At 38.8% G+C, this 57,344-nt stretch carries 64 protein-coding genes (1 of these 64 running past the window's edge); 19 read left to right on the top strand and 45 right to left on the bottom strand.

Going from position 1 to position 57,344, the window contains the following annotated elements:
* The 5 genes from BN2425_RS05520 to BN2425_RS05500 form a co-directional block, all read right to left on the bottom strand.
* Positions 1 to 149: the 5' portion of a beta-galactosidase gene (locus BN2425_RS05520; RefSeq protein WP_042456036.1), read on the bottom strand. The gene continues 1,852 nt to the left of window position 1, outside the view; the window shows 149 of its 2,001 coding nt (coding positions 1–149); its start codon is at positions 147 to 149; the stop codon falls past the left edge of the window.
* Between the two features lie 25 nt (positions 150 to 174).
* The gene (locus BN2425_RS05515) at positions 175 to 846 is read right to left on the bottom strand and encodes a rhamnogalacturonan acetylesterase (protein ID WP_319922065.1); all 672 of its coding nucleotides are present in this window, start codon (positions 844 to 846) and stop codon (positions 175 to 177) included.
* Between the two features lie 89 nt (positions 847 to 935).
* Complete coding sequence (locus BN2425_RS05510) at positions 936 to 1,964, bottom strand: glycoside hydrolase family 88/105 protein (protein WP_042456034.1); 1,029 nt, start codon at positions 1,962 to 1,964, stop codon at positions 936 to 938.
* 276 nt (positions 1,965 to 2,240) lie between these two features.
* Positions 2,241 to 3,443: an FtsW/RodA/SpoVE family cell cycle protein gene (locus tag BN2425_RS05505; protein WP_042456032.1), complete on the bottom strand. Its 1,203-nt coding sequence runs from the start codon at positions 3,441 to 3,443 to the stop codon at positions 2,241 to 2,243.
* 200 nt (positions 3,444 to 3,643) lie between these two features.
* On the bottom strand, positions 3,644 to 3,925 hold the full coding sequence (locus tag BN2425_RS05500; RefSeq protein WP_042456104.1) for a YlaN family protein: 282 nt from the start codon (positions 3,923 to 3,925) through the stop codon (positions 3,644 to 3,646).
* A gap of 166 nt (positions 3,926 to 4,091) precedes the next feature.
* On the opposite strand from BN2425_RS05500, the gene BN2425_RS05495 reads away from it, so the two are divergent.
* Positions 4,092 to 4,589, top strand: a complete 498-nt coding sequence (locus tag BN2425_RS05495; RefSeq protein ID WP_042456030.1) for a molybdopterin-binding protein — start codon at positions 4,092 to 4,094, stop codon at positions 4,587 to 4,589.
* Positions 4,590 to 4,620: 31 nt separating this feature from the next.
* Here BN2425_RS05495 and BN2425_RS05490 read toward each other — a convergent pair whose 3' ends face one another.
* On the bottom strand, positions 4,621 to 5,949 hold the full coding sequence (locus tag BN2425_RS05490) for a PhoH family protein (protein WP_042456029.1): 1,329 nt from the start codon (positions 5,947 to 5,949) through the stop codon (positions 4,621 to 4,623).
* A 200-nt stretch (positions 5,950 to 6,149) separates the two neighbouring features.
* Between BN2425_RS05490 and BN2425_RS05485 the strand changes: the two genes are divergently transcribed.
* Positions 6,150 to 6,734 carry a YhcN/YlaJ family sporulation lipoprotein gene (locus BN2425_RS05485; protein ID WP_042456027.1) on the top strand — a complete coding sequence of 195 codons (585 nt, stop codon included), beginning with the start codon at positions 6,150 to 6,152 and terminating at the stop codon, positions 6,732 to 6,734.
* Positions 6,735 to 6,766: 32 nt separating this feature from the next.
* On the opposite strand, the gene BN2425_RS05480 is transcribed toward BN2425_RS05485, so the two are convergent.
* Complete coding sequence (locus BN2425_RS05480; protein WP_042456025.1) at positions 6,767 to 7,222, bottom strand: pyridoxamine 5'-phosphate oxidase family protein; 456 nt, start codon at positions 7,220 to 7,222, stop codon at positions 6,767 to 6,769.
* 348 nt (positions 7,223 to 7,570) lie between these two features.
* Here BN2425_RS05480 and BN2425_RS05475 point away from each other — a divergent pair, with 348 nt between their 5' ends.
* Positions 7,571 to 7,771, top strand: a complete 201-nt coding sequence (locus BN2425_RS05475) for a YlaI family protein (RefSeq protein ID WP_074433016.1) — start codon at positions 7,571 to 7,573, stop codon at positions 7,769 to 7,771.
* 70 nt (positions 7,772 to 7,841) lie between these two features.
* Here BN2425_RS05475 and BN2425_RS05470 read toward each other — a convergent pair whose 3' ends face one another.
* From BN2425_RS05470 to typA, 3 genes are read right to left on the bottom strand one after another with little or no spacing between them, the layout of a single operon-like run.
* Positions 7,842 to 8,135: a hypothetical protein gene (locus BN2425_RS05470; RefSeq protein ID WP_042456023.1), complete on the bottom strand. Its 294-nt coding sequence runs from the start codon at positions 8,133 to 8,135 to the stop codon at positions 7,842 to 7,844.
* Between the two features lie 14 nt (positions 8,136 to 8,149).
* Positions 8,150 to 8,464, bottom strand: coding sequence for a YlaH-like family protein (locus BN2425_RS05465; protein ID WP_042456021.1), 315 nt, complete (start codon positions 8,462 to 8,464; stop codon positions 8,150 to 8,152).
* A gap of 31 nt (positions 8,465 to 8,495) precedes the next feature.
* Positions 8,496 to 10,334: a translational GTPase TypA gene (gene typA, locus BN2425_RS05460; RefSeq protein ID WP_042456019.1), complete on the bottom strand. Its 1,839-nt coding sequence runs from the start codon at positions 10,332 to 10,334 to the stop codon at positions 8,496 to 8,498.
* A gap of 145 nt (positions 10,335 to 10,479) precedes the next feature.
* Between typA and BN2425_RS05455 the strand changes: the two genes are divergently transcribed.
* Complete coding sequence (locus tag BN2425_RS05455; RefSeq protein ID WP_042456017.1) at positions 10,480 to 10,665, top strand: YlaF family protein; 186 nt, start codon at positions 10,480 to 10,482, stop codon at positions 10,663 to 10,665.
* Between the two features lie 118 nt (positions 10,666 to 10,783).
* Here BN2425_RS05455 and BN2425_RS05450 read toward each other — a convergent pair whose 3' ends face one another.
* On the bottom strand, positions 10,784 to 11,581 hold the full coding sequence (locus BN2425_RS05450) for an inositol monophosphatase family protein (protein WP_195891903.1): 798 nt from the start codon (positions 11,579 to 11,581) through the stop codon (positions 10,784 to 10,786).
* Between the two features lie 263 nt (positions 11,582 to 11,844).
* Positions 11,845 to 12,039: a hypothetical protein gene (locus BN2425_RS05445; RefSeq protein ID WP_042456015.1), complete on the bottom strand. Its 195-nt coding sequence runs from the start codon at positions 12,037 to 12,039 to the stop codon at positions 11,845 to 11,847.
* 212 nt (positions 12,040 to 12,251) lie between these two features.
* On the opposite strand from BN2425_RS05445, the gene BN2425_RS05440 reads away from it, so the two are divergent.
* The gene (locus tag BN2425_RS05440; protein ID WP_042456100.1) at positions 12,252 to 12,884 is read left to right on the top strand and encodes a YktB family protein; all 633 of its coding nucleotides are present in this window, start codon (positions 12,252 to 12,254) and stop codon (positions 12,882 to 12,884) included.
* Positions 12,885 to 12,967: 83 nt separating this feature from the next.
* Here BN2425_RS05440 and BN2425_RS05435 read toward each other — a convergent pair whose 3' ends face one another.
* Together BN2425_RS05435 and BN2425_RS05430 are read right to left on the bottom strand one after the other, a co-directional pair.
* Entirely contained in the window at positions 12,968 to 13,243 is a 276-nt protein-coding gene (locus BN2425_RS05435; RefSeq protein WP_042456098.1) for a UPF0223 family protein, read from the bottom strand.
* Between the two features lie 40 nt (positions 13,244 to 13,283).
* Complete coding sequence (locus BN2425_RS05430; RefSeq protein ID WP_042456013.1) at positions 13,284 to 14,243, bottom strand: NAD(P)H-dependent flavin oxidoreductase; 960 nt, start codon at positions 14,241 to 14,243, stop codon at positions 13,284 to 13,286.
* Between the two features lie 218 nt (positions 14,244 to 14,461).
* Here BN2425_RS05430 and BN2425_RS05425 point away from each other — a divergent pair, with 218 nt between their 5' ends.
* Positions 14,462 to 15,934, top strand: coding sequence for an aminotransferase class I/II-fold pyridoxal phosphate-dependent enzyme (locus tag BN2425_RS05425; protein ID WP_042456011.1), 1,473 nt, complete (start codon positions 14,462 to 14,464; stop codon positions 15,932 to 15,934).
* A 63-nt stretch (positions 15,935 to 15,997) separates the two neighbouring features.
* On the opposite strand, the gene BN2425_RS05420 is transcribed toward BN2425_RS05425, so the two are convergent.
* Complete coding sequence (locus BN2425_RS05420; RefSeq protein ID WP_042456095.1) at positions 15,998 to 16,120, bottom strand: GapA-binding peptide SR1P; 123 nt, start codon at positions 16,118 to 16,120, stop codon at positions 15,998 to 16,000.
* A gap of 168 nt (positions 16,121 to 16,288) precedes the next feature.
* Positions 16,289 to 16,588, bottom strand: a complete 300-nt coding sequence (locus BN2425_RS05415; protein ID WP_042456009.1) for a DUF3055 domain-containing protein — start codon at positions 16,586 to 16,588, stop codon at positions 16,289 to 16,291.
* 155 nt (positions 16,589 to 16,743) lie between these two features.
* On the opposite strand from BN2425_RS05415, the gene BN2425_RS05410 reads away from it, so the two are divergent.
* The gene (locus BN2425_RS05410) at positions 16,744 to 17,178 is read left to right on the top strand and encodes a DUF1885 family protein (RefSeq protein WP_042456007.1); all 435 of its coding nucleotides are present in this window, start codon (positions 16,744 to 16,746) and stop codon (positions 17,176 to 17,178) included.
* A gap of 511 nt (positions 17,179 to 17,689) precedes the next feature.
* Here BN2425_RS05410 and lpdA read toward each other — a convergent pair.
* The 5 genes from lpdA to BN2425_RS05380 form a co-directional block, all read right to left on the bottom strand.
* Complete coding sequence (gene lpdA, locus BN2425_RS05400; RefSeq protein ID WP_042456003.1) at positions 17,690 to 19,096, bottom strand: dihydrolipoyl dehydrogenase; 1,407 nt, start codon at positions 19,094 to 19,096, stop codon at positions 17,690 to 17,692.
* 3 nt (positions 19,097 to 19,099) lie between these two features.
* A complete protein-coding gene (locus BN2425_RS05395; RefSeq protein ID WP_042456000.1) occupies positions 19,100 to 20,374 on the bottom strand; it encodes a dihydrolipoamide acetyltransferase family protein in 1,275 nt (424 codons plus the stop codon).
* A gap of 85 nt (positions 20,375 to 20,459) precedes the next feature.
* Positions 20,460 to 21,437, bottom strand: a complete 978-nt coding sequence (locus BN2425_RS05390; RefSeq protein ID WP_042455998.1) for an alpha-ketoacid dehydrogenase subunit beta — start codon at positions 21,435 to 21,437, stop codon at positions 20,460 to 20,462.
* A gap of 3 nt (positions 21,438 to 21,440) precedes the next feature.
* Positions 21,441 to 22,556, bottom strand: a complete 1,116-nt coding sequence (gene pdhA / locus BN2425_RS05385; protein WP_042455996.1) for a pyruvate dehydrogenase (acetyl-transferring) E1 component subunit alpha — start codon at positions 22,554 to 22,556, stop codon at positions 21,441 to 21,443.
* Between the two features lie 466 nt (positions 22,557 to 23,022).
* The gene (locus tag BN2425_RS05380; protein WP_042455994.1) at positions 23,023 to 23,682 is read right to left on the bottom strand and encodes a YkyA family protein; all 660 of its coding nucleotides are present in this window, start codon (positions 23,680 to 23,682) and stop codon (positions 23,023 to 23,025) included.
* Positions 23,683 to 23,784: 102 nt separating this feature from the next.
* Between BN2425_RS05380 and def the strand changes: the two genes are divergently transcribed.
* From def to rnjA, 3 genes are all read left to right on the top strand, one after another.
* Entirely contained in the window at positions 23,785 to 24,339 is a 555-nt protein-coding gene (gene def, locus BN2425_RS05375) for a peptide deformylase (RefSeq protein WP_042455992.1), read from the top strand.
* Between the two features lie 444 nt (positions 24,340 to 24,783).
* Complete coding sequence (locus BN2425_RS05370) at positions 24,784 to 24,996, top strand: DNA-dependent RNA polymerase subunit epsilon (RefSeq protein ID WP_042455990.1); 213 nt, start codon at positions 24,784 to 24,786, stop codon at positions 24,994 to 24,996.
* 6 nt (positions 24,997 to 25,002) lie between these two features.
* Positions 25,003 to 26,670 (top strand): ribonuclease J1, encoded by a 1,668-nt coding sequence (gene rnjA / locus BN2425_RS05365; protein WP_042455988.1) that lies wholly within the window; start codon positions 25,003 to 25,005, stop codon positions 26,668 to 26,670.
* Positions 26,671 to 26,709: 39 nt separating this feature from the next.
* On the opposite strand, the gene BN2425_RS05360 is transcribed toward rnjA, so the two are convergent.
* The 10 genes from BN2425_RS05360 to BN2425_RS05315 all read right to left on the bottom strand — a co-directional run bounded on the left by BN2425_RS05360 (position 26,710) and on the right by BN2425_RS05315 (position 35,597).
* Positions 26,710 to 27,369 carry a potassium channel family protein gene (locus BN2425_RS05360; RefSeq protein WP_154663465.1) on the bottom strand — a complete coding sequence of 220 codons (660 nt, stop codon included), beginning with the start codon at positions 27,367 to 27,369 and terminating at the stop codon, positions 26,710 to 26,712.
* Positions 27,370 to 27,444: 75 nt separating this feature from the next.
* Entirely contained in the window at positions 27,445 to 28,362 is a 918-nt protein-coding gene (locus BN2425_RS05355) for a DUF4349 domain-containing protein (RefSeq protein WP_042455984.1), read from the bottom strand.
* A 184-nt stretch (positions 28,363 to 28,546) separates the two neighbouring features.
* Positions 28,547 to 29,671, bottom strand: a complete 1,125-nt coding sequence (locus BN2425_RS05350) for an N-acetyldiaminopimelate deacetylase (RefSeq protein WP_042455983.1) — start codon at positions 29,669 to 29,671, stop codon at positions 28,547 to 28,549.
* 73 nt (positions 29,672 to 29,744) lie between these two features.
* A complete protein-coding gene (gene dapD / locus BN2425_RS05345) occupies positions 29,745 to 30,455 on the bottom strand; it encodes a 2,3,4,5-tetrahydropyridine-2,6-dicarboxylate N-acetyltransferase (RefSeq protein ID WP_042455982.1) in 711 nt (236 codons plus the stop codon).
* Positions 30,456 to 30,532: 77 nt separating this feature from the next.
* Positions 30,533 to 31,411, bottom strand: a complete 879-nt coding sequence (locus BN2425_RS05340; RefSeq protein WP_042455981.1) for a LysR family transcriptional regulator — start codon at positions 31,409 to 31,411, stop codon at positions 30,533 to 30,535.
* A 34-nt stretch (positions 31,412 to 31,445) separates the two neighbouring features.
* Positions 31,446 to 32,957 (bottom strand): MDR family MFS transporter, encoded by a 1,512-nt coding sequence (locus BN2425_RS05335; RefSeq protein WP_042455980.1) that lies wholly within the window; start codon positions 32,955 to 32,957, stop codon positions 31,446 to 31,448.
* Positions 32,958 to 33,017: 60 nt separating this feature from the next.
* Positions 33,018 to 33,461, bottom strand: a complete 444-nt coding sequence (gene cbpB, locus BN2425_RS05330; protein ID WP_042455979.1) for a cyclic-di-AMP-binding protein CbpB — start codon at positions 33,459 to 33,461, stop codon at positions 33,018 to 33,020.
* A 115-nt stretch (positions 33,462 to 33,576) separates the two neighbouring features.
* Positions 33,577 to 33,813, bottom strand: coding sequence for a YkuJ family protein (locus BN2425_RS05325; protein ID WP_042455977.1), 237 nt, complete (start codon positions 33,811 to 33,813; stop codon positions 33,577 to 33,579).
* Between the two features lie 241 nt (positions 33,814 to 34,054).
* Complete coding sequence (locus BN2425_RS05320; RefSeq protein WP_042455974.1) at positions 34,055 to 34,315, bottom strand: hypothetical protein; 261 nt, start codon at positions 34,313 to 34,315, stop codon at positions 34,055 to 34,057.
* Between the two features lie 70 nt (positions 34,316 to 34,385).
* Positions 34,386 to 35,597 (bottom strand): EAL domain-containing protein, encoded by a 1,212-nt coding sequence (locus tag BN2425_RS05315; RefSeq protein ID WP_042455973.1) that lies wholly within the window; start codon positions 35,595 to 35,597, stop codon positions 34,386 to 34,388.
* 179 nt (positions 35,598 to 35,776) lie between these two features.
* Between BN2425_RS05315 and BN2425_RS05310 the strand changes: the two genes are divergently transcribed.
* Complete coding sequence (locus BN2425_RS05310; RefSeq protein WP_042455971.1) at positions 35,777 to 36,589, top strand: C39 family peptidase; 813 nt, start codon at positions 35,777 to 35,779, stop codon at positions 36,587 to 36,589.
* 217 nt (positions 36,590 to 36,806) lie between these two features.
* The gene (locus tag BN2425_RS05305; protein ID WP_042456093.1) at positions 36,807 to 37,688 is read left to right on the top strand and encodes a metallophosphoesterase; all 882 of its coding nucleotides are present in this window, start codon (positions 36,807 to 36,809) and stop codon (positions 37,686 to 37,688) included.
* 32 nt (positions 37,689 to 37,720) lie between these two features.
* Here BN2425_RS05305 and BN2425_RS05300 read toward each other — a convergent pair whose 3' ends face one another.
* Positions 37,721 to 39,856 carry a sensor domain-containing protein gene (locus tag BN2425_RS05300; protein ID WP_235714573.1) on the bottom strand — a complete coding sequence of 712 codons (2,136 nt, stop codon included), beginning with the start codon at positions 39,854 to 39,856 and terminating at the stop codon, positions 37,721 to 37,723.
* Positions 39,857 to 40,109: 253 nt separating this feature from the next.
* On the opposite strand from BN2425_RS05300, the gene BN2425_RS05295 reads away from it, so the two are divergent.
* From BN2425_RS05295 to BN2425_RS05285, 3 genes are all read left to right on the top strand, one after another.
* Positions 40,110 to 40,604 (top strand): YkyB family protein, encoded by a 495-nt coding sequence (locus tag BN2425_RS05295; protein ID WP_081798011.1) that lies wholly within the window; start codon positions 40,110 to 40,112, stop codon positions 40,602 to 40,604.
* Between the two features lie 155 nt (positions 40,605 to 40,759).
* Positions 40,760 to 40,960, top strand: a complete 201-nt coding sequence (locus tag BN2425_RS05290; protein ID WP_042455967.1) for a hypothetical protein — start codon at positions 40,760 to 40,762, stop codon at positions 40,958 to 40,960.
* A gap of 138 nt (positions 40,961 to 41,098) precedes the next feature.
* Positions 41,099 to 42,250, top strand: coding sequence for an aminotransferase A (locus tag BN2425_RS05285; protein ID WP_042455965.1), 1,152 nt, complete (start codon positions 41,099 to 41,101; stop codon positions 42,248 to 42,250).
* Positions 42,251 to 42,320: 70 nt separating this feature from the next.
* On the opposite strand, the gene BN2425_RS05280 is transcribed toward BN2425_RS05285, so the two are convergent.
* From BN2425_RS05280 to BN2425_RS05260, 5 genes are all read right to left on the bottom strand, one after another.
* Positions 42,321 to 42,506 carry a hypothetical protein gene (locus BN2425_RS05280; protein WP_042455963.1) on the bottom strand — a complete coding sequence of 62 codons (186 nt, stop codon included), beginning with the start codon at positions 42,504 to 42,506 and terminating at the stop codon, positions 42,321 to 42,323.
* 81 nt (positions 42,507 to 42,587) lie between these two features.
* Complete coding sequence (locus BN2425_RS05275) at positions 42,588 to 43,466, bottom strand: NAD(P)-dependent oxidoreductase (protein ID WP_042455961.1); 879 nt, start codon at positions 43,464 to 43,466, stop codon at positions 42,588 to 42,590.
* 114 nt (positions 43,467 to 43,580) lie between these two features.
* The gene (locus BN2425_RS05270) at positions 43,581 to 44,054 is read right to left on the bottom strand and encodes a hypothetical protein (RefSeq protein WP_154663464.1); all 474 of its coding nucleotides are present in this window, start codon (positions 44,052 to 44,054) and stop codon (positions 43,581 to 43,583) included.
* 80 nt (positions 44,055 to 44,134) lie between these two features.
* Positions 44,135 to 44,920: an SDR family oxidoreductase gene (locus tag BN2425_RS05265; RefSeq protein ID WP_042455958.1), complete on the bottom strand. Its 786-nt coding sequence runs from the start codon at positions 44,918 to 44,920 to the stop codon at positions 44,135 to 44,137.
* Positions 44,921 to 45,021: 101 nt separating this feature from the next.
* Entirely contained in the window at positions 45,022 to 45,657 is a 636-nt protein-coding gene (locus tag BN2425_RS05260; protein WP_042455955.1) for an FMN-dependent NADH-azoreductase, read from the bottom strand.
* Between the two features lie 313 nt (positions 45,658 to 45,970).
* Here BN2425_RS05260 and BN2425_RS22705 point away from each other — a divergent pair, with 313 nt between their 5' ends.
* Positions 45,971 to 46,117 (top strand): hypothetical protein, encoded by a 147-nt coding sequence (locus BN2425_RS22705; protein ID WP_195891902.1) that lies wholly within the window; start codon positions 45,971 to 45,973, stop codon positions 46,115 to 46,117.
* A gap of 439 nt (positions 46,118 to 46,556) precedes the next feature.
* Here the strand turns inward: BN2425_RS22705 and ptsP are convergent, their stop codons facing one another.
* The 6 genes from ptsP to BN2425_RS05230 all read right to left on the bottom strand — a co-directional run bounded on the left by ptsP (position 46,557) and on the right by BN2425_RS05230 (position 52,418).
* Positions 46,557 to 48,269: a phosphoenolpyruvate--protein phosphotransferase gene (gene ptsP / locus BN2425_RS05255; RefSeq protein ID WP_042455952.1), complete on the bottom strand. Its 1,713-nt coding sequence runs from the start codon at positions 48,267 to 48,269 to the stop codon at positions 46,557 to 46,559.
* On the bottom strand, positions 48,269 to 48,535 hold the full coding sequence (locus BN2425_RS05250; RefSeq protein ID WP_042455949.1) for a phosphocarrier protein HPr: 267 nt from the start codon (positions 48,533 to 48,535) through the stop codon (positions 48,269 to 48,271). Before BN2425_RS05250 ends, ptsP begins: the two co-directional genes overlap by 1 nt.
* Before the next feature lie 231 nt (positions 48,536 to 48,766).
* Positions 48,767 to 49,969: a hypothetical protein gene (locus BN2425_RS05245; protein WP_042455947.1), complete on the bottom strand. Its 1,203-nt coding sequence runs from the start codon at positions 49,967 to 49,969 to the stop codon at positions 48,767 to 48,769.
* Positions 49,966 to 51,162: a DUF58 domain-containing protein gene (locus tag BN2425_RS05240; protein ID WP_042455944.1), complete on the bottom strand. Its 1,197-nt coding sequence runs from the start codon at positions 51,160 to 51,162 to the stop codon at positions 49,966 to 49,968. The genes BN2425_RS05245 and BN2425_RS05240 overlap by 4 nt, the downstream gene beginning before the upstream one ends.
* The gene (locus BN2425_RS05235; RefSeq protein WP_042455941.1) at positions 51,159 to 52,112 is read right to left on the bottom strand and encodes an AAA family ATPase; all 954 of its coding nucleotides are present in this window, start codon (positions 52,110 to 52,112) and stop codon (positions 51,159 to 51,161) included. The genes BN2425_RS05240 and BN2425_RS05235 overlap by 4 nt, the downstream gene beginning before the upstream one ends.
* Before the next feature lie 111 nt (positions 52,113 to 52,223).
* The gene (locus tag BN2425_RS05230; protein ID WP_042455938.1) at positions 52,224 to 52,418 is read right to left on the bottom strand and encodes a hypothetical protein; all 195 of its coding nucleotides are present in this window, start codon (positions 52,416 to 52,418) and stop codon (positions 52,224 to 52,226) included.
* 208 nt (positions 52,419 to 52,626) lie between these two features.
* Between BN2425_RS05230 and BN2425_RS05225 the strand changes: the two genes are divergently transcribed.
* Positions 52,627 to 52,821, top strand: coding sequence for a YkvS family protein (locus BN2425_RS05225; protein WP_042455935.1), 195 nt, complete (start codon positions 52,627 to 52,629; stop codon positions 52,819 to 52,821).
* Between the two features lie 62 nt (positions 52,822 to 52,883).
* On the opposite strand, the gene BN2425_RS22950 is transcribed toward BN2425_RS05225, so the two are convergent.
* Positions 52,884 to 53,003, bottom strand: coding sequence for a DUF6254 family protein (locus tag BN2425_RS22950; RefSeq protein ID WP_235714572.1), 120 nt, complete (start codon positions 53,001 to 53,003; stop codon positions 52,884 to 52,886).
* Positions 53,004 to 53,144: 141 nt separating this feature from the next.
* On the opposite strand from BN2425_RS22950, the gene BN2425_RS05220 reads away from it, so the two are divergent.
* On the top strand, positions 53,145 to 53,756 hold the full coding sequence (locus BN2425_RS05220) for a CPBP family intramembrane glutamic endopeptidase (RefSeq protein WP_042455932.1): 612 nt from the start codon (positions 53,145 to 53,147) through the stop codon (positions 53,754 to 53,756).
* A 9-nt stretch (positions 53,757 to 53,765) separates the two neighbouring features.
* On the opposite strand, the gene BN2425_RS05215 is transcribed toward BN2425_RS05220, so the two are convergent.
* Complete coding sequence (locus tag BN2425_RS05215) at positions 53,766 to 54,836, bottom strand: YkvI family membrane protein (RefSeq protein WP_042455929.1); 1,071 nt, start codon at positions 54,834 to 54,836, stop codon at positions 53,766 to 53,768.
* 188 nt (positions 54,837 to 55,024) lie between these two features.
* Between BN2425_RS05215 and BN2425_RS05210 the strand changes: the two genes are divergently transcribed.
* Entirely contained in the window at positions 55,025 to 57,181 is a 2,157-nt protein-coding gene (locus tag BN2425_RS05210) for an ATP-dependent Clp protease ATP-binding subunit (protein ID WP_042455927.1), read from the top strand.
* Positions 57,182 to 57,344 lie beyond the last annotated feature (163 nt).

Genomic DNA, 57,344 nt, shown 5'->3' with positions numbered 1-57,344 from the left:
GGCTCCATAGTGGACCACGCAAATTCTCCGATTCTAACCACATTGATGCCTGTCTGTTTCATTAGCCTTATATCTTCTTCAATAACCTTTTCATCCCACAATTCCGGATAATAGGCTGCACCATGATATAACTTGTTAGCCACTTCCATCGCCTCCCATGTTTATTCTACTAAACTATTCTTTAATAAAAGACGCTATCGGCAGTTGTAATTCCTTTACGCCTTCCAATACGAGTTTTGCGATCTGCAATGCTCCTTGTTCACAGAAATGGGTGTTTTCCTGAATCCCATTTGGATAATTAGGATGTTCGTTCTCTTTAAACCAGACAAATAATTGCTTTGATCCCTCCGGTCCGAGGGACTGATACAGCTTTTCTGTTTTTGACCATAAATTGATTAACGGCACATCCAGCTTTTCAGCCAACTGCATCACCGCACTTGGGTAATCCCCCAGCGTATTGATTACCTTTCCTGTATCATCAAAATTTCTCCGGTGGACAGATGGAAGCAATACGGGGGTTGCCCCTTTTTCACGGGCCGAATTAACAAATTCCGTTAAATTAGATTGATAGGTTGTAAAGGGCTGGGTTCCAAAAACCTTCTGGTCATTATGGCCGAATTGAACAAACAGATAATCATTTGGCTTAAGGAAATCATGTATGATGTTTAAATACCCGATTTCAATAAAGGTGTTGGTACTAGCACCACATTTCGCAAAGTTATAAACTTTTACCTCTTCTGTAAATAAATCTTGAAGCATTTGCCCCCAACCGGCCATGGGGGCCTCATTCTTCGGGTAATTTGCCATGGTTGAATCTCCAGCCAAGAATATATTTAGCTTTTCCACTTCTATTCCTCCACTTCTATATACCAATGCATCAGGTATTGCAAATAACCTGTGGAAGCCATTCACACGCTCCACAGGTCACCTTGGGATTATTTTCTATTTTCTCTTTTTAACAGAAGCGACAGGAAGGCTAACACTAAACCTTGTCCCCATCCTTGCACTCGTTTATAAGGAACTTCCTTGTATCCGTTCGCATTATACATAACAGCTGTTCCTGCCGAAACACCCAAAACAGAACCGTCTTCACGAATCTGGCCGAGGATTCCTTCGATGGATCTTTGGATATACTTGTTATACAATTTACCCCTTGTCATTAATGCGGCGGCAATGCCGGCTGATCCTGATGTCTCAAGATAAGAAGATGGGTCATCCACAATCGTATGCCAAAGCCCTGTTTCAGACTGGAGCCGAACCAATGCACTTAGCTGGTCACGCAATGAACCGGCTATAATCATATGGGACGGATGCTGTACCTCAACCAGTTCAAGTGCACGTGCCATTGTGTAGGCCGCCCAGCTATTGCCTCTAGCCCAAAAAATTCCTGACATGTGATTTTGTCCGATATTGTCCCAGCCATGATAGTACAGATTGGTTATGTCATCCTGCAAGAACCTTTCATGTCCGTGGTATTGTTTTAACCCAAAATTGAAATAGTCTTCCCGCTCAAGCATATGGCCAATCCTAAGTAGAAAATAACCAGCCATAAACATCGTGTCAACCCAGGCTTGTTCGGGGAAGATATATTTTGTTCCACCCACTGTATGCTGCAGAACACCATCTGCAAAGCGTTCAGCATCATTTAGTAAAAAATCAGCTATTTGAATAGCACAGTTTACATACTTTTCTTCGTTTGTCTCTTTATATAATGTCAGCAGGATGTGTCCAATGGACGAGGCATTTACTGTTATTGGCGGCATTCCGTCCTCCAGTTCCGCATCGACCCAATCCTTAATATACTGTAAATATTTCTTTTCACCAGTAGCTTCATATGCTTCCGCTACACCAAAAAAGGCAACTCCACCTGGCCAATCCCACTCGAAATCCATTCTAAAGGTACGTTCCACTACAAGGTCAATCGCTTGGCTAATTTTGTTTGCCTCCAATACTAATTGCGGCATTTTTCCCCCTCCTGAGATGTTGATGATTTTAGTCAACCCAATTTTTTAGTCAACCCAATTCACTTAAATTCGAAGGTGTAAAGAATGAATAAGAAACTGGTAAATTTGGATGCATTCGTTCTAATTATATGGGTTGGATTTTTAGAACAAAATTTAAAATTCAGTTTTTTTATGTTAAAAATCAGTGTTCTAAGGGAGGCATGGGTGAAGTAAGGATGTTTTTGCGTTTGAATTGTGAAAATGAAAAAAGGAGAACATTTGCGTCCTCCTTTCGCTTCATTTTAAATAAAGAACATTACCATCTTGTGAATAGGTACTTCTTTCGGTATGCTCTTGTTGATGTTTATATTTTTTTTCATATTTCGTGAACATGGAAACATTGACAAGGATTCCCGTTGCAGCTGCCAATGAGAGAAGGGACGATCCGCCATAGCTGATGAATGGAAGCGGAACACCGGTAAGTGGGATTGCACCCGATACCCCTGCCAAGTTGATAAGCGACTGGATTCCAATCATGCTTGAAATTCCTATCGCTAGTAAACTTCCAAACGGATCCTTACATTGCAAACCAATATAAATTCCCCTTAACACCACATATGTAAGTAAAAGAATCACAAAACCTACTCCCCAAATTCCTAACTCTTCCGCGACAACAGCCATAATGAAGTCTGTGTGGGATTCTGGCAAGTAGCCAAGCTTTTGCACACTTTGGCCTAATCCTAGCCCATTCACTCCGCCTGAACCTATGGCGATATAAGAATTAACAAGATGATACCCTTCATTTTGGGCATCTGCAAATGGGTTATCTAGAACGGTAATCCGGCTCAGCCGCTTTTCCGAAAAGATTTCCCCTTTCATTGCGATAATAACGGGTATTAAAATAACCAAAGCTATCGTGACCAGCTTTAAAATTGTTTTATAGTTCATGCCCGAACAAAAAATAATCGTTGCTGAAATAAAGGCAATGATACTGGCTGTCCCATAATCAGGCTGGAGAATAATCAAAAAACAAACAACAAATAAATAGGCTAACGGTGGTAGAACACCTTTATTAAATTGATTAATATAGGCTTGCTTTTTGGCATACACCGCTGCCAGATAAATGATTACAGCAAGTTTGACAAACTCTGAAGGCTGAAATTTATTCGAACCGACCTTATACCAGCTCTGCGCGCCGCCGGCAACGTCTCCAAACATAAACAGACCGCCAAGTAACAAAAGGGAAGCCAGGACAATTAAGACCAGGACTCTATTGAAACTCATAATTTTATACGGGATAATAGCCGTGGTCAAAAAAATGACTGCAAACAACATGAGCCAAATCTTTTGTTTTTGATAAAAATAGTCACTCGGCACATTGTATCTCTGAACAGCCCAAGCAATGCTGGAACTATAAATCATTATTAAGCCGAAAGCACACAAAAGTATGATGGATATAATCAAAGAATAATCATAGGATTTCAATATTTTTTTAAACATTGCCGGTCCTCATTTTCAAAATGGATTTATACAATCTATTATAATAGAAATTTACGATTATGACTTGAGGAAAAGGTTATTTGTTACAACATTTTAATAAAGAAATTGTAAAAGGGGTATAGAAAAGACATTGATAGGAAAAATAATGAGAAAATAACGGAAATAAAAAACCCAAACGTATTGTTTGAGTTTGACCTGGATTATTTTTTCAAAAAAGCTTCATGAAGCGCAGATAATTCTCTTTCTAATTTATCTAAAATTGCCTTTCCTTCCTTACTGTCGATTAAACCCAATCGTACAGCAAAGTCAATTTCTCTGGATAGGCCAAACATCTGTGTATCCAATACCTCTTCATAAAGAGGGCATTGAGGCATCGTAAGATTGTCCATTTGCACTTTGATAAGCTTTAATATTTTTTCAGCGTCAGCCTGCAGTAAGGCAAAGGCTTTTTCCTGGTGATTTACGATCATTTCAGACGCCAACATTGATCCCCCCACTTCAGAGCGATTATTCAACTTATCTATAAATTTTACCCCCTGCAGAGAAAAATTGCAAGAACAATAAGGTTTTTAGAGATAAGAGTTACAAATGACATTCATCCAATAAAAAGATATACTTAATATTGTCGACAAATAGGGGGTATAGAAAATGGAAAATATTTTGCATATATCGGGAAATGTAAAATTCACCATAACATTAGATCCGGGTACATGGATTTTTGACGATCGGAAAGTTGATTTAACGACTTATTTCTCAAGGCAAAACCAAAAATCTGATTTAAATGAAGAGTATACAAAATCAGTATCAAAGCATTGGGACCGAGAAATTATGGAAGGGGCTATTTTTCCTCCCACATTAAAAACTGAAAAACAATTTGAAAAAGTTAAGGTAATGACAGGAACCTTTGGAATCAAATTCGAGCCTTTTTTGCGCAATTCCGAACCAGCGAGTGATGCAAAGGCGTTGATTATCCATGCTAAAGATCAGGATTACGAACTCCCACTTGAGGATGCGAATGAACTGATTCTAAAGTTTGCGGATTCAGGCAAACCTATCAAAGAGGATGGCCCTGTCCATATTTACTACGGAGATGGTTCTAATCAAGATTCACCAATAAAAAATGTAAAAGGGTTTACAGTAAAATAGACGGGTGCCAATTTGGCTCCCGTTTTTTTAGCTAAAGTAAATCTGCGGCGAGTCTGGCCAAACCTGACCGTTCTCCTTTTAACAATTTTACATGTCCGGAAATGACTTGGTCTTTAAACTTTTCGACAACATAGGTCAATCCATTATTATAGGCATCAAGGTAAGGATGGTCAATTTGTTCAGGGTCTCCCATCAGAACAATTTTGCTATCCTCACCAACCCTTGTTAGGATCGTTTTTACTTCATGCTTTGTTAAGTTCTGTGCCTCATCAATTATGATGAACTGTTTCGGCAGGCTTCTGCCACGAATGTAAGTCAGAGCTTCTACTTCAATCGAACCCATCCCTGCTAAGATGGCATCCAATTCACCAGGCTTTTTTGTATTAAATAGATATTCCAAATTATCGTAGATCGGTTGCATCCATGGTCTCAGCTTTTCTTGTTTTTCTCCAGGTAAGAACCCCAAATCTTTACCAACCGGTACAATAGGCCTGGCTACTAGCAGCTTTTTATAAGCTTGGAAATCTTCTGTTTGCATTAAACCAGCTGCCAGGGCAAGCAATGTTTTTCCTGTCCCTGCTTTACCAGTTAAAGTAACTAGGGGTATATCTTTTCGCAACAACAATTCAATGGCCATTGTTTGCTGAACATTTCGCGAGTGAATCCCCCATAAATGCTCTTGATTTAAGGCTAGCTTTTTTAATTTCTTAGCTGTCCTATCCACAATCCCAACTGCTGAAGCAGAACTCCCAAGTGCGTCTTTTAAAATCACAAATTGATTTGGATAAAAGTGATAAGCACCTATCGTAACAAGAGACAGTTCTCCCGCTTCATAATACTTATTTAGTATCTCAACAGGGACAAAAGCCTCAACAAATCCCGTATAAATAGAGTCTATTTCTACTACCCGGTCATTGAGAAAGTCTTCTGCATGCAGTCCGATTGCATCCGCCTTTACTCGGACCAAAGCATCCTTGCTCACAAGAGTTACCTGTTTGCCATTCTCCTTTGTCAATTCCTCAAGATATAAGTTCTTTGCCACTGCAAGGATACGATTATCATTCGTTTTTTCAATGAAAATTTCCTGAAGTTCATGAAAAGAGCGGTGATTTAATTCAATGCGGATGGTTCCTCCATTTTCAAGCGGGATCTTTTCATGAAGTTTTCCTGATGCCCTTAAACCATCAATTAATCTTGATACATGCCGGGCATTTCTCCCAATTTCATCCATGTACCTTTTCTTTGAGTCCACTTCTTCTAGAACTACTGCTGGAATAACAACCTCATTATCTTCAAAGGAGAAAATGGAATACGGGTCTTGTAATAAGACATTTGTATCCAACACGTATATTTTACTCAAAGCGACGCCTCCGTCTCACGTTGTATAGATTTGTTCTCGTAGTGTCAATCCGAATAGTAGATGGACTTTGGTAAAATATATGTTTATTGGAATAAAGATAGAAGAAAATCCGCACAATAAATGTTAGCAATTCACAGAAATATGACGAAAGATTTATATCCTATTTTTATAACATGAAATAAGCCTTTTGGAGGGATTTTATGAAGAGATTGGTCATGATTGCCATGGTTTCCCTTTTCCTTATCGGGTGCAACAACATTAATAAGGAGAATAATGCCCAGAATAATTCAATGGTAAAAGTTAAAAATACTAATATAGAAAATGTAGATCGAAAAACGGGGCAGCAAATCTCCAAACGATTAGTTAGTCTTGCGACGAGTGTTCACGATGTTAATGACGCAACGGCTGTCGTTTTAGGGAATTACGCAATTGTTGGGATTGATGTAAACTCTAAGATTGATCGATCAGAAGTGGGAACCATCAAATATTCAGTTGCTGAAAGTTTAAGTAAGGATCCATATGGTGCAAAGGCGATAGTGGTAGCTGATGCCGACACCTACCAGCGCTTAAAAGAGGTTCAAGCAGATATTAAAAACGGTAGACCGGTACAGGGGATTATGGAGGAACTTGCAGATATTGCAGGACGATTAATGCCAGAAGTACCAGGAAACCTTATTACCCCATCTCCCAAAAATGCTACGGATCAGCAGGATGAAAAGCTACCTGCTAACCAGGAAAATAAACTTAAAAAAGAGCAAGAAAAGCAGTCAAATTATCAAAAGTAATAATAAAAAAGTGCCAAAAAGCTTAGGATATCCTAAGCTTTTTTTAATGCCCCCATTACTTGGTGGTCTAACCTTTCCGCAGCATTTTTATCATATGTTTTATCATATTGAACCTCGCTTATGATTCTAGAGCCATAAAACATAACATCTCTTACTTCATTAACTTTCATTTCCAGTAAAGCAAGGTTTAATGGAAGTTCTTTTAGAGTCTCTTCTTTTATAGTTACTTCACCCGAAATGGAATAGGTGGATTCATTTGCAATTAAAATGATGACTCCCTGTTTATTCCTTTTAATATTTTCCAGGATTCGTGACCGATTATCTACCGCAAAACAAATCGTATGGTGATCCTTTGCTAGTACCCAAGAAATGGCACTGACATTTGGCCCTCCCTTTTCATAATCAATTGTGGCGATAGTCACAAATCTCTCTTTCTGGAGTTCTTCAAATAAAGGCTTAATTAAAAAAGGTTCCACTTCGTTTGCCATTTTTCAAAGCCCCTTTCTCTTTCTTCTCCCGAAAAACGGATAATCTCATATTACTACTATCCCTTTTTTTCATCAACTTAAACACATAGCTGCTTGAAGGCCTTTTGGCATGTTATAGTATAATAAGGAATAATGCTTTTTAGAATTGGCTCTGTTAAACAATAATGTTGATTTTTTTAACGTTGATTGGAGCGGAAGGCCCTCGACTCCCCTGGAATACGGGGCTGGGGAGACCCCGCAGGCGCATTAGGAGGCTCCCCGGCATGCCCACGGGAACGCTTAAGCGACTGGGGCGGAAATCAACAGCCAAATTTAACAGCGCATAAGAATTAGGAATGAGGTGCCATAATGAGAGTGAAGTGTGTACTTTGCGATAAAATTGAAGCAATAAATGATGAGTCATTGACGGCTAAACGCTTGCGTAACCGCCCTATTCATACATACATGTGCAAAGAATGCTGCGAAAGGATTACGGAAAAAACAAATGCCAGAATCAGTACAGGCAATTTCAGATTTTACCGGCCAACATCTGAAGTAGAGGAATGGTAAGAGGAAAAATAAATTTTGTCTGATCAGCAAAAAACCTCAGACTCCTTGGAAAGGAGCCTGAGGTTTTTTATTAGTCTTCATTAGGGTAATTGACATACTTTTCAGGTTCACGATTAATCTGATTGAGCATAATTTCAATCAATTCTCTTGGGAAGCGAGTTTTCTTCCTATCTTCATCCTGTTGATAAGAGATGTAATACATGTCCTCATCAGTTGAAATTTCAATATTGGAAACGTGGTGTTCCGTTCCTAACAGCTCGTCAAAATGCGCCTTTGTTTCTGCTGCGGCAGTATCATCAGGACGAGCATCACAAACCACTTTAATGGTAAGCCAATTGTACAAAACATCCTGCAAGGATTTCAAAGCCCAACCCCCCACTACTTTGCCTCGGTCTGCTCCCTTTTGGAATTATACAGCCGGACTTTATAGATAATTAAAATTAACGCCGCTACAACCAGACCTTCTGCAACCGGCAAGAAGATGCCAAAAAACGTAAGAAGTGTACATCCTACAAATAAAAAGAAATAAATAATCAGCGATTTCAAGAGCGGCAATTTCTTAGCAAATCCTAGTTTATAAACAATAATGGATAAAGCAACAATGGTCAAGTAAAGAAGCCACATACCTAATTTTGGCTGCTCATTTACCTTATAAAGGGCTGCAAAAAATGACAAATGCTCTGCCACATTCATGTGAAAACCTCCTGGAATTTAAGGTTTATCATTAACTCATTTCTGCGTATTTCTTCTTTTTGGCCTGTTTTTCCCGTTCACTCTTATCTAATATTTTCTTTCTTAGACGGATGGATTGTGGTGTTACTTCACAATATTCGTCATCGTTTAGGTACTCCAATGATTCTTCCAGAGTCATGATGCGAGGCTTCTTAATCACTGAGGTTTGGTCTTTTGTTGCCGAGCGTACGTTTGTCTGTTGCTTCACCTTTGTGATATTAACAGAAAGATCATTTTCCCTTGTATGCTCCCCGACAATCATTCCCTCATAAATTTCTGTACCTGGTTCAACAAAGATGGTTCCACGGTCTTCTACCTGCATTATACCATATGTGGAAGCTTTTCCAGTTTCCATTGATACTAGAACGCCCTGGCGTCTACCGCCTACCTGTCCGGCAATCATTGGCTGGTAACTATCAAACGTATGGTTTAGGATTCCATAACCGCGGGTTTGTGTCATAAACTCTGTTGTATAACCGATTAGACCACGTGCTGGAACATTAAATATCAGACGAACTTGGCCGTTTCCGTTATTAATCATGTCAAGCATTTCCCCTTTGCGGGCTCCGATCGATTCCATAATCGCACCAGTATGCTCTTCAGGTACGTCAATTTGTACCCTTTCAACAGGTTCACAGCGGACACCATCAATTTCTTTTACAATTACTTCTGGTTTTGATACTTGAAGCTCAAATCCTTCGCGACGCATGTTTTCGATTAATATAGATAGGTGAAGTTCCCCACGTCCAGAAACAACCCATGCATCTGGAGAATCCGTATTATCGACACGTAAACTTACGTCCGTGTGAAGCTGCTCGCGAAGTCTCTCTTCAATTTTTCGCGCCGTAACATATTTGCCTTCACGTCCAGCAAATGGACTGTTGTTAACGACAAATGTCATTTGTAGTGTTGGCTCATCAATCCGCAAGACTGGCAGAGCCTCTTGATGTTCAACTGGGCAGACGGTTTCCCCAACATTAATATCTTCCATCCCGGAAACCGCTACTAAGTCCCCAGCTTTCGCCTCTTCAATTTCTTCTCGTTTTAATCCAAAGAAACCGAATAATTTCGTTACCCGGAATTGCTTCACAGTGCCGTCTAGCTTCATTAAAGCAACCTGCTGTCCAACCTTCATCGTTCCACGGAATACCCGGCCAATTCCGATTCTCCCTACGTATTCATTATAATCCAGTAGTGCCACTTGGAATTGCAAAGGTTCTTCACTGTTATCAACTGGTGCAGGGATATTTTCAATGATTGCTTCATAAAGCGACTGCATGTTCTCATCTTGTTTTTCTGGATCAAGACTGGCAGTTCCATTAATCGCTGATGCATATATAACTGGAAACTCTAGTTGGTCTTCATTTGCATCGAGTTCAATAAATAAATCAATTACTTCATCGACAACCTCTTGTGGACGGGCAAAATCACGGTCAATTTTATTGACTACCACGATTGGAGTTAAATTTTGCTCCAACGCTTTTTTAAGGACAAACCGTGTTTGCGGCATACAACCTTCGTAGGCATCCACCACTAAGAGAACGCCATCAACCATACGCATAATCCGTTCCACTTCACCGCCGAAGTCAGCATGTCCTGGTGTGTCTAAAATATTTATACGTGTATCCTTATATTGGATTGCAGTATTTTTCGCAAGGATGGTAATCCCGCGTTCTCTTTCCAAATCGTTTGAGTCCATAGCACGCTCTTCAACGTGCTCATTCGAACGGAATGTTCCCGCCTGTCGTAACAATTGGTCTACAAGCGTTGTTTTACCATGGTCAACGTGGGCAATGATTGCTATATTTCGTATATCATTTCTTATGTTCAAAGAAGTTCCACTCCTGCCTATATTCAAGATTAATTTTATTTATAGTTTCTCATCCGCAACTAAAACATTATACCATAATAAAAGTGGAAACCTAAAAGCTTTTTATGTAAAATAAAAATAAAACCAAATATAAGGGGTAAATAACATGAAACAAGTTAATTGGCAGATGCTCATTTTTGCAATTCTAGCTGCAGTCAGCATCATGGGAATGGGTATTTCCATAGCCGAAAATACCATGCTTGGCTTGTTTGGCTGTCTTGTTGCTTTGATTGTCATCATGGGGCTGGGCTTTAAAACGAAAAAGAAGCTTCGTGAAAAAGGTTTATTATAGTTATAAAAATGGCTCTGGTAAATTTGGCTATTGACATCCGCTCCAATTAACAGAGTAAAAAAATCAACATGATTGTTTACCAGAGCCATAAAAATAAAAGAAGCCGAGCAGGCTTCTTTTACCATTTTCCGTTCTTTAAATACTCCTCAAGTATCGTTTGATGCAAACCCGGCTTTGCAGCAAATACGGAATCTTGAGAAAGGCAGTCCAGCCTCTCCCCTCTTAAATTCGTAATGATTCCGCCCAATTCTTCAACAATTACTGCCCCACCAGCATAATCCCATGGAGCCAACCTGAGCGATATGTAGGCATCAACCCTGCCTGTAGCCACAAAAATTAATTCAAGGGCTGCGCTTCCATAGGATCGCGTTCCCCTTGCGTCTCTTGCCAATGGGATTAGTAAATTGTGGTCAATGCGGTGGTTCTTCATAACCCATGTTGCGTTTAAGGCGATTATCGCTTCTTTTACAGTGGCTTTCTCCAGTAATGGAATGGGCTTTTTATTTAGGAAAGCGCCGTTACCTCTTCGTGCATGGTACAATTCATCATGCACGACATCATATACCAAACCGACTTTTCCAACACCGTCTTCATACACTCCAAGCGAGATGGCAAAATTCCTTTGCTGGTGAATAAAATTCATGGTTCCGTCAATTGGGTCAATCAGCCATACAATTCCTTGCATACTTTCCAATTGATCGCCGAAACCTTCTTCCCCCAAAATTTTATGGTCTGAATACTCTTGTTTAATTTTGCGGATAAAAAACTGCTCTATTTCTTTATCCATATTGGTTACCAAATCATTGGGATTTGACTTTGTTTGAATGTCCAATGTTTGGTCAAAGGACGAACGAATCTTTTCTCCTGCTTCCCTCACCCAGTGCATTGCTTGGGAATAAATCTTTTCCCAGTCCATAATTCTCCTCCAAAAATTTATTTCCAGTATCTGATTCAAGATGTTATGTAGTATGAGCTAAATGATTAAATTCATGTAATTATAGCTTAAATCACTTCAAGCCTATCATCAACTTTTAAAGGTCTTTGGAAGGATTGAGGGACAAATTAATGCCAATAATAAACGAACTCCCCCTCTATTTTGGAGTTCGTTTAAGACGATAATATTTTGTTCCTTTCCATTACAACCTCAAATCCCCTTAGACATTAATACTAATAAATTACTTAAAAAGCCTTTAATCGTAGTAATTCCTGGCGGATTCTTTCTAATTTTTGTTTGCAATCTTTTACTTTTTTCTCATTATTTTCCTCAATTGCCTCAAATAATACGGCCAATTCATAATCCATTTCAAGCCTTAGTACCGCTGTACGTTGCCTGTCAGTTACCTTTTTTAAAGATGTATTCATTAATTGCTTCACACTTTCTCCTCCCTTATTGTTATTTCTGTTATTTGTTTACTGTATAATATGAACCGCAATGGTTTCTTGCAACAAATTTGTGCTCTCACCTAATGAGACAACAAATTACTAGTGAATTCGTCAATATGCTACAATAGAGGAAACTTCAATCATCGGGAATGTATTGCTTTTATTCCGAAATCAATCAATTGTAAGGGTGGAGGTTGTTAATGATGGATTTTAACGGATTCTCCAAAGAGGATTTTGATGTTTTTTTAATAGATGGATTAGAACCAAGAATGGAGGCGCTGAAAAATACGGTTCGCCCCAAACTTGAAGCTTTAGGCTCCATTTTTGCACCTGCTCTGTCTGCGACGACGGGAGAGGAAATGTTTGCTCATGTAGCGAAGCATGCAAGAAGAACCATTCATCCGCCTAAGGATACCTGGGTTGCCTTTGCTAACAATCCGAGAGGTTATAAAATGCTTCCGCATTTTCAAATAGGTTTGTGGGAAACCCATTTATTTATTTGGTTTGCGGTCATTTACGAAGCTCCCCAGAAAAATGATATAGGGGCCCGTTTTGCCAAAAAGGCGAGCAAGATCTATAAAGATATTCCGGCAGACTATGTTTGGTCTTTGGACCATACAAAACCGGAAACATTGTCCCATAAGGATCTTAAAAAGAACGATTTACTGTCAATGTTCGACAGACTCCAAGCAATTAAAAAGGCTGAACTGTTATGCGGCTATACTATTAACAGAGATGAAGTAATTCATTTAGATGCGGAAGGCTTATTGACAAAAATCGATGATGTGTTTCAGACTGTAACTCCTCTATATCAATTGGCACAAAATATTAAATAAATATGAACTTCTAAAAAAAGATTCAGTCCTAGCCCATAAAAAGGTCGAAGCCTGAATCTTTTTCTAGTTATTTGCGGGAACAACTATACCTTCATGAGAATTCGTTCTCCTGGAGAAGCATCTTTAGCTTTTTTTATGGTTCGATAGGACGAATAAGTGCTAATCTCCTCAAACTCATTACAGATTGTTTTTTCCTGTGCCTTACTGGGTACGATTTCTTTAAAACGGCGATATGCATCCATAATTTCATCACGCTCTATTCCGTTTTCATAGGCCTTTTCAATCGCTTCAAAGAATTTAATAACATCTATAATCTCTTCAGTAGACCATGTAAAATCAATTGGGTACTGATATTCCATTTTTTCACCTGCTTCAATTTGCAAAATTTAGTTTCTATTATTATTTTCTCCACCTTGCCCGTATTTCTTCAGCCTCCTGAATAATTTGCTGAATTAGCTCATTTGTAGCAGGCACATTTTTAATAAGTCCCATCACCTGTCCGGCCCAGGCAAATCCGTTATCCACTGCCCCGTCATAGATATACCGTTTGTTAGCTACACCGCTGATATAATCCTTAAGCTCTTCATAACCACCGTGATTTTTTTCTATCTCAAGAATTTTTTCCGTCCAGCTGTTGGCAACGGCTCGAGCCGGGGCACCTAGTGTACGCTTAATAACTACTGTATCTGTTTCATTGCCTTGAATTAATGCTTTTTTATATATTTCATTTGCGTGGATACACTCTTTTACTGCAATAAATCTTGTCCCCATTTCGATTCCTTCTGCTCCAAGACTTAATGCCGCCATCAATCCTCTGCCATCGCCAATGCCTCCTGAAGCAATAACTGGAATGGAAACGGAATCCACTACTTGCGGAATTAACACGATGGTCCCGGTATCGTCACGGCCCAGATGTCCCCCTCCTTCTTGACCAACAACCATGACAGCGTCTGCCCCCAGTTGCTCCGCTTTTATGGCTTGTCTCCTAGCAGCAACGAGCACCAGCTTTTTTATCTGGGATCCTTCCAATCGTTCCAAAATAGGAGCTGGATTTCCTCCCGTCATGGAAATAACCGGTACTTCTTCCTCAATAGCGACTTCTAAAAAATTTTTAAACGGCCGATTTTGCTGTCCAATAGCGAAGTTTACCCCAAATGGTTTGTCGGTTAATTCCCTTACCTTTTGAATCTCCTGTCTTAACAGGTCCGGACTCGATAAAGACATGGCAGTAATTTGGCCAAGCCCTCCCGAATTGGAAACAGCCGCTGCCAAATCCGAATACGCCAAATACGCCAGTCCTCCTTGAATGATTGGATACTGAATATTTAGCAGTTCAGTTACACGTGTCTGCCAATTCACATAAACCCCTCCTATTATATAGCATTTTCTTGTTATTCGATTCAAAAGGTTAAATTTCCTGTTGATTTGGGAAACTAATTAAAACCCACTTAAAATGATGCAGAAAACTATACAAAATTTCTATGCAACGCAATTGAATAATGCTATAATGCATTTGTTTTATGTTTTGAAAAACAATGTTAAGGAAGTATTTTTGAAAATAAGAGGTGTGGTTATAATTGTCTCAAGATAAAACACCGTTGTTTAGCGGTTTACTCGAACACGCAAAGAAAAACCCTGTACAGTTCCATATTCCTGGTCATAAAAAAGGAGTAGGAATGGATCCAGACTTTCGGCATTTTATTGGCGATAACGCATTGTCAATTGATTTGATAAATATTAGTCCTTTAGATGACCTTCACCATCCAAAGGGAATGATCAAACAAGGACAGGAATTGGCGGCAGAAGCATTTGGGGCTGATTATACATTTTTTTCTGTTCAAGGTACTAGTGGTGCAATTATGACAATGGTAATGGCAGTTTGCGGACCTGGGGAAAAAATCATTGTACCTAGAAATGTTCACAAATCGGTTATGTCAGCAATCGTCTTTTCAGGTGCTATTCCCGTATTCATCCATCCTGAAATTGACGAAAATCTAGGGATTTCCCACGGGATTACTACAGAGTCGGTAGAACATGCTTTAGAACAGCATCCAGATGCAAAAGGACTACTAGTTATTAATCCAACCTATTTTGGGATTTCAGCTGACTTAAAAAAAATTGTGGAAATTGCGCATTCCTACAATGTACCAGTGCTTGTGGATGAAGCTCATGGAGTTCACATTCATTTTCATGATCGACTCCCTCTATCTGCCATGCAAGCCGGGGCTGATATCGCTGCCACCAGCGTTCATAAACTTGGGGGTTCCTTAACGCAAAGTTCTATTTTAAATGTTAGAGAAGGCAGGGTGTCCATTAAACACGTTCAATCCATCCTGAGCATGCTGACAACTACTTCCACGTCCTATCTGTTGCTTGCATCCCTTGATACAGCAAGAAAACAACTAGCTACCAAAGGAACCGAATTAATCGACAAAACTATCCACTTAGCTCAATTAATTCGAAAAAGGATAAATGAAATTGATCATTTATATTGTGTCGGAGAAGAAATTCTCGGTACAAAAGCAGCTTTTGATTATGACCCAACCAAACTAATCATTTCTGTGAAGGATTTAGGTTTAACTGGCTTTGAAGTAGAACAATGGTTGAGAGAAAGATACAATATCGAGGTTGAACTATCCGACTTATATAATATTCTTTGTATCATCACGTTTGGAGATACTGAGTACGAGGCTAATCTTTTAGTAAAGGCACTAACTGAATTATCTAGGGAGTTCGAGCATCGTGCAGAGAAAACAGAACCAGTTCAAGTATTGCTGCCGGAAATACCAGTTTTAGCTTTAACCCCAAGAGATGCGTTTTATTCTGAAACAGAAATTATTCCTTTTGAGGAATCTGAAGGCAGGATTATCGCTGAATTTGTAATGGTTTATCCTCCAGGTATCCCTATTTTTATACCTGGCGAAATCATTACAAAAGAAAACCTGCATTATATTAGGAAAAACCTTGAAGCAGGCTTACCAGTTCAGGGTCCTGAGGATGATGAATTAAAGACGATCCATGTAATCAAAGAATACAAGGCTATAACCTAACATAAAATAACAGGATTCCAATTATGGAATCCTGTTTTTGTTATAAAAATAGCAACCAGATATCTATACTTCTTTATTTGTATGTTCGTCGTCGCAGCAATGACATTTTGAATAAAGAACCGTTACCTTTTCATCTTCAAAATGATCAATCGTGGTGTCACAGGTTTGACATACAATCGTACCCATCATATCCAGCCCCTTTTTCATATGAATAAATCCCCAAAATGAAAGCGATTAAACATCCTTGAATACATAATAATATATCATAATTAATTTTTCAAGCCTAAATTGTATGTCATAATAAAAAAATCAAAATAAAAAAAGGTCTTAAAGTGACCTTTTTTCGCTAATTGATTATTCATATTGTGTAATAAACGGTACTTCAGGTAAAGTGGCATGAAAAAAGTCCACCAAATCTGCTGCTTGCTGTTTGTCTGTAATACGGAAAACATTTTGAAGGTACTCTATATCTTCAATGTCTTTAGGGTCGAGGAGAGTGGAACGGCCGGTTTGCATGCAGATAACCAGAGGTTTTCCAAAAAACATATTAGTGTAAACAATTCCAAAGTCATAACGGGTATGTTCAGTTGTAAACCCAACAAATCTTACCTTTACTCTTTCATGTTCATCATAAAGTTTGTCGAATAAATCCATGAGGTTCCTCCTTTTTACAATATTTAGAATATTATTATAAATTGTTTTTTGTAAAATGACAACAGTTGTTGTCAAAAAATTCATAAAAGTTGTCAGCACTTTTTGTTCAATGCTAGAATAAAAGAGCATAAAAAGGGTTAAAGGGGGAATATGTGATGGCTTTAAATGCGTTAATAAAGCTTGTACCTGCATCGGTACAACAAACCATTACAATTGAAGATGTCAAAGAACTTTTCCAATATTATAAAACGATAACGGCAAAGACCGGTGATCAGTTAGATTGGGAATATGAAAATGCCGCTTTTCCCTATGAGATAAAAGAAACAGCCGAGGGAAAAGGGAAATGGTTTTATTTGGAGTCTGACCAAGAACGCTATAGCTACATTTTAATAGGAGTAGATAAAGGCTCCTCCAAAAATGCAGATGGTCAAGAAGAAATTTATGATTATATCCAAGTAACTTTGCCGGAACAAGCTACATACGGAGATAAAGGAAAGGCAAATGAGTTTTGCAAATTTCTAGCTAAAAAGCTACAAGGGGAACTTCATTTATTTAACGGACGAATCATGTACTTTTACACTAGAAAATAACACTAGTCCTGAAATTGCCATGCTTAATTAGTTCCTATACGTCTGGGCACGGAACCATTTTCCTCCCGCCCAGACCATAGGGACTTATTTTAATGTATCAAGACATTCATGGTGTAATGTATTGACGTATAAATAACAAGGCTTAATGTTGTGATAAACAGTGTTTTACGAGCCGATTGCGTAGCCTTATTTCCAATTAGGAATGCCAGATAAAAAAACACAAAAAACATAATGACCTTGTAAATTAATTGGTCATGCTTTGACAGCCACTCGATTAATGTATAACCACTCCAAATAATAAATTGAAGCAAAATCACTACATAAACCCGCATTCAAATCACCGCTTAAACGATTGTTAAAAGCCCTCAAGCCTATTCAATGTTCTTGTTTATCATTATATGTTTGATGCATTTCAGATATATTTAGATTTAATAAAAGTCCCTTACCTCAATATATTAAGCCATAAAAAAACGTCTCTTCGTTTTGGAAGAGACGTTTTTTGCTATTGTTATTATAAGATGTGAATTGGTGTTCCAAGGGCCACTTCTGCAGTTTCCATTGTGATTTCACCCAATGTAGGATGAGCATGAATGGTCAACGCAATATCTTCAGCGGTCATTCCAGCTTCAACAGCTAAGCTTAGCTCGGAAATCATATCAGAAGCACTCACACCGGCAATCTGAGCACCAATGACTACGCCGTCGTCTTTACGAGAGATTAGTTTCATAAACCCGTCTGAGCTGTCTAAAGATAATGCACGACCGTTTGCAGCAAATGGGAATTTGCCGACTTTAACATCAATGCCTTCATCTTTAGCCATTTTTTCAGTATAGCCCACTGAAGCAAGTTCTGGATCAGTGAACACAACTGCAGGAATACCTACATAATCAATTTCAGATGGATGACCAGAAATGGCTTCAGCAGCAACTTTTGCTTCATAAGAAGCTTTATGTGCTAATTGCGGACCAGCAACAATATCACCAATTGCATAAATGTTACTTACATTAGTTCGGCATTGTTTATCAATTTCAATCATGCCGCGGTCTGTCATTTTTACACCAGCTTGTTCAAGGCCCATTTCATCTGTATTTGGACGGCGTCCAACCATAACAAATAAGTAATCAGCTTCCACTTTCTTTTCCTCGCCTTTTACTTCATATGTTACAACAACGCCATTTTCAGTTTCTACCACGCCTTTTGCTAATGCACTTGTAACGAATTCTGCGCCTTTCTTCTTCATGTTCTTTTTAACAAGAGAAGTCATTTGCTTTTCAAAACCAAGTAAAATATCTTCTGCACCTTCAAGGATGGTTACTTCTGTACCAAAGTTAGCATAAGCTCCACCAAGTTCAAGGCCAATAACACCGCCGCCAATAACAACGATTTTCTTTGGAATCTCAGAAAGTGACAATGCTCCAGTTGAGTCTAGCACTCGTTTAGAGAACTTGAACGCAGGCAGTTCAATTGGACGAGAACCTGTTGCAATAATTGCATTTTTAAATGTATAGGTTTGGGCAGAATGTTCATCCATTACACGCAAGGTATTGCTATCCACAAAGTATGCTTCACCGCGTACGATGTTCACTTTATTCCCTTTTAAAAGTCCCTCTACACCGCCTGTTAATTTCTTAACAACACTTGCTTTCCATGTTTGAACTTTCGAGAAGTCCACTGTTACATTTTCAGCTGAAATCCCGAAGTCAGCAGAATGTTTCGCAGTTTCATAACGGTGTCCTGCAGAAATAAGTGCTTTGGAAGGGATACATCCGACGTTTAAACAAACTCCTCCAACCGTACCTTTTTCAACAATAGTTACTTTCTGTCCCAGCTGAGCTGCACGGATAGCAGCAACATATCCGCCAGGGCCAGCACCGATTACTATAGTATCTGTTTCAATAGGAAAATCTCCAACGACCATTTTTTACGCCTCCATTAACAGTAATTCTGGATCGTTTAATAAACGTTTAATATGATTTAATGCATTTTGCGCTGTTGCTCCGTCAATCATACGGTGGTCAAAACTTAGAGACAATGCTAAAACTGGAGCCGCTACAATTTCGCCATCACGTACAATTGGTTTTTCTGCAATACGGCCAACACCTAGAATAGCTACTTCTGGATGATTAATTACTGGTGTAAACCATTGACCACCAGCTGAGCCAATATTGGAAATGGTACAAGAAGCACCCTTCATTTCATTTGGAGCCAATTTGCCTTCACGTGCTTTACCAGCTAATTCGTTAATTTCATTAGAAATATTGAAGACTGATTTACGGTCAGCATCTTTTACAACTGGTACCAAAAGACCTTTTTCAGTGTCAGCTGCAATACCGATATTATAGTAATGTTTATGGATAATTTCGTTTGTTGCATCGTCAAGTGATGTATTGAATACAGGGTACTCTCTTAATGCACTTGTTAATGCTTTTACGATATAAGGCAAGAAAGTTAGCTTGATTCCTTTTGCAGCAGCCACTTCTTTGAACTTCTTGCGATGTGTAACAAGTTTTGTTACATCTACTTCATCCATTAAAGTAACGTGTGGAGCAGTGTGCTTAGAGTTAACCATTGCTTTAGCGATAGCTTTGCGGATACCGCTCATTTTCTCGCGAGTTTCTGGATACTCACCTTGTGGAATTGGCGCTGCTTTTGGTGCTTCAGCCTCAGTTGCTGCAGCTTGTGCAGTTTCTGAAGGTGCTGCTACAGGTGCACCACCAGTTAAGAATGCGTCGATATCAGTTTTTAGAACCCGGCCATTGTCTCCTGAGCCAGCTACTAAACGAATATCAACACCTTTTTCACGTGCATATTTTCGAACAGATGGCATTGCAATGACATGACGATTTGTGTCAACTTCAGCCTGTGCTGCTGGAGCCGCTTCAGCTGCTGGTGCTGCTTCCTCTTGCTTTGGAGCCTCTTCTGCACCTTCATCGCCTTTGAATTGCAAGTCTTCGTAACCAGGAGCATCAAATGTAATCAGTACTTGTCCTACAGTCGCAACAGTACCTTCTTCGACCAGAACTTCCAAAACAGTTCCTTCTACTGGAGATGGAATTTCTACAACTGCTTTATCATTTTGAATTTCACATAAAACATCATCTTCTTGGACTTTGTCGCCTGGTTTAATAAACCATTTGACGATTTCACCTTCGTGAATACCTTCACCGATGTCAGGCATTTTAAATTGGAATGACACTGAGATTCATCCTCCTATTGTAGTCTCTTAGCAGACATTTTTTTGATTCATGGAAGTGGAAGCTATCTTCCACTTCCATCGTTAATTAAAAGTTTAAAACTTTTTTAGCCGTTTCAATTACATCTTTATAATTCGGAAGCCAAACTGATTCTGCTTGCGGGAATGGGAAGACAGTATCAGGTGCGGCTACGCGAAGAACCGGTGCTTCTAAGCTCAAAATAGCTCTGTCATTAATTTCAGCCACTACATTGGCAGCAATACCTGCCTGCTTCTGTGCCTCTTGGACAACAATTGCCCGGCCTGTTTTTTCAACAGAAGCAATGATTGTTTCGATATCTATTGGACTAACAGTACGAAGGTCAATAACTTCTGCAGAATGGCCTTCTTTTTCCAACTCTTCTGCTGCTTTTAATGACTCGTGTACCATAGCGCCGTAAGTAATAATCGTTACATCTGTTCCTTCACGTTTCACTTCAGCTTTTCCAAGCGGAATGGTATATTCCCCTTCTGGAACTTCTTGACGGAATGAACGGTATAATTTCATATGCTCAAGAAAAACAACCGGATCATTGTCGCGAATAGCAGAAATTAACAATCCCTTTGCATCATAAGGAGTTGATGGGATTACCACTTTCAATCCAGGAGTTTGGGCCATAAGACCTTCTAAGCTGTCTGCGTGCATATCTGGAGTATGTACGCCACCGCCAAATGGTGAGCGAATGGTTACAGGTGCATGGTACTTCCCACCTGAACGGAAACGCAAGCGGGCCATTTGGCCAGCAATTTGGTCAAAAACTTCAAAAACGAAACCAAAGAATTGGATTTCTGGAACAGGACGATAACCTTGCAAGACTAGACCAGATGCAAGACCGCCGATTCCCGACTCAGCAAGTGGCGTGTCAAATACACGATCTTCGCCGAATTCTTGCTGCAAACCTTCAGTTGCACGGAATACCCCGCCGTTAACACCAACGTCTTCACCGAATACTAGTACGTTCGGATCATTACGCAATTCAGTTCGTAGGGCATCGGTAATTGCTTGAATCATTGTCATTTGAGCCATGACTTACTTCGACTCCTTTGCTTGATATATTTCAAATTGTTCTTTTAAGTTTTGTGGCATATCTTCGTACATAATTGACATTAAATCAGTAACTTTTTGTTTTGGAGCAGCGTCAGCTTGCTTAATTGCTTCTTTAATATCCTCTTTTGCTTTTTCAATAACTTCCGTTTCTTTATCCTCGTTCCAAATCCCTTTCTTTTCAAGGAATTTACGGAAACGAACTAATGGGTCTTTCTTCTCCCATTCATTATCAAGGTCTGCTGTACGATAACGAGTTGGGTCGTCACCAGCCATTGTATGTGGTCCATAACGGTAGGTTAATGTTTCGATTAAAGTAGGGCCTTCTCCATTCACAGCACGTTCACGAGCTTCACGTGTAGCTACATAAACAGCTAAAGGATCCATGCCGTCTACTACCACTCCTGGAATACCGGCAGCAACTGCCTTTTGAGCCAATGTTTTGGCAGCAGTTTGCTTTTCACGTGGAGTAGAAATAGCAAATTGGTTATTTTGAACAATAAAGATTGCTGGAGCTTGGTAAGCACCCGCAAAGTTGATTCCTTCATAGAAATCCCCTTGTGATGTACCGCCATCACCTGTGTAGGTAATCGCAACTGCTTTTTTGCCGCGTTTTTTCAATCCAAGCGCAACACCGGCAGTTTGAACATATTGAGCACCAATAATAATTTGTGGATGCTGAACATTTACGCCATCAGGAATTTGCATACCTTGAAGATGTCCTCTTGACCACAAGAATGCTTGTGATAATGGTAATCCGTGCCAAACAATTTGTGGGATATCACGATAACCCGGAAGGATAAAATCTTCTTGTTCCAATGCATATTGTGATGCTAATTGAGAAGCCTCTTGGCCGGCAGTTGGCGCATAGAAGCCTAAACGTCCTTGACGGTTTAAAGAAATGGAGCGCTGATCAAGGATACGAGTATATACCATGCGGCTCATTAATTCTTGAAGCTGCTCATCTGTTAAATCAGGCATTGCTGCTTCATTAACGACTTCTCCTTCTTCATTTAGAATTTGAAGGGTTTGGAATTGATCTTCTGCTGCTGCGAGAGCTTTATTGGCATCTTGCGCCGCTTTTTGAGTTTTAGAAGCCATTTGTTCACATCTTCCTTTCTTTAAAAGCTATATAAAAATAAATTTCACTAAAAAATAGGTTACCCAAAAAATAAATTAATGCCTCAAATACATAATGCGTTTTTTATAATTTCTTATTGAGCAACCAGAGATTTAATAGGTTACCTTGCACCAATCGCATATGATAGTCTTTCACCGGATATGTAAGATAAACTAAAAAATCGTTATACTGCCATCATTTCAACTGTACTATTAATTTTCAAAAAACTACTAGTACAATTTCCAAATCCATAATAGAGTTTACCTCAACTATTTTCATTCGTCAATTACTATGCATAAGATTTCTTTATAAAAACAGAAGTAGTTTTGCAATCGGTTTATCAAAACCTGTATCAATAGATTATCGACACCTGTTTTATAAAAATCGCCGTTTTCAAAGAAAAATTCCCATAAAAAAACCGACTCGAATTAAGTCGATTTTCCGTGATTATTCATCATTTGAAAGTCCCGCTTGTTTATAAAAGGACAGCTTCTGTGTATTGTAATCCTTTGTCAGATTATTAAATTTATCATTCGCAGCATATACCTGTTCATAGGACAGATTTACTTTCTTTACTTGCTCCTCTAATTGAATGGCGGATATGTCTTTGTTTTGAAACATTTTATACAGCTGTATATCATTTTTCAAGGCCGCCATATAGAAGTTAGTAAGAGAATCATGGGCCTGATATCGTATTGTCATGGTATCGTAGAGCTGATCAGCAGATTTCCTTAACTTAGGTTCATCAATCCTTTTTTTTACTGATTTGACCTTTTTAAAGGCTTGTTCCGAATCCTTCATACTTTTTGTTTCTTTTTTAAACAACTCACTTCGTTTATTGGCAGAAGTGATTGCTTCATCCGATTGTTTTGTAATCTGATCATATTCCTTCATACCTAATGAAATAATTTGATCATAAAGAGTTTTTTCATGCTTCTCCAATTTGGTAAGAGGTTTTTGCTGTTCCTCAAACGTTTTTTCCTTTGCAGCCACGTTTTCTAATATTGTATACATTTCTTCTTCAGGAGTTTGTTTCTTGGCGCATCCTGTTGAAAGAAATAAAATAAATAAACTTATGATAATAACTAGTTGTTTAACTGCTGACATTTCTTTTCCTCCCAATAATCCGATAATCTTTGTTAACAATTATTTGTTTATTTGTTAGACTAATGATGCAAATTATATATATTGTTTATAGAGGTGAGTTACATGATAACAATGGATGATATTATTCGCGATGGTCACCCTACGCTTAGAAAAGTGGCAGAAGAAGTAGAAATGCCGCCCTCAGATGAGGATAAACAAATACTTAAAAGCCTTTTAGAATATGTTATCAACAGTCAGGATACAGAAGTTTGCTCACGTTACGGCTTACGGCCAGGCATCGGTCTGGCTGCGCCACAAATTAATGTATCAAAACGCATGATTGCTGTCCATTTAACAGATGAAAAAGGTGTGCTTTATAGCTATGCCCTATTTAATCCAAAGATTATCAGCCACTCAGTTGAAAAAGCATACTTGGAATCCGGAGAAGGCTGCCTGTCGGTGGACGAAGTAATACCTGGTTACGTTCCTAGATATGCGAGGATCACTGTAAAAGGTACAAACTTGGACGGGGAAGCTGTTAAACTCCGTTTAAAAGGCTATCCTGCTATTTGTTTTCAGCATGAAATTGACCATTTAAATGGAATTATGTTTTATGACCATATCGATAAAACTAACCCGTTTAGACGAATCGAAGGGGCTATAGTTATTAACAGGTAATCACTAGGCTGGCTTAATTATGAAAATGAGCCAGCCTTTTTCTGTGCCTTCTTTCCATGATTATCCATGAGGATTTCAACTTTTTTTTCATATAATATTTATATAAATATGGAGAAAAAATTTTTTTCAAGAATCTGCCTTTGGTTGCTTTACATTGGACAAAGATTGATTAAAATAATAAGTAAGGAGATGATCCACTATGTTAAAGAAGCTTAGAAAGAAGCTCTTACAACAGTGGAAAGATTTGCTTAGAAAAAAATCAATTGCCTAATTTTTGAGCCCTTCTACTTGCGAAGGGCTCCTTCATTATTGTAAATTGAAAAAATAGCTCACTTTTACATACTTTTAACCATAAAACCAAAGGTTTCCTAAGAAAATAATGAAAAAAAGGCAAATGTTTTATATAATAGAAAAAGTTATGATTGATTAAGGAGCGAAGTTATCATGATTTTTAAAGTATTTTATCAAGAAAGTGTTACGGAAGTACCGGTACGAGAAAAAACCAAAACTCTCTTTGTTAGTGGTGAATCAGTAAGAGATGTCCTTTCAAGAATTGGTAAACTGGGCATTAATGTTGAATATGTTCAAGAAGTAAAGGGAGCACATTTGGATTATGAACAACAAAATAATGAAGATTTTAAAGTATTGGAGATATGATAATTTATGAAATTTGTGAAAAACGATCAAACTGCTGTTTTTGCCTTGGGTGGCCTGGGCGAAATCGGCAAAAATACCTATGGGGTTCAATTTCAGGATGAAATTATCCTTATTGATGCTGGGATAAAATTTCCTGAGGATGAACTTTTAGGGATTGATTATGTCATACCAGATTACACATACCTAGTAAAAAATGAAGAAAAAATTAAAGGTTTATTTGTTACCCATGGCCATGAAGACCATATTGGCGGCATTCCGTATTTACTTCGTGAAGTCAATATTCCAATTTACGGTGGAAAACTTGCGCTGGGACTTATTAAAAATAAACTAGAGGAGCATGGACTACTCCGAAGCGCCAAATTGATTGAAATTAAAGAAGATGATGTAATTAAATTTCGTAAGACCTCTGTTTCCTTTTTCCGAACCACTCACAGCATTCCTGATTCCTATGGTATAGTTGTTAAGACACCTCCAGGTCAAATCGTCCACACAGGAGATTTTAAATTTGACTTTACGCCTGTAGGTGAACCAGCAAACTTAACAAAAATGGCTGAGATTGGAAAAGAAGGCGTTCTTTGCCTCCTATCTGACAGTACCAACAGTGAGATTCCGGATTTCACCATGTCCGAACGACGAGTTGGGGAAAGTATTCAAGATATTTTCCGAAAGGTTGACGGACGGCTTATATTCGCAACATTCGCTTCGAACATCCATCGCCTCCAGCAAGTAACAGAGGCTGCAGTGGCTAATGGTCGAAAAATTGCAGTATTTGGCCGGAGCATGGAAGCTGCCATTAATATTGGTCTTGACCTAGGTTATATAAGAGCACCAAAGGATACCTTTGTTGATGCTTCTCAAATTAATCGGTTACCAGTTGATAAAGTAACCATTTTGTGTACAGGAAGCCAAGGAGAACCAATGGCTGCTTTATCAAGGATCGCCAACGGTACCCATAGACAAATTCAAATTATCCCAGGGGATACTGTGGTCTTTTCATCATCACCAGTCCCAGGTAATACCATTAGCGTGAGCAGAACGATTAATATGTTGTTCAGAGCGGGTGCAGAGGTTATTCATGGAAAGTTAAATAACATCCATACCTCTGGACATGGCGGCCAAGAAGAACAAAAATTAATGCTCCGGTTAATGAAACCAAAGTTTTTTATGCCGATTCACGGGGAATATCGGATGCAAATCATGCATAAAAAATTAGCCGTTGATTGTGGTGTTGCCCCAGACAATGTCTTTATCATGGATAACGGTGAAGTGTTAGCCCTCTCTGAAAACACTGCACAAGTGGCGGGAAAAATTCCATCCGGCTCTGTTTATATTGATGGAAGTGGAGTTGGTGATATCGGCAATATAGTGCTGAGAGACCGTAGAATTCTTTCTGAAGAAGGCTTAGTAGTTGTAGTAGTAAGTATCAATATGAAGGAATTTAAAATTGCCTCCGGTCCAGATATTATTTCAAGAGGTTTCGTCTATATGCGCGAATCAGGGGATTTAATTAATGATGCCCAAGCTCTCATTACGAAACATTTAAATAAAATTATGGAGCGGAAAACTAGTCAATGGTCCGAGATTAAAAATGAAATCACTGACACATTGGCACCTTTCCTGTATGAAAAAACTAAACGCAAACCGATGATATTACCAATCATCATGGAGGTCTAAAATATAAAGCGGAAGCCCCACAAGGTGCTTCCGCTTTTCTTATTCCATCACTTTTTTCTCAAAACGGTCTATATCTGTGTCCGTTCCAATTACAATTAACACATCGTTCACTTGAATCATTTCTGAGGCAAGAGGCGACACAATAATATCGTCTCCTCGCTTAATGGCAACAATATTTAATCCATATTTTTTGCGGATATCCATATCCATGATGGTATGTCCGCCAAGCTTATGATTTGCAACTATTTCAACAATACTATGTTCATCAGAAAGCTCTAAATAATCCACCACATTGCTCGATGTCATGTTGTGAGCGATCCTTTTACCCATATCTCGTTCAGGGTGAACAACAAAATCTGCTCCTATTTTCATTAGAACCTTTTCATGATAATCATTTTGTGCTTTAGCTGTAATAAAGTCTACTCCTAATTCCTTTAAGATTAATGTTGTCAGTATACTTGATTGAATGTCATCGCCAATGGCCACAATTACATGGTCAAAATTGCGGATGCCAAGACTTTTTAAGACGGCTTCATCAGTGGAATCGCCAACTGCTGCGTGGGAAGCAATCATTGCAAATTCATTTACTCGTTCTTCATTACTATCTATTGCAAGAACTTCCATTCCCTCATCTGCTAAAGTCCGGCAAATGCTTCCGCCGAATCTGCCAAGACCGATTACAGCAAAACTTTTTTTCACAAAAACTCCCCCAAGCTCTATCATTCATACAAGGTTCATTGTAGCACGCTTCAAAAACTTTATATAGCTTCTTCTTTACTCTTGTCTATTTCGCTTATTCCTTCTTTTATAGAGATATATAAATACAATTCCAATTGCGGACATAATAGTAATAATTGGTAGGTTTCCGATTACTAGAACAACAAGACCTGACAATCCTGCAAGTAACCAATTGGTGCTTTGCATAAATTGTTGTTTTGTTTTACCCCATGTATTCAGCTTATCCGGATTAATTTTGGGAACCACTACCTTACTTTCATAAAGGGTAATGGTTATGGTTGAAAATGCTGTTTGATTCTCTAAAAACTTCATTCGGCCTTCAATTGTCTCTATTTCTTCCTGCACGGCTGCCAGATCTTCTGAAATCTTTAACAAATCCTCTGTTTTGGCTGCTCCCTGCATAAATGAAGTTAATCTTTCTTCAACTACCCGCTTGGATTTTAATCTTGACTGCAAATCTACGTATTCCTCTGTTACATCCTGGCCAGTGATGTCCCTTTGAAGAACCTCGGACGCTGCACCTTCGGCATCATGTAAGAAATCCTGAAAAAATTGCTGGGGAATTCTAATCCTAATGGTGCCGCTTAATTGGTCATCTCCTTCTCTATTCAGGGTAGATTCAGCAATATAGCCACCATAACCTTGAACCTTTTTTTCAATCGTGTTAACGGTTTGGTCAAAATTCTTTACCCGTATTTGAAGGTTAGCTTGGTAAATGACCATTTGATTTGGCACTGCCAATTGGTCAGTTCCTTCAGTCCTTTTCGTCTGTTCTCCTTCCGAGGAAGACATACTTGTATCACTCCCGCTACCTGATTTACCAGGTGCCATGGCAGCCTTTTTTTCAGCATAAGACTCAGAACTCTCATTTTTACTGCTGGAACTGCAGCCAGCTAATCCAATCGTAACCATAAAGATAAGGAGAAACAACTTTCTAAAGGCCTGCTTGTTCATAAAAACCACCCCATCGTCTAATATTAACTGTCTTTAATAATACCGACGGGTAAAATAGTGCGAGGTTTCAATATTTTACAACGTACTGTAAAAGATAAAAAACTACCCGTAATTTACTTTACGGGCAGTTTTTCAGGTGTATGCTTATTACTCTAATTGAATAAAGAGACGATTAAATTTAAACTTAACCGTGCATCCCTTTCATGGCAATGAACTTTGTCATAACTCTAACCGCTACATCAATAGCCTGTTCATTTGGATTAAGTTTGGCATGATGCAGACCGTATGGGGAATCCACACCGAGCCAAAACATAAATCCTGGGATTTCTTTCAGCATATAACCAAAATCTTCCCCAGTCATTGCCTCTTTACATACGTGAAGCTGGATATTTTGGTCGTTATGGACAAATTCCATGAATTCCCTTGTAAGCTGTTCAGTATTATAAACCTGATAATACATCGATCCATAATCAATTGCCGCTTCACATTCGAAGCCTACTTCAATCCCTTTTACAAGCGCTTCAATGCGATGCTTTACTTTTTTCATCGCTTCTGGGGATAAAGTACGGATGGTCCCTTCCAATCTGGCTTTTTCAGCTATGATATTTTGTACCGTCCCTCCAGTAATCTTCCCAATGGTGATAACGGCACTATCTAAAGGATCAATGTTTCTTGATATCACCGTTTGAAGTTGATTGACAAGGGCACAGGCTGCCACCACCATATCATTTGTTTGATGAGGGTAGGCAGCATGTCCTCCCTTCCCTTTTAAATCTATAAACAATTCTGATGTGTTGGCGAACAATAAGCCTTCTTTAACGGCAATGGTTCCAACAGGATATTCCGGTGCCACATGGAGAGCAAAAATCATATCAGGCATCCATTGACGCAATTCGTTTGATTGGAGCATGGGCTCAGCCCCGCCAGGACCTTCTTCTGCAGGTTGAAAAATAAATAAAAGATCATCGTTAATTCGATTCTCAACAAAGTAAGTCAGTACTCCAAGTGCAATAGTCATATGGAAGTCATGGCCGCAGGCATGCATACGCAAATCGTGTTTAGAAGAGAATTCTAACCCAGTTTCCTCGACGATCGGCAAACCATCAATATCAGTTCGATAACCAATCGTTTTTTCAGGGTCTGTCCCATGTACTTTAACCAATAACCCTGTTTTCCAGGTTTGAATGGAGATATAGTCCTGTGGTAAAGCTTTTATATATGCTAATAAATAGGACTGTGTCTTAAATTCCTGAAATCCAAGTTCTGGAATTTGATGCAAGTCACGACGGATAGTTATTAAATCCTCCATTGAATGATCTCCCCTTTGCAAAAGAAGCGTGGAATCATCCACGCTTGTCTGTGCAGCAAAATATAGCAATCTATTATAGCTGTCTTAGTTCTTGCATTATTTCTGTTTTAGATTTCGTTTTTTCATCAATATCTTTTATTTTCTTGGCTGGTGTACCTGCGACAACTGTGTATGGTGGAACATCCTTTGTAACAACTGCTCCTGCGGCAACCACGGAACCTTCTCCAACCGTAACTCCTTCAAGTACAACAGCATTCGCACCTATCAAAACATTATCTTCAATAACAACTGGCTTAGCAGATGGCGGCTCAATTACACCTGCTAACACCGTTCCAGCGCCAATGTGACAATTTTTACCTACTGTTGCTCTTCCGCCTAGGACAACACCCATATCAATCATGGTTTTTTCTCCAATGACAGCACCAATGTTAATGACTGCCCCCATCATAATGACTGCATTATCACCAATTTCCACTTGATCGCGGATAATGACTCCTGGTTCGATTCGAGCATTGATATGTTTTGTATCTAGTAAAGGGATTGCTGAGTTGCGGCGGTCATTTTCTACGACATAATCCTCAATTTTAGCTTTGTTCCCTTCGAGTATTTCCTGGATTTCTGCCCACTCACCAAAGACAATTCCTGTATTGCCAGTAATAAAGGTTTTGGCGTTACTTCCAAAATCAAGCCCGTCCAATTCACCTTTTAAATAAACCTTTACCGGTGTTGATTTTTTACTATTTTGAATAAAAGAGATGATTTCATTAGCATCCATCATTTTCATGAGAGTCCCCCCTAAATATGTACTAAAAATACTTTAGCAAACAAAAGCAGTGAAAACAAGAAAAATAGCACACTTGGTTATGATTTAGCCACATATTCCTTTATCAGTTCAACAAATGCCTGAACTTGCTTCAATTGAAAGGCCGATTCATACCCCAAGAGCCAAGTATCCCGCTTTAACGGTTCGTTATCCTGATTAACTAGGGGGATTTTGTATATATCGGAGCCGGCCTTTTTTAAGGTCACCTGTGGCAGAATGGCATAGCCAATTCCATTAAAGGCCATTTGTTTACAGGTTTCGATTTGGTCAACCACCACAGTTCTCTTTGGTGATGTTTTGAAATTTCTCATCCACCAATCTTGAATTTCTTGATAATAATTGGAGTCGCTTTTAAATTGGATGAAAGGTCTGTCGGTTTTCAAAACCTGTTCTGGGCTGGAAATTTCCCTGTCCACTAAAAATAATGGATCGCTGAAAAGATGAATCTTAACCCCTTTCCAGTCGGGAGTACCACGAATAATACCGATATGGACCTGATCATCGTATAAACTATTTAAAATCTCACTGCTCCATCCGGTCACAAGTGAAATTTTAACTTGTGGATAGGTATCAATAAATTGCTTTAATACCTGTGGCAGCCAGTTTTGTCCTACTATTGAGGCGACGGCAATTTTTAACGTTCCAGATATTCCATCTTGCATAGAAAAAATTGTCTCCCTGACCTTTTCCTGTTTGGCCAGCACTTCATTTACAAAATGGATAACATGCTCCCCGGCCGGGGTTAACGACAGGCCTTTTTGTGAACGAATAAACAGTTTCGTCCCCCAGTCTTTTTCTATTGTCTGCAGACGTTGTGATAATGCTGGCTGTGATACAAACAGCCGCTCAGATGCTTTACGCATATTCATTTCTTGAGCCAACACGGACAATAACTGAAACTCAGAAAGCGAGGACATGGAAACACTCCTTAAAAAAGCACTGTAAAGCCATTCAGACAGTGCGTTGATTATTTCTTGGGATCAATAAGATAAGTATTAGGCTTAACGTGGCAATAGCAAGTACAACGTAATAGACAGTATGTAAAGAGAGTGTCAAGCCTTCCTGTAAAATAGCCCGGACCGAATCTTTCAGCTCATCGCGTTCAGCAGCTTTTAAAAGAATATTAGCATCATCCACCGCCAATCCTGTTTCATTTTGCAAAAGGTATTGACTTAATCTGCTGTTCAGGATTCCGCCTAAAAGGGCTGCACCTACGGTATTGCCTAAATTTCTCATAAACATATTGGCTGCTGTAGCGATCCCCCTTTGCTGCCAGCTTACGGAGCTTTGAATCGAAACGATAAAGGCAGTAGAGGTTAGTCCCATCCCAATACCGACTAGGAAGGAACCACACGCGACCCAAATGGGGCCAAAAGAGGCTGACATCGTTACAAATGCGAGACTGCCACAAATTAGGAATATCCCGCCAATGATTGATGTACTCCGGTAGCCAATGGAAACCATCATTTTACCAGAAAATGCTGAGGCGATAGGCCAGCCTATCGACATCGTGGTCAGAGTAAATCCGGCGATAATGGGTGTCTGCTCCATTACTCCCTGCACGAATGCAGGCAGGAAACTGGATATACCAATCAACAAGATACCAGTCATGAGCGATGTAAGATTAGCTATTAAAATCGGCCTTTGCTGCCAAATTGAAAATGGCATGATCGGTTCTCTGGCACGTTTTTCTTGCAAGTAAAATCCCGTAAAACCGATAAGTGCTAACAGGATTAAACTAAGGATCTGCCAAGAGTCCCAAGGAAACCGGCTGCCCCCTTCCACAAGAACAAACATGAGCACAGAAATAGTGATAGTTAGTAACACTGCTCCAATATAATCAATCTCATGTTTCTTTCGATGGACATTTTCATGGAAACACAACCACAACCCGGCCAAGGATAATAATCCAAGCGGCACATTAATCCAGAAAACATATTTCCAGCTGACGTACTGTATTAGCAAACCGCCTACTGCAGGTCCTGTAATGGCGGAGATTCCCCAGACGCTCGACAAGTACCCTTGTATTTTCGCTCGCTCCTCAGTTGAATAAATATCGCCCACAATGGTGGTCGCTATTGGAGTCACTGCACCGGCACCAAAGCCTTGTATAAGCCTGAAGATAATCAACCAATGCATGGATTGAGAAAAACCGCACAGAATGGAGCCGATTAGAAACATGGTAATTCCAAAGGTCAGGACGGGTTTCCTGCCAAATAAATCCGATAATTTCCCATAAATCAGTACTGTGACAGAATTCATTAATAAATAGGCAGAAAATACCCAGCTATACAGGGCAAAACCTCCTAAATCCGCAACTATTGCAGGCATGGCGGTAGACACAATGGTAGCTTCGATGGCCCCCATAAACATCGCCAGCATGACAGAAGCCAAAACAAACGGTCGATTTGTTTGTTTATTTTGCCATTTTCCCTTAAATGAATTCTGTGGCACTTCACTCATACTAATTCTTACCTCCACGGTGTGAAAAAATATAGCCCCCGGTAAGGAGGCTTATTATAATTATCGATTTATGTTTCTAAATAATTTATTGATGTGGTTTAAAACGGTACTCCTTGGCAAAATTCCAGCAAAAAAATCATCTTCTGTTTCTACGCACAGGAAGGGGTGATTAATTAGTAGCTCTAAGCACCTGTTAAATGACTCAGAGGTTTTCACCCGTGGAATGGATGTTTTCATAACTTCTTCTACTCGTTTATTTTCAAGTTGTTCAAATTCAATTCTCTCTAGCCCCAAGATCGAATCCATGATAATAGGTGTACTGATTAGACCGTGCAGCTTGTAATGTGGGTCTAAAACCGGAATTGCGGTGTACCCGCTTTTTGTTAAAACCAGAAGAGCATGTTCTAAATTATTTCCGATTTGGACATGTGCCACTCTTTCAGATGAGATCATTAAATCCCTTACATTTAGCTCTAAAAATTCCCCGCTGGGAAGATTAATCATCACAGAAAACTCCTCATGTATGTTTTTCTACAGATTTATTCTATCACAGATTTGAGGATTCCGTTATTAAAAACGATAAGAACATATGCAAAAAAAAGGAACCACGAAGGTCCCTTTATTGGATTAAATCAAAGATTTCAATTGTAATCATATCAATATTGTCAAATTGATAACGTTTTGGCTTTTCCTTGTCGTTATATACTTCCAATTCATATGTTTCTGTTTTTGGATGATATGTTACTTGACATTTTCTTTCTCCATTTACTTCAAAATAACGCTGGGTAGGTTCCCCATTATTTGATTGTTCCTGAAGATTCTTTAATCGTGTTAATATACCTTGAAGTTGTGACATAACTCCTGCTCCTTTCAAAACACAAACAAGCTTGTACATTTAGGTTACTCGTGTTAGCCTGTTTCTATCCTAATGTATAAATGGTTTCCAATAGTTGGTACCTTAAAACTAAACACCTCATAAACAAGAATAAAATACTGAACTCCATTTGTCCAAGTAAAAATAAAAAAATACCAAGTTTTTTTATGATGGATGATAAAATAGCCAAAAAAATAGGTCTCCTTTGCGGGCCAGAGACCTATTAATAAAAAGCAGTGGCAATAAAAAATATAATAAATAACAGCAAGGCAAAAAAGATGCCGTATGATATCAAAATAGGATTTTTAATGTAGGCATGTTTTTGAATTGGTTTTGCAATTTGAGCATCTAAGTGAGTATCCATTTTAGAATCCATATTTCCTTCTGCTGTTCTATGCTGACGGGTGCTAACCATTGTGTATACTAAGGAAATAGCAAGAATGCCTGCAATTAAGATGCCTATAGTCATTTCAAACGTATTCATGAGTCATTCTCCTTTACATAAATGTAGTGTTAAAATGCCTCATATTGAGTGAAACTATACAAGCGGATTCTTACAGTAATTCATCATGTTCAAAAAGGTAACGGTACGAGATATCGATAAACAAATAATTGTTTTCGAAAACTGGTAATGAAAAAGTGCGGATGGATTCTCCTGTTTCAATATCACAATATAAATCGGACAAAATCCCTTTGCGGTCATTTCTCATTTTAATAATCGTTTCCAGAAAATAAGGCCGCCAACTCCAATTTTTATTCAAATATTCCATTTGTGTGTTCCAGCCATTATTCCCTTTAAAAAGGTTCCCAGATATTTGGAACCCATCCCCATCGCATATATACATACGAAATGCCATATCATCCATTTGCTTTGCTATAGCCTTCAAAAGGTCTTCATAATCCAATTTTTTATTCTTAAGGACAATTTCATGCACTTTGGCTTGTAGGATCTCAGCCGTTGAATAGACGGCCTCCAATTTCCGTTTTTCATAAAGATTGAAATCATGGAATTTTTCTTTCAACCGATTTTTCAACAAATTGGATGGCACAAAATCATCAGTTGGCGGTGACAAATAGAAACCTTGATAATATCGTCCCCCATTTTTCCAGGCAAATTGCAACTGATAGCTCATTTCGATATTTTCGAACAACAAATCTGCGCCAATTTTTCTTGCTAGAAGTGAAATGGCAAACAGTACGTCATTAAAGTTCGTTCCAGTCGAAGTAGACTTCAAAGCTTGTAAATTGATTTTTAAAATATCTGGATTCAATCGACCGATTCTTGTAAAAGAATGACTTTCACGGCCGAGTCTGGTAACGGCGATTTTAATTCCGTATGTCCGATAGTAGTTCAGTAAATTATCTAATTGACCTAAATCGCCCTGATATTGATGTTCCGATATTTCGAGCACAATCCTGGATAAACTCAACCCTCGTTTTTCAAAGGACAAAAGCTCTTGCAAAAAGGACTCTCCATCATCATACACCAATAAATCAGCATCTCGATTTAAAAAAATTTTTATATCTTCCCTTACTTCTAATGCCTTCTCTAATGACCTTTTTACTAACAGTAAATCCACTTCATATTTATATTCATCCGGTATTTGATCATCATTAAAAAACGGGCCTAAGCTTATAATTTCTCCATCTGATTGATATCTCCCCAGAACTTCATAGGCAACTACAAGCATTTCATCAGCACTAAATATCGGTTGGAAATACGGAAATACACTGTCGAGATTAGAGAGAATTTCCAAAGCATCCATCCCAGTACCCCCAAAAAAGATTTTACTTATTATACCATACGCTAAGTGGCGATTGCTCGTTCTTTGGCAAAAGAAAACCATTATAACAAAAGCCAATCACTCAAACAATAAACTGAAGCTTTCCGGTTGTAGGCAAGTTATCTTCATTACTCCGAAAGCTTTCCAAAGGAGGTTTATCATTGAAAAAGTTGTGGTTAATTGCCTCAATCTTTCCGATGTTTGGCTGCAGCCACTTTGATGAAGAGACGAATACAAAAACATCAATAGCGCCTGCTCAAACCGTAGAAGAAACTAATCAACCGGTTGAGGAAAAATACAATTTAAATGATCTCCAGAGACAAATTATACAAGTTCAACCAAGTGAAACGGAATCGAAGTCTGTACTATTGACGGCAAAAGAATCTGCCATGCTTGATGTGGCATTAATTAAACAAAACCCGGAGCTAAGATACGGCTGTGAAGTAACGAGTCTTGCCATGATGCTTCAATATGCTGGAGTAAACACGAACAAATTGGAACTCTACCGCATAATCAAAAAAGACCCTGACCCATTGGTAAGGTCGAAAGGTGATATTATTCGCTGGGGAAACCCTCAAGATGGTTTTGTCGGCGATATGACAGGTAAAACGGCAGGATATGCTGCCTTTGAGAAACCCATGTTGGACTTAATTAACCAAAAACTTCCCGGGCGTGCCGTCAATCTCACCAATCAGCCCTTTGAACAACTATTGCGGCATGTATCAAACGGTTATCCTGTTGTCGTGTGGACTACTGGGGATTACCGCCTTCCAGATCGTTTGGAAGGATGGTACCACGGTAAAGAGTACATTAAGACCCCTCTTGACTTGCATGTGGTGGTCTTAGTCGGCTATGATGCCAACTATGTATATGTAAACGATCCACTTTCAGGCAGAAAACAAGTAAAAGTAAGTAAAAATCAATTCATTAGCACATGGAAAGCAATGCAAAGCCGCGCGGTTAGTTACAACTAATTTTATTAATAAGACTATTATCAGTCCGCTAGGCGATGAACACAATGATCCTAAGGAACATGCATACTGAGCAGCTATTGCGCTTTCGGTATGCATGTTTTTTCTATTTTTCGAATAAAAAACTTATATAACCTTTTTCTGCAAAACACACGAACTTGAGAAAGTGTAACGATGATAATTTGCCATTTTTTATAATTTCTAAAGGGGGTTGTTCATGATGCCTCAAAAATGGACAAGAAGAATATTCTTAAAGCGAACCACCGGAGCCATTCTAACCGCTATTGGACTAGGTTCAGGTTGCTACATATATGCCAATCAAATTGGGCCATACCTTCTTGATATTCAAGAAATTGAAATGACACATCCATTAATCCCTAGCAGTTTCAATGGAGTTAAAATAGTACAATTTAGCGATACCCACTTGGGCTTTCATTATTCTCTTTCCCAATTTCGCAAGTTAACCAAAATAATTAAACAACTAACTCCTGACATTATTTTCTTTACTGGTGATTTAATGGACGAGCCAAATAGATTTATGCAGATTAATGAACTCATCCCACTATTGGATGACCTAACTGCTCCTTTGGGAAAATACTGTATCTTTGGTAACCATGACCATGGGGGGTATGGCTCTGAACTCTATCGCAATGTAATGGAAACTACAAATTTCACTGTACTGTTGAACCAATCCGAACAAATTAAGCTGTCAGATGGGAGCAGTATTTGCTTACTTGGCATAGATGACGCCATGCTGGGGAAACCGGATTTTTCAAAAGCCCAAAAAAACATTCCCGAACACCAATTTAAACTGTTGCTTTCCCATGCCCCCGACCTCGCGGATATTGCTGCCCAATATCATATCCATTGGCAAATCAGCGGCCACAGTCATGGCGGCCAGGTCAAACTTCCGTTTGCTGGGGCCTTAGTTACACCACCTTTTGGCCAAATCTACCCGGAAGGGCTCTACACAATCGGATCGGGGCATCAACTTACTCTGTACGTAAACCGCGGAATTGGGACTACCAGACTCCCCTTTCGATTCATGGCAAGGCCAGAATTAACCGTATTTACCATGAAATCAGAAAAAGAGACTGAATAGGTAAGCAAATTGCTAAACCATTCAGCCTCTTGTTATTTTGAGTGATGGGACATAAAAACTTGAGACTCCAGTTCATCCGCCGGAATCGGCCTGGAGTAATAATATCCCTGAATTTTATGACAACCGGCTGCTAATAGGACATCCTTCTGAAGTTGGTTTTCAACTCCCTCTGCGATTACCTCTAGTCCAAGACTTTTCCCCAGATGAATAATTGTGGTGGTTATAGCAGCATCCTTCGCATCTGTTAATATATCCTTTATGAACGATTGGTCGATTTTTAATCCATCAATTGGAAACTGTTTCAAATAACTTAATGAGGAATAACCTGTGCCAAAATCATCAACCGCAATAGAAATCCCCAGCTTTTTTAATTTGATTAAGATGGGAATGGTCTCATTTGTATCCCTCATCGCTCCCTCAGTTATTTCTATTTCCAATGAAGCAGGAGCGATTTGATATTTTTCCATTGCCCATTCGATAAACGGGACAAGATTTGGCTGTTGAAACTGCTTTGGTGATATATTAATGGCCACACGGATATCTAAATACCCTTGATCATTCCAACGCTTTAACTGGCTGCAAGCTTGTTCAATGACCCAATATCCAATTGAAATAATAAGGCCAGTGTCTTCCGCCAATGGAATAAAAACACTTGGAGGGATATATCCAAGATCTTTATTTTTCCACCGAAGAAGGGCCTCACAGCTTTTAACTTCTCCGTTCCTGACATTTACTTGGGGTTGATAAAACAAACAAAGCTCCCCTTTTTCAATTGCCTTTCGAAGCTGTGTTTCTAGGGTAACCACATTAGTAAAAACAGAATTCATATCCGTCCGATAAAATTGGTAATGCGCCTTACCTCTTTCCTTTACACGAAATAGGGCCTCATCCGCATTCTTTATCAACATTTCAGCGTCCCTTCCATCCAAGGGATACATACTAATACCGATGCTAGGAGAAATAAAATATTCTTGAGAATTGAAATAGAAAGATTGTGAAAACAAGGTAAAAACCTTACTGACAAATATGCCCGCTGCTTTTCTTGTTGTATTAAGCAGTAAAATATTAAATTCGTCGCCGCCAATCCGGTAAACGTAGCATTGATTATTTTGCAACTGGGATAACCGGCTGGCTACACCTTTCAATATTTCGTCTCCAGCCAAGTGGCCGAGCGTATCATTTAGGTGTTTAAACCGATCTAAATCAATAGAAATAAGTGCAAATTCTTGTGAATTCTTTACAGGTGAATAGATATGTGCATTTAAGTGTTCTAGCAGAGTCCTGCGATTATACAATCCTGTTAATTGGTCATGAAACGCCATATATTTAATTAGTTCCATATTTTTGGCTTGTTCTGATAAATCTTTCAAGATTACGAATAGCCCGTCTATTTCTCCATGAATCACAATAGGTGCGGTTTTAATATGAACAATGAGCTGCTGTCCTTTACTATGAGTAACTCTGCAATCTAACGTTTCTAGTGAGTACCCCGAACACGTCTTTTCTATCAGTCCCTTGATTTTATCTAAATCAGCATCATGGATTAAATCATATATCGACCTTGAGGTCATTTGTTTCTCAGAGTAACCGGTCAGCATAACGGCAGCTGGATTGGCCTCTAGAATTTTCCCTAATGGATTAATCATAAAAATCGCATCTAGATTATTATCAACTATAGAATGGTACCTCTGCTCATTTCGGGCAATCTTTTTATTCTCTAACGTTCTTTCCGTGACATCTCTAGTCACCCCAACCACGAAACTAATCTCGTTAACATCGCTATATATCGGAGTAAGAATCGTTTCACCATATACTTCATATTGTCCATTATAAAAGAAATGGTCATCAAATTTTACAACGCCATTGACTTTTAGTATTTTCTCATATTTCTGTTGAAGCATAGAAGCTCGATTCATAGGTAAAACCTCTTGAAAGGTCTTGCCAATTACCTCCAATGATAAGTTTGCCTTTTGCATTCCCGCTTCATTAATAAACAAATAACGAAAAAGCGGCCCCTTTTCCACTTTCATAACAAAAACCATATCCTGTATATGTTGAAAAATAATATCAAAAATAATTTTTTGCATTCTCTGACCTGCTTTACCTTCAACTAATACATTTGAAAGAAACTGATTCATATGGGTCATGTCACGTTCCTCAAAGTCCATAAATTTTGTTTTCCTTAAAAACTAAATTCCCTTATTATAATTAATATTTTACAATGAAATTGGGAGAATGTAATTAAGAATAGAAATAATTGATTATTTTGCAAAAATTTATTACAATTTTGAATTATCTTAGGAAAAATCGGCAAAAATATCGGTTAATAGTAAAAAAACACTATGTTTGGTGTAAAAATACTAATAGTTATATTCCTATTTTTATGAAATAACGTTATAATAAATTTGTATTTTTTATGAAATGAAAGGAGCTCAAATTTTGAATCCCGATCAGAAATTCCCCCTAAACAAAACGAGTCTAACCATTGATACCCTCGCACAAGCAGTCTTTATCGTGAATCGTCATGCAAAGACAGCACCGAACCCCAAATTTCTTTACAAACTAAAGCAAGAATCATTAAAAAAGTTAATTCAAGAAGGTAAAGCCAAAAAAATCGGTCTGCATTTTTCTAAGAATCCCCGAAACAGCCAGCAGCAATCTGATGTTTTGGTGGAATGCGGAATGTATCTTTTCCATATACCCCCTACCAAAATGGACTTTATCAATCTTCCTCATCTTGGAAAATTAGATAACCGGGTAAGAAATCCAAAGGCATCCCTTTCACTCCATACCGCTAAGACCATCCTGCAGTCTTATACAGGAATTACGGAACAGGATCAAAATCCAACAAATCAACGAAAAAAACAAACCTATCAGAAACCAATCTTTAAGAAATTAGGCGAAAGATATTCCTAAAAAAATGGATGACTTAAAAAAATCTTAACCTGCATTTTCACGAAGATTCTTTTTGAGCAATTTGTGAACGTTGTCACAACCATATAGACGGCTTATTGCAACGGCTATACAATAAACTCATAAAGGTAATACTATTTTTTCAAGGGGTGTTTCACATGAGTGGTACTGCCATACTATTCAAAGAAGAAAATGTAACTTTTATTGAGGATATTGATATTTCCGTCTTTCAAGAAATTAAGGATCAATGCGGATGTAAAACATGCAGCTGTAAGCTGGAAGATAAAATAGTAAATTTAGGAGCCGTTTCTCCGGTATATTGGCATCCCGATGAAGTAGATTGGGAATATGGATATTAACATATATGTCATATAGTGCTAAAACAGTCCGCTTTGGCGGACTGTTTTTCATTTTTATGGTAAAATCAATTGCAGCTAAGATATTGTTATCATAAAATTCTAAAGGAGAGTTTCTCTTTTGGGAAGGATGGACAACCGTTGGAGCATCTAATAAATAATCGAGTTAAAAGTATTGAAATATCGGGAATTAGGAAATTTTCCAATATGGTTGCTAATGTGGAAGGGATGATTTCCTTTACAATTGGCCAGCCTGATTTTCCTACCCCGGAACACGTCAAACAGGCCGGTATAAAAGCAATAGAAGATAACTTTACTTCCTATACGCATAATGCGGGGACCCTGGAATTAAGAATGGCAGCTTGTCGTTTTGCTGCTGAAAAGTATAATCTTAACTATAACCCCGAATCAGAAATAATTGTAACGTTAGGGGCAAGTGAAGCTATCGATATAGCATTTCGCACTATACTGACAGAGGGAACCGAAGTATTATTGCCGGGTCCGGTATACCCTGGATATGAACCGGTAATCAAGATGATGGGTGCTAAGCCTGTCCATGTAGATATTCGGGACAATCAATTTCGGTTTACGTTAGAAACCATGAAACCGTTTATTACTGAAAAAACCCGCTGTATTGTGCTGCCCTACCCATCAAATCCCACTGGTGTCAGCCTCACTGATGCTGAATTAAAGGAAATCGCCGATTTTGTAAGAGGCAAGGACATCTTTATCCTAGCTGATGAAATATACAGTGAGCTAACCTACAATCATGTTCATACATCTATTGCCGGCTACCTAAAGGAGCAGACAATAGTCATAAATGGGTTATCCAAATCCCATTCGATGACTGGTTGGAGAATTGGGTTCTTATACGCTCACGAAACCCTTGTGAAGCATATCTTAAAAGTTCATCAATATAATGTCTCATGTGCAAATTCAATTGCTCAAAAGGCGGCATATGAAGCTCTGACGGTGGGGATTAATGATGCCCTAGTCATGAGGAAAGAATATCAGTCTAGAAGGGATTATGTGTATAAGCGGTTACTCGGTATGGGACTACAAACCGTACTACCAGATGGTGCGTTTTATTTCTTTGTAAAAATTCCCGATCGGATTGCAATGAACAGTTTTGACTTCGCACTGGAACTTGCTAACAAAGCTAAAGTAGCCGTCGTTCCTGGTAGTGCTTTTTCAGATTATGGCGAGGGGTATTTTCGGATTTCTTTTGCATGTTCACTGATTAATTTGCAAGAAGGATTGGACCGAATCGAAAAATTCCTCGAGAACAAATAAAGAGGCTGTCCCAAAAGGTAACGGAGAAATGATCTTTTGGGTCCAGCCTCTTCATTTTTTTCACATTCCCTTATGGGTTCATCCCTTTATACTTCCCGTTATTTTTAGCTGCTTTAACCTTTTTTGCCTTATCATGATGAATTTTATTGGTATCGGCTGCTCCCATTTCATGAGCAAATTCAGAATTTATAACCGCTGAATCAAAGCCTTTTTTGTTCTTTTGTTGTGGATCGTTCTTTTTTGTTCGTTTTGCCATCGGTTATTCCCCCCTATCTATCATTAGTTTCAATAGTATAGGGGGTTATTATGCTTTCCAGTTTGTGCCCTAGGGGTAACTTTAGCTATTCCAATATTTATAAAGTGCCTGCGTACCGCTATTTTCTTCCCCACGCTCAACTAATTGGTCATAAAGTGTTTTTGCCAATGCTAAGCCAGGTACTGCCATTCCCATTTGTTCCGCTTCGTCTAGGGCGATTTTCATATCCTTAATAAAATGTTTTATGTAAAAGCCGGGTTTAAAGTCTCCCTTTAACATCCTTGGAGCCAAATTGCTTAATGACCAGCTTCCAGCTGCACCTGTGGTGATACTTTTTAAAACCGTTTCCGGGTCAAGTCCTGCTTTTTCAGCATAAATAATGGCCTCACAAACCCCTATCATATTGGTTGCTATGGCAATTTGATTGCACATCTTTGTATGCTGTCCTGCACCAGCCTTGCCTTGATGGACAATATTTGTTCCAAGAAGCTGAAGGATTGGAAGTACTGCCTCAACAGCTGCTTCATCTCCGCCAATCATGATGGAGAGTTTTCCATCTCTAGCTCCAATATCTCCTCCAGAAACAGGCGCATCCAATGCCTGAATTCCCCTTTTCACGGCCTCTTCAGAAATTCTAACAGCAAGCGACGGCGAGGATGTTGTCATATCAATAAGATAAGTGCCGGTCCTACCGTGCGGAATTAATCCGGCTTCCCCAAGGTACACTTCTTCAACATCGGCTGGATAACCAACCATAGTAATTATTACTGATGCCTTCTCTGCTACTTCTTTCGGTGTTTCCGCCCAAACTGCCCCTTTATCTAGTAATTCTGCAGCCTTTTGCTTCGTTCGGGAATAAACGATTAAGGAATAACCAGCTTTTATTATGTGTGCAGCCATACTTTTCCCCATAACACCCGTTCCAATAAAACCAACTACCGTATTTTCCGGTGTAAGCAAAATAATCGATCCTTTCACTACAAATTTCTAATCCATTTTAGCACGTCAGCAAGGAGCAATGACAATAAAAAGACCGGTACATCTAACATGTCCGGTGTAAGAATGGTAATCCCTTTATAATTCTGATGAAAAATTAGTAAGATATACCCTGCCAAATACTTCTTTATTGTTATAAACCTCTATTGAAACTGCATGATTATTTTCAATCATATTGCGCAGTTCATGAATATGTAAATCATGTTTCAGGATAATCGGGTCCATAAAAATATATTTTTCGCTTCTACCTTTTACATCAATATATTCTCCATTTAATACCTGATCCTCGCCATAAATAATTTCCTGCTTTCCAATTGCAGCAGCAAGCTTTTCATCATGTATAGTTACCTTTACCTTATATAATTCATGCCCTTCTAGGATTTCGTTATTAATTCGAAATCTAAATTGAAGCTCATTATTTTTGGTTAGTAAGGCATCTGCATATCGGTTAACAATTAACTCATTGGAAAAGATTTGACTGCATCCTGATATCGAGGTAAAACCAGCAAAAAACATAAATATTAATAAGATGATTCGACTATTGGCCACCACAGCTAACACCCCTTTACATGTTTACCATTGCCAATTATTTCCGCAAATAAACATCTAAAGAGATTAAAAGTCTTGATTGCTTATATTGATTTGACCATTCCGCCATCTACTAAAAATGCACTGCCTGTCATATATGTGTTGGCATCTGATAGTAGAAATGCCGCGACATTTGCAAATTCTTCCGGTGTACCGTACCGTTTCAACGGTATGGCTGACTTAGCTTGAGCCTCGATTTCTTCAATCTCTAATCCTTGTTTGGCAGCATTTATATGATCAAGGTGCTTTACCCTGTCTGTTGCAATCCGACCAGGTGCTATCGTATTAATCAGTACATTATAAGGAGCTAGTTCTGAGGCAAGCGTTTTGGAAAGTCCAATAATCCCCGTTCTAAAGGTATTCGAGAGTATTAAGCCGGGAATTGGCTCCTTAATAGAAGAAGAGGCAATGTTTACGATTTTCCCGCCCCGCTGTTTTAAATAAGGGAGTGCTTCCCTTATCAGACGTATATAGGATAATAGATTTAATTCAAACGAAGCCTGCCATTCTTCGTCAGACAATTCCTCAAACGAGCCTGCCGGAGGACCTCCTGCATTATTGACTAGCATATCAATTCGCCCGAAAGTTTCCTTAGTAAACGTAATGAGCTGCTTTATATCATCACTCTTTTTTATATCGGTCTTCTGATAAATAGCCTGGCCATTTCCTATACCATTAAGAATTTCTGCTTTCTGCTTCAATTTACTTTCATCACGCCCGGAAATAACGACATTGGCGCCTTCCCTGATTAATCTTTCCGCAATCGCAAACCCTAGTCCTTGGCTCGAGGCTGCAACAATGGCAGCTTTTCCCTTTAAATTCAAGTCCATCAATTTTTCCTCCTCCTTTTTTCATAAATTTATTATACATCAAATGGATGATTACTCAGAAAATAAAGAGCGGGACATTGTGTCCCGCTCTTTATTTTCTGTTAAAAAGTATGGGCGAAATCTTTTGCCCGTGCAATGGCATTTGCCTTGATTTCCTCGGCCTTATCAGGAACAGCATTATGTCCTTCAATAAACAATCCCTCAAGCGTTGGAATACCAAAGAAACTCATCATAATGCTTATATAACGATGTCCCATTTCCAGATCCGCTGCAGGGCCTTCTGAATAAAAACCGCCTCTCGCCTGAATATGCAACGCTTTCTTGCCTGTTAGTAGGCCGATAGGCCCCTCTTGCGTATATTTAAACGTTTTACCGGCAACGGCAACAGAATCTAGATATGCCTTCATAATAGGCGGAAAAGAAAAATTCCATAATGGTGTAACAAAAACATACTTATCAGCTGCGACAAACTGGTCACTTAGTTCATTTAGCCTGCCGACTTTTGCCTTTTCTTCAGCTGAAAGCTCATCAAATGACTGCCCTGAACGGAGCTTTCCCCAACCGCTAAACACATCGGCATCGATATAGGGGATATTCTCCTTATATAGATCAAGGTGGATGATCTCATCGTTAGGATTTACTTGTTTGTACGTCTCAATAAATGACTTCCCCACTGCCATACTATACGATTGGGTCTCATCGTGAGGGTGTGCTGTAATGTACAATACCTGCGCCACTTGTAAAACCCCTTTCATCATTAATGTTTATTCTTCATTCTAGTTTGAAACGAATGTTGGGATATTAACCGAGAAAAATTCTTTAATTCAAAAATAAATTTTTTATGAATGAGGAGGCGGATTTTGAAAAAATAATTTTTTACTATTATTCAAAATATTCATGTTGCAAATAGGACTAATAGTGTATAATCATAGGCAGAAAGACCTTTCAAAAAATTACTTTTTCACAATAAAAGAGGAAAAAGTAAGGGATTAAGATAAGTAATTTGTCTCGAATTTGAACAAGATAAACGTACATGGAGGTGAATTTAGCATGGAACAAAAGCCTTTCCATTATGATGGAAGTTTGCAGCCTAGCCCTACAGAAATTACTCATGCTGTAAATGAGCCTTTCTTAATGACAGATGAAATGCGCAAAAATATTGGTAAAAACCCTTATTCGCTTGATGCAGAGGAATAGGTCGAAATACGGATTGGGATGGATTTGTCAAACGGCAAATCCTTTTTTAATGAATAAAAAAAGAATGGCTTATTTTGAACGTTCAACCACGTCAACATCAGACAAGTAAAAATAGTCTCTAAAAATAATAGTAAAAAAGGTATAATCTCCATAATGATGAGAATTATACCTTTTTAAATTTGCACTGGTAGAAAAAACTCTGTTGATTGGAGCGGAAGGCGGCGAAAACTCCTGAGGTAGTACGAAACAGGGAATACCCCTGCAGCGCTTCAGCCAAGAAGGCTCAACCGCAACGCCCTAAAGTCCGCAAAACGCTCCTGGAGTGTAAATCAACTGCCCATAAAACTAGCAAAAAAAAAAGACTGTCGCCCAACCGATTTTTCGGATTGATCGACAGTCTGAGACTGGCTTAACTAGCCAGTCTTTTTGTTTATCTAACCTATTTAACAGCAGCATTGACAGCAGCAATGACTTGGTCGGTAGTTTGCATATTGATAACTTCTTGCGCAAGTTTTTCCATATCTGATTTCTTCAAATTCTTAATTAGTGAACGAGCCTTTAATATGGAAGTCGCACTCATTGAAAATTCATCCAGTCCTAGACCTAATAGTAACGGAATAGCTGTTTCATCTCCAGCCATTTCGCCACACATGCCAGCCCATTTACCTTCGGCATGAGCTGCATCAATCACCATTTTTACCAACCGTAAAATAGATGGGCTATATGGTTGATATAGATAAGAAACACGCTGGTTCATACGGTCTGCAGCCATTGTATATTGAATCAAGTCGTTTGTTCCAATACTAAAGAAATCAACTTCTTTAGCAAATTGGTCTGCAAGCACAGCTGTAGAGGGGATTTCTACCATAATTCCCAATTCGATGTGATCAGAAACTGTTTGTCCTTCGGCTACCAACTTTTGTTTTTCTTCTTCCAAAATAGCCTTGGCATCACGAAACTCTCCTAATGTGGCAATCATCGGGAACATGATTTTCAAATTTCCATAGTTGCTTGCTCTAAGAAGGGCACGAAGTTGAGTACGGAATATGTCTTGTTCTTCCAAACATAAGCGAATCGCGCGGAATCCTAGGAATGGATTCATCTCTTTAGGAAGGTTTAAATATGGCAGTTCTTTATCCCCGCCAATATCCAATGTCCGGACAACCACAGGCTTGCCAGCCATTCCTTCCAACACAGCCTTATAAGCCTCAAACTGCTCTTCTTCTGACGGCATCTGGTCTCTTCCCATGTAAAGGAACTCAGTACGATATAATCCGACACCTTCTCCGCCATTTTCAATAACACCTTTTAAATCCTTAGGAGTACCAATATTGGCTACTAGCTCAACATGGTGACCATCCGCAGAAACTGAAGGTTCATTGATCAGTTTCGCCCATTCCGCTTTTTGCTTTTCAAATTGTTCATGAACATTCCGGTATTCTGCCACTAATTCTGGAGTTGGGTTAATATGTACTTCCCCTTTTAGCCCGTCAACAATGACTAAATCTCCATTATTAATTTCCTCTGTTGCACTTTTTGTTCCAACAACTGCCGGTATTTCCAAAGAACGGGCCATAATGGCAGAATGTGAAGTGCGACCGCCAATATTGGTCGTAAACCCTTTTACAAATTGACGGTTTAATTGAGCCGTATCTGATGGGGTTAAGTCCTCAGAAACAATAATGACCTCTTCCGCAATCATGCTTGGGTTTGGTAATTGCACGCCTAACAAATGGGCCAATACTCGTTTGGTTACATCGCGGATATCTGCCGCACGTTCCTTCATGTACTCATTATCCATTTGTTCAAACATCATGACGAACATATCTGCCGTTTCCTTAAGGGCGGATTCCGCGTTTACCTTTTCTGCTTGAATTTTATCTTCAATGGGTGAATTTAATTCTGGGTCGCTTAAAACAAGCAAATGAGCTTCAAAAATTGCTGCCTTGTCAGGACCAAGGTCTACCTTTGCCCGATCACGAATCACTTCTAGTTCTGACTTTGCCTTTGCAATGGCATTGCGAAACCGTTCCACTTCAGCAGAAGGATTCTCGATCGTTGTTTTATCAAAAGAAAGATCTGGTTCTACTAGTCGGTACGCTTTAGCAATAGCAATACCATTTGATGCGGCAATCCCGTTTAAAAATGCCATTATTCAGCCAAACCTTCCTTTTTAAGAAGTTCTTCTAAGCTATTCAATGCATCATCAGCGTCGCTGCCTTCAGCAATGATTTTAATATCTGCTCCTTTACCGATTCCCAATGACATTACACCCATAATTGATTTTAAATTAACTGTCTTCCCTTTATACTCTAATGAAACTTCTGAATTATATCTGCTTGCTGTTTGTACTAATAATGTAGCCGGTCTTGCGTGAATTCCGGTGTCAGCAATTACTTGAAATGTTTTTTCTGCCATCTTCAATCAATCTCCTTTAAAATAAAATCAGCAAAAAGGGAATTACCTTTTTCTATTTTGGCTTTGTTCAGCCATTTCATACAAGTGATAGAATAGCATTTTTCGATGCATCTCGACAACTAGAAAGACTCAAATTTTGTGAAATATTGAACGAAAAATTAATTCTTTTTGTATTATGCATGATTTTAGCAATAAATACCCTAACTACATCGATTATTCAAAATCATTACACTATTTGCTAAGATTTTTACTGCGTTCTTTTAATCGATGCTTCAAATTAAACATTTCCCGTCTCACGATGCTTTGATCCTCCATTGAGGCATTTTCCTCGCCATAACGGACCTTTTCATAAATCTCCTTTGTTTTTTCTGAATCAGTGACACCTACCCTCTCCCACCATTCCCCTAACGTTTCATTAGGCAAACGCCCTAAATGGAGCTTTGCAGTAAATCTTTCTAATTCGAAGATTTCTCTTCGTATATGATCTGCAGGCGGTTTCCGATTCTTCCTCTTTTGGGTTGGCTTGGTATCGATATTAATTCCTTGCATAATCTCCAAGGAGGACAATGAATGATCAGATATACTGGATTTTCTAAATTTTCTTTTTATCACAAAGTACACAATAACAGCGATAATTAGCGTTAAGAAAATAATTATTATTTCTTCTGGAATAGAAAAGGAGTGGCGTGTATATTCCCCCGCTCCGCCTGAAAATTTTGCAGGCTTCGGTTTAAATTCATAGTCATCCTGTTTAGACAAGCTTAATATAAAATGAAACAGGTTATAAGCCGGAACAACGAGACTAGAAAAGAGCCACGCCATTGACTGCAGGGTTCCAAAAAAGCCGATTTGAATTACTTTATAAAGGAAGGTAACCACGAATCCTACTCCTGTAATGAGCAATAGGAGTTTGCCAAAGTAAAGAACAAATTTTACTTTGTCATTAGTAATGGTAATCCACCTATTAAAAAAGCTGCCAATCAGGTTAAAAATCAGTTGGAATATAAGAAAATAGATTAGAGCACTTTGGTAGGGATAATCCCCCATAGCTGCATAAATAGCTGTCACCATGCCAATTAAAAAAGCTAACAATAGCTGCAATACTTGGTTAGACTGTAGCATCTCTTCAAAGAAGGAAACTCCCCGCCAATAAATAAATATTCCTAAAAGAACAAGGATAAACAGCGGTACCCCACCGGCCCTCCCAACAATTAGGGTTAGGGGAACAATCAGGAAAAAATAACCATATTTTGCTTTCGTTTGAACTTTTTCAAGGAAGATGTTAAAAACAATAAAGCTGCAAAAACATAAAAATAGCAAAAGGTAAATCGGAGGTAACTCTTTTTTATAGATATAAAATAAAAATAAGAACAAGATGACAGTGAATAATTCAAGACTAAACTGATAGGTTCGGAGTGCAAGCTGTTTGATCATTGGGCCCTCCTTTTTCCATCACCGTTCATTAATGCCGTTAGCATCCCTTGCTCGTTATCTACTGTTAACTCTAGCAGTTGGACTCCTTTTTGGGATTCAATTAGCAGCCGTTGATTTGCCTCGTTTGTAAGGATACCAGCGTGTATTAATACAGGCTGACACGCCAAATGGCGCTGCAAATAAGAGAGCATGACCTGATATGGAATACTTGTACTATAAATACTTATTGATGCCAGAGTCTCCAGAACTCTTTGCAAATGCTCTTTTCCTTCTCCTTTCGGCAAATAAATAAACGGGATCTTCCCTGCAGTCCGTACGTTTATGCATAACGAATAAGGAATGCAGCTTTTAAATGCGAAGTATGCAAATTGAGTAATACTGCTTAAGTATCCTTCAAGCTGTCCCGTGATTGAGTGCCCATTCGAAATATTGAGGGAGATTGTTACCCCTTTTTCAGTGACTTTTTCAAATATTTTGGTTTGAAGAACTTGCCTTTTAGCCGTGGCCTTCCAGTGAATTTGATTGAAGCTGTCCGAAGGGATATAGTTTCTTGTTCCAATTTGACCATTTCGCTGTTCATAAATAGAATAGGAAACCGGGCTGTCTCCGGGTGTGATTGACAATTGCTCCTTTAACCCTTTAACAGGAATTGGTTTCGGATAAACAACCGCCTGCTGCTTGATAAATTCTGCAAATTCTAATCGAGTTTCACCAAAGCCAAATAAACTTGGTATATGTACTTCAAGTTTATGAATTTTTGCTATTCCTCTTAACTCAGCGGAAATAGGAATGTAAATTTCCTTAGTCTGATGGGTAAATAATGTAAAAGGAACACTAACTTCATGTATTGACAGGCTTGAACTTGTATAACTTCCTTTAGGAGCAACGAAGTGGTCAAATGTGATTCTTAATTCACCACTTAAGATAGGAACACCTACGTTTTGAAATTTTAACATCCATTTTCCTTTTTCGTTAATAAACAGCCGGCTTTTATCATTTATATTTTCGAAGTAAAACTGATCCCCTGCCTTTTTAAGATAAACACGGTTCACTATGACTGCCGAAAGAAAGAAGACAGCGATAAACAGTACAAGTTTGGATTGCATGTATAGGCTAATTAGAATCAGGAGGATCGCCAACCCGATGATACCGGAAATTTTCCCCTCCTCCATTACGTATTTGTTCCATTTCATCCATTTGCACCTGCTTCCACTGGAACGTCTATCAAATCAACAATTTCAGCAATCACTTCCTCTGGTGTTTTGGTTAACGAACCTTCAATGGATAGGTGGATCCGATGGCCTAATACAAAAGGGGCGACAAATTTCACATCATCGGGAATGACAAAGCTGCGGCCACTTAAAAATGCCTTTCCCTGTGAAGCCCTCATAAGCGCTAAAGTTCCTCTTGGACTGATGCCCAATTCGATATCATGGTGATTGCGCGTTTCTCTAACAATAGATAGTAAAAAGGCTTCAATGTCTTCTGAAATCTGGGTATCGAAAACAGCAGTTTTTAGTTGTTCGAAATCCTCCGTACTAAATACCTGCGTCACTTCTTTGTCGTAACTTCGTTTTCCGCGCTGAATTTGCAACATTTTCCTTTCATCCTCATAAGAAGGGTAGTCCACTTTTAACTTCATAAAAAATCGGTCCATTTGGGCTGCTGGCAGCGGGAATGTTCCCTGTTGTGATTCTACTGGATTCTGTGTGGCAATAACCATAAACGGCATCTGCAATGGGAGCGTAATACCATCGATTGTTACTTGCCTCTCTTCCATAACCTCTAATAAACTTGACTGTGTTCTAGGGGTGGCCCGATTAATCTCATCTGCTAGAACAATATTCGCCAAAATTGGACCAGGACGTAATTCAAATTCTTGTATTTTTGGATTAAAAAACTGAATTCCCGTGATATCGCTAGGCAATACATCTGGAGTGAATTGAATCCTGGAGAATTTGCCGCCAATTGCGGTCGCAAAGCTTTTGGCAAGCATGGTTTTTCCTGTGCCCGGTACACTCTCAAGTAATATATGCCCATTAAATAATAGGGAAATGGCCATTAATTCTACCTCAGCATCCTTTCCAATAATCACCTTTCCAATTTCCTGCTTTAGTCGGTTTATTTTTTCACTTAACTGCATTCCTTCATCTCCTATTGTGATGTGAACCGCACTCTTCATTTTACCAAAATTTGAGAATATTCCCATACCTTTTGTTATAAAAAAACAGGACCTTTAATCTATGGTCCTGAGCTAACTCCTTGGTTCTTTTAGATACTGATAGAGAACATCCCCATTCCTTTGGGCGATCCCGCGAAAATGTTTAAAATCCTCGCGTTTGACAAGGACCTTACGAAAATCCATAAAATCTTCATTTTTCACAAAATACTCGGACAGGTCCCCCTCCATTAGCTGGTTCAGTATGTCATTCACTTGTTCTTCATTCACCTTAACTGCCTCCTTTCCAACGTTATTTTAACTTAATTGCGCATTGATAAGCCACTATAATTACGCAAAAAATGATAAGGCTTTCTTATGTATCATAAAATAATTGTAGGAATTAACGAAATTGTAAAAATAATCCCTTTACGAATGAATTAAAATGGTGCAAACTGTTATGTAAATAGTTAATAGTTTGATAAAGGAGAGAGGCAATTTGAAAAGAGCAGAAGTAGGGAATATCATAGAATTCCGTGACGGCCTTCAAGGTATAGTAGAAAAGGTGAATGAGAACTCGGTGATTGTTGACTTAACATATATGGATAATTATCGTGATTTAGAACTAGATCAGCGGACAGTTGTAAATCATAAAAATTATAAGGTTATTAAAGAAAGCGCTTTACACGGATAAACTAATCATGTTAGGCATTACTGGCTGACCCTTTTTAGAGGGTCAGCCTATTGTTTTTTATACTACTTTTCTTGGTCTGTATCTTTTGACAGTTGTTTAAAAGATTGTACTTTTCCGTGAGGTTGCTGGTCCTGTTTTCTTATTGCCCACTCTCTTTCTTCTTGACGTTTCGATTTACTCAATGGGTCCACTCCTTCCCTATAATTTTTTTATAATCCCCGTTACGATTTAAGTATTTGGTTAAAATGGTGAATGAATTCATTTTCTTTTTAAGTATAATTTGTTAAAATGAATTTTATTGATTTTTAAAAGGAGCTGAAAGCATGAAAAAACTGTTCCTTGACTTTCGTCTTATTGTCGGTTTTCTACTTGCTCATGTACTTATTTACTTTTCCTTTCATGATAAGTCGATATTTTGGTATATCTTTTCAGGATCTATCCTGATTTTAATTGCCTACGCCATGTATCAAGGAGAGGTCGATGACCAACTATCCTTTTTTCGGTATTTCCTATATGGGCTTGTTTCGGGGATACTATTGTATTTTATTTTTTGGTTAGGTATAAAAGTTATGCATATAATGGACATACCAATTGCGAAAGAAATTAGGCGGCTTTATAAATGGTATGCCCCATCCATTTTCTGGGAATATCTTGCCCTCATATTAGTGGCTGCCCCAGGGGAAGAACTATTTTGGCGAGGATTTATCCAAAAAAAAATAATGAGTTATACTAAACCTGTCTGGGGAATTATAATAGGTTCTGTCCTATATACTTCCGTCCATGTCTACTCAGGTTCTTTATTACTCATGCTTGCTGCCCTTCTGTCAGGGTTAGCATGGGGATTTTTATATTATTGGAAAAAAAGTATGCCTTTGGTAATTGTCTCCCATATCATTTTTGACATCATGATTTTTATCCTTTTACCTTTAAAATAGATGCAGCTCCTAAAACGGCAGCTGCTTTTTATTTGATTTGTCTGATGGCGGAAACGGCTTCATCCAGAGCAAAACAAAAAAAGTCATACATATGTATCCAAATAAAGGATAAAGATACGACAATAGGGTACCGTAATTGACCAGACTAATGAGGTAAGAAACCGTGAAAATAGCTGTCACTGAAATCATCGCAGGAACCTTTTGGTACTGCTGCAATTGTCTGTCAAGCCCAAAAACGTTCCCTATTACAGATGTAAATATCTCTCCATAGATAATTAACACAAAAATACTATACAAATACGGGGCATGGGTTTTCATAATAATGGCCATCGGAATTTGATATAATTCCAAGTTGGGCAGCATAATCAGTGTAAAATGGCTTCCAATTAATATAACTGTTAGTGCCAGTCCCCCCAAAATCCCTCCCCATTTGATTGTCCAGTCATCCTTTACTTCAGTGGCTATTGGCACTAGAACAGCCTGTGCCAGCCCGAGGTTTAAGGCTGCATAAGAAAACGGGGATATTACCGTTTTCCAACCGTCCTCCGCATGTGGAATATATAATAATTGCGGCATGAAATTCGGCATTTTAAGTGATAAGACCATTAAAAATAAACTAAATCCAATCATTAATGGCACCACAAACGTATTGACAGCAAATAACCCCTTTGAACCTACCAACATGACAATATAAGAAAGTATGATTGTTAGAAAAACCCCGATATTTTTGGACAGACCTAGTTGTTCTTCAAAAACCGCTCCTGCTCCTGACAGCATTACCGCACTTACCCCAAGGAGCATAAAAAGCATAAACAAATTGATGACAGTACCTGCCCATTTACCAAATAAATAGGTATTAAACTCCTGATAGGATTTTGCGCCAATATGTGCAGCTGTCCGCATTAGTTTCGAGCCAAGCATAATAAAAAGATATCCGCTCATTAATATACTTATGAAGCCAAAGAAACCAAACCGGGAAAAGAACTCAACAATTTCCCTTCCGGTAGCAAATCCCGCTCCAACAACCGTTCCGACATAAACTGCCGCAATTTGAAAGGCCTGGTTCCAGTTCTTTCTCACACCATCTCCCCCTTATCATCAATATATGAATAAAGGGACAAACAATGACGAGCTTTTACCTCAATTGGAAACAAATTCTTTAGGCAAATCTCTTGAAAGTCAAAAAAGGTCAGAGTATACTGTAGACATAAGGTCAAAGATAGTCAAAGTCAAATTAGTAAAAGCAATAATAACATGGAGGTATGATTATGCTTTGTCAACGATGCCATCAAAATCAAGCAAATGTGCAATTAAAAATGAATGTTAACGGACACCAAAAAGAGATCATCCTTTGCCATGATTGCTATGCGAAGGAAAAACAAGCATTAGGCTCCGGATTTGGGATGAACTTTAATCCTTTCACCGGTTCCCCTTTTGAGGATTTATTCCAAAACGCAGCTAAGGGGGCCGACCATGGCATGACAGGACAGTTGCAGTCACAAGCAGGGTCACAGTCTTCCCATGGAGGATTTATTAATCAATTTGGCCGAAACCTGACACAAATGGCGCAGGCAGGCTTAATTGACCCTGTGATCGGCCGTGATAAAGAGATCAAGCAAGTCATTGAAATTTTAAATAGAAGGAATAAAAATAATCCTGTGTTAATCGGTGAACCAGGTGTTGGTAAAACGGCGATTGCCGAAGGCTTGGCCTTAAAAATAGCTGAAGGCGATGTACCGGCAAAACTCCAAAATAAGCAAATCTATTTATTGGATGTTGCTTCTCTTGTTGCCAATACGGGTATACGCGGTCAATTCGAAGAAAGAATGAAGCAGTTAATCACCGAATTACAAGAGCGGAAAAACATTATCCTGTTTATCGATGAAATTCATTTACTTGTTGGTGCTGGGTCCGCCGAAGGCTCAATGGATGCAGGCAATATATTAAAACCAGCTCTTGCCCGAGGTGAATTGCATGTAGTGGGCGCCACCACGTTAAAAGAGTATCGCCAAATTGAAAAAGATGCTGCCCTTGAACGACGCTTCCAGCCGGTTCATATCCAAGAGCCTAGCGAAGATGCAGCTGTTGAAATATTAAAAGGACTGCAGAGTAAGTATGAAGATTTCCATGAAGTGACTTTTTCAGATGAAGCCATCAAGGCTTGCGTCCAATTATCACAACGATATATCCAAGACCGCTTCTTGCCGGATAAAGCGATTGATTTAATGGATGAAGCCGGTTCTAAATTAAACCTAACATCTGATTACAAGAGCAAGGAACATATTGAGACACGCCTAAAAGAAATCGCTTCGGAAAAAGAGGATGCGCTGAAACAAGAGTATTATGAACAAGCCGCAAAACTACGGGATGAAGAAGCAAAACTGGAGAAAGCCTTAAATGATGACTTCAGTTCCGAACGACCTGTTGTCACAGTTTCCCTTATCCAAGAGATTGTGGAACAAAAAACAGGCATACCAGTTGGAAAATTACAGCACGATGAACAGGTCAAAATGAAAGAACTTGAAGAATCTTTAAATAAAATGGTAATTGGCCAGGAAAAAGCGGTCCATAAAGTGTCGAAAGCCATCCGTCGCAGCCGTGCCGGTTTAAAATCCAAAAACCGCCCAATTGGTTCCTTCCTGTTTGTCGGGCCAACAGGTGTTGGTAAAACGGAATTAACCAAAACATTAGCTGAAGAATTATTTGGCACTAAAGACTCGATGATTCGCCTCGACATGAGCGAATACATGGAAAAACACAGTGTTTCAAAATTAATTGGTTCACCTCCAGGTTATGTTGGCCATGAAGAAGCAGGCCAGCTTACCGAAAAAGTGCGCCGAAACCCATACAGCATTATTCTGTTGGACGAGATTGAAAAAGCGCATCCTGATGTGCAGCATATGTTTCTGCAAATTCTTGAAGACGGCCGGCTTACGGACAGCCAAGGAAGAGTGGTAAGCTTTAAAGATACTGTCATCATCATGACAAGTAATGCTGGTACAGGGTATAAGCCCATCCATGTAGGCTTTGGAGCCAGCGATGCAATAGAGGAGGCAAATATTCTCGATTCACTCGGCAGCTTCTTTAAGCCAGAATTCTTAAACCGTTTCGACAGCATTATTGAATTCAATTCACTTGATAAAGAGCATATTTTATCAATCGTTGATTTAATGGTAAATGAGCTTCAAGAAACTTTAATAGAACAAAATATTGAGCTATCGATTACTGGCGATGTCAAGGAAAAATTGGCAGAGCTTGGTTACCACCCTGCCTTTGGTGCACGCCCATTAAGACGTGTCATCCAAGAACAGTTGGAGGATAAAATAGCTGACTATATCCTTGATCAGCCAGAAGTGAACAAACTAACAGCCATTTTAGAAAACGGCGAGTTAAAAGTGACTGCAGATTCCATAGAAGTTCAATAAAAAAAGCGAAGCCTGGCTTCGCTCAGGCTGTCGAAAAACCCTTCGGCAGCCTCTTATTACATCTAATTACTTTAACAGTTCACCGCGTTAATATGATATAATATCATTAACAATAGATTATTAATGAGGTGAATGGCATTGTTTAAACCTAAAGAGTCCGCCC

This window comes from Neobacillus dielmonensis (assembly GCF_000612665.1).
GTDB classification, from domain to species: Bacteria; Bacillota; Bacilli; order Bacillales; family Cytobacillaceae; genus Neobacillus; species Neobacillus dielmonensis.
Note: the sequence above shows the minus strand (reverse complement) of the source record. Positions and strands in the feature narration are given on the sequence as shown.

Excerpts from the sequence above, each read along its gene's own strand:
- BN2425_RS05235 (WP_042455941.1), bottom strand. The coding sequence starts at position 52,112 with ATGCAGTTAAGTGAAAAAATAAACCGACTAAAGCAGGAAATTGGAAAG.
- BN2425_RS05420 (WP_042456095.1), bottom strand. The coding sequence starts at position 16,120 with ATGGGTACGATTGTATGTCAAACCTGTGACACCACGATTGATCATTTT.
- BN2425_RS05450 (WP_195891903.1), bottom strand. The coding sequence starts at position 11,581 with ATGGACTGGGAAAAGATTTATTCCCAAGCAATGCACTGGGTGAGGGAA.
- BN2425_RS05485 (WP_042456027.1), top strand. The coding sequence starts at position 6,150 with ATGAAGAGATTGGTCATGATTGCCATGGTTTCCCTTTTCCTTATCGGG.
- ptsP (WP_042455952.1), bottom strand. The coding sequence starts at position 48,269 with ATGGCATTTTTAAACGGGATTGCCGCATCAAATGGTATTGCTATTGCT.
- BN2425_RS05325 (WP_042455977.1), bottom strand. The coding sequence starts at position 33,813 with ATGTCACAACTTCAAGGTATATTAACACGATTAAAGAATCTTCAGGAA.
- BN2425_RS05265 (WP_042455958.1), bottom strand. The coding sequence starts at position 44,920 with ATGGACTTGAATTTAAAGGGAAAAGCTGCCATTGTTGCAGCCTCGAGC.
- BN2425_RS05210 (WP_042455927.1), top strand. The coding sequence starts at position 55,025 with ATGCTTTGTCAACGATGCCATCAAAATCAAGCAAATGTGCAATTAAAA.
- BN2425_RS05510 (WP_042456034.1), bottom strand. The coding sequence starts at position 1,964 with ATGCCGCAATTAGTATTGGAGGCAAACAAAATTAGCCAAGCGATTGAC.
- BN2425_RS05415 (WP_042456009.1), bottom strand. The coding sequence starts at position 16,588 with ATGGATTTATTCGACAAACTTTATGATGAACATGAAAGAGTAAAGGTA.
- BN2425_RS05320 (WP_042455974.1), bottom strand. The coding sequence starts at position 34,315 with ATGAATACGTTTGAAATGACTATAGGCATCTTAATTGCAGGCATTCTT.
- BN2425_RS05505 (WP_042456032.1), bottom strand. The coding sequence starts at position 3,443 with ATGTTTAAAAAAATATTGAAATCCTATGATTATTCTTTGATTATATCC.
- BN2425_RS05455 (WP_042456017.1), top strand. The coding sequence starts at position 10,480 with ATGAAACAAGTTAATTGGCAGATGCTCATTTTTGCAATTCTAGCTGCA.
- BN2425_RS05495 (WP_042456030.1), top strand. The coding sequence starts at position 4,092 with ATGGAAAATATTTTGCATATATCGGGAAATGTAAAATTCACCATAACA.
- BN2425_RS05350 (WP_042455983.1), bottom strand. The coding sequence starts at position 29,671 with ATGGAGGATTTAATAACTATCCGTCGTGACTTGCATCAAATTCCAGAA.
- BN2425_RS05370 (WP_042455990.1), top strand. The coding sequence starts at position 24,784 with ATGATTTTTAAAGTATTTTATCAAGAAAGTGTTACGGAAGTACCGGTA.
- BN2425_RS05435 (WP_042456098.1), bottom strand. The coding sequence starts at position 13,243 with ATGGAATATCAGTACCCAATTGATTTTACATGGTCTACTGAAGAGATT.
- BN2425_RS05335 (WP_042455980.1), bottom strand. The coding sequence starts at position 32,957 with ATGAGTGAAGTGCCACAGAATTCATTTAAGGGAAAATGGCAAAATAAA.
- BN2425_RS05380 (WP_042455994.1), bottom strand. The coding sequence starts at position 23,682 with ATGTCAGCAGTTAAACAACTAGTTATTATCATAAGTTTATTTATTTTA.
- dapD (WP_042455982.1), bottom strand. The coding sequence starts at position 30,455 with ATGAAAATGATGGATGCTAATGAAATCATCTCTTTTATTCAAAATAGT.
- BN2425_RS05475 (WP_074433016.1), top strand. The coding sequence starts at position 7,571 with ATGAGAGTGAAGTGTGTACTTTGCGATAAAATTGAAGCAATAAATGAT.
- BN2425_RS05315 (WP_042455973.1), bottom strand. The coding sequence starts at position 35,597 with ATGGATGCTTTGGAAATTCTCTCTAATCTCGACAGTGTATTTCCGTAT.
- BN2425_RS05300 (WP_235714573.1), bottom strand. The coding sequence starts at position 39,856 with ATGGACTTTGAGGAACGTGACATGACCCATATGAATCAGTTTCTTTCA.
- BN2425_RS05340 (WP_042455981.1), bottom strand. The coding sequence starts at position 31,411 with ATGTCCTCGCTTTCTGAGTTTCAGTTATTGTCCGTGTTGGCTCAAGAA.
- BN2425_RS05410 (WP_042456007.1), top strand. The coding sequence starts at position 16,744 with ATGGCTTTAAATGCGTTAATAAAGCTTGTACCTGCATCGGTACAACAA.
- lpdA (WP_042456003.1), bottom strand. The coding sequence starts at position 19,096 with ATGGTCGTTGGAGATTTTCCTATTGAAACAGATACTATAGTAATCGGT.
- BN2425_RS05355 (WP_042455984.1), bottom strand. The coding sequence starts at position 28,362 with ATGAACAAGCAGGCCTTTAGAAAGTTGTTTCTCCTTATCTTTATGGTT.
- def (WP_042455992.1), top strand. The coding sequence starts at position 23,785 with ATGATAACAATGGATGATATTATTCGCGATGGTCACCCTACGCTTAGA.
- BN2425_RS05305 (WP_042456093.1), top strand. The coding sequence starts at position 36,807 with ATGCCTCAAAAATGGACAAGAAGAATATTCTTAAAGCGAACCACCGGA.
- BN2425_RS05295 (WP_081798011.1), top strand. The coding sequence starts at position 40,110 with ATGAAAGGAGCTCAAATTTTGAATCCCGATCAGAAATTCCCCCTAAAC.
- BN2425_RS05250 (WP_042455949.1), bottom strand. The coding sequence starts at position 48,535 with ATGGCAGAAAAAACATTTCAAGTAATTGCTGACACCGGAATTCACGCA.
- cbpB (WP_042455979.1), bottom strand. The coding sequence starts at position 33,461 with ATGATTAATCTTCCCAGCGGGGAATTTTTAGAGCTAAATGTAAGGGAT.
- BN2425_RS22705 (WP_195891902.1), top strand. The coding sequence starts at position 45,971 with ATGGAACAAAAGCCTTTCCATTATGATGGAAGTTTGCAGCCTAGCCCT.
- BN2425_RS05390 (WP_042455998.1), bottom strand. The coding sequence starts at position 21,437 with ATGGCTCAAATGACAATGATTCAAGCAATTACCGATGCCCTACGAACT.
- BN2425_RS05465 (WP_042456021.1), bottom strand. The coding sequence starts at position 8,464 with ATGAATGTGGCAGAGCATTTGTCATTTTTTGCAGCCCTTTATAAGGTA.
- BN2425_RS05220 (WP_042455932.1), top strand. The coding sequence starts at position 53,145 with ATGAAAAAACTGTTCCTTGACTTTCGTCTTATTGTCGGTTTTCTACTT.
- rnjA (WP_042455988.1), top strand. The coding sequence starts at position 25,003 with ATGAAATTTGTGAAAAACGATCAAACTGCTGTTTTTGCCTTGGGTGGC.
- BN2425_RS05290 (WP_042455967.1), top strand. The coding sequence starts at position 40,760 with ATGAGTGGTACTGCCATACTATTCAAAGAAGAAAATGTAACTTTTATT.
- BN2425_RS05240 (WP_042455944.1), bottom strand. The coding sequence starts at position 51,162 with ATGAAATGGAACAAATACGTAATGGAGGAGGGGAAAATTTCCGGTATC.
- BN2425_RS05440 (WP_042456100.1), top strand. The coding sequence starts at position 12,252 with ATGGATTTTAACGGATTCTCCAAAGAGGATTTTGATGTTTTTTTAATA.
- BN2425_RS05280 (WP_042455963.1), bottom strand. The coding sequence starts at position 42,506 with ATGGCAAAACGAACAAAAAAGAACGATCCACAACAAAAGAACAAAAAA.
- BN2425_RS05480 (WP_042456025.1), bottom strand. The coding sequence starts at position 7,222 with ATGGCAAACGAAGTGGAACCTTTTTTAATTAAGCCTTTATTTGAAGAA.
- BN2425_RS05245 (WP_042455947.1), bottom strand. The coding sequence starts at position 49,969 with ATGATCAAACAGCTTGCACTCCGAACCTATCAGTTTAGTCTTGAATTA.
- pdhA (WP_042455996.1), bottom strand. The coding sequence starts at position 22,556 with ATGGCTTCTAAAACTCAAAAAGCGGCGCAAGATGCCAATAAAGCTCTC.